We start from the raw sequence: 57,671 nt of genomic DNA, 5'->3' as shown, positions 1-57,671 counted from the left end.
ATCAGCTTCGGATTCGAGTGCAACCAGAACGCCGATCTTGCCGAGGTTCGGCGCAATCGCGGAATGGATGTAGGACGCAACAGCACCCTTCTCGACCGAGATACCAGCCGAACGACGCAGGTTCATGTTTTCGCCGATGGTGGCGATCATGTGAGTAACCTGTTCTTCGACGTTACGCGAAGTACCCGGGAACGGGGTTGCTTTCAGCGCATCGATATCGCCATTGGCCGAAACGGCCTGGTTTGCGATTTCTGCGACGAATTTCTGGAAGTCTTCGTTACGCGAAACGAAGTCGGTTTCGGAGTTGAGTTCGACAACGGCACCGGAAGTACCGTTAACAGCAACACCCACCAGACCTTCGGCGGCAACACGACCGGCTTTCTTGGCAGCAGCAGCAAGACCTTTGGTACGAAGCCAGTCAACGGCAGCTTCAAGGTTACCTTCGGTTTCGGACAGCGCCTTTTTGCAATCCATCATGCCAGCGCCGGTGGTTTCGCGAAGCTCTTTAACCAGAGCAGCGGTAATAGCCATTTTTAAAGCCCCTATTACGCGATCAGTGAACACCTAAAGAAACGGCGGCATGCTAGCCGCCGTTTCATCAGGTACAAAATGAAACTTATGCGGAAGCTGCTTCCTGAGCGGCTTCTTCAACAGCAGCGGCTTCAGCCGGAACTTCTTCGGATTCACCGAGATCCGCGCCAGAAGCAGTCATTTCCTGCTGGATACCGTCCAGAACCGCGCCAACGAACAGGTCGCAATAAAGCTGGATCGCACGGATCGCATCGTCGTTGCCCGGGATCGGGTAAGCAACGTTTGCCGGATCCGAATTGGAGTCCAGAATTGCAACAACCGGAATGTTCAGGTTCTTGGCTTCGTGAACAGCAAGTGCTTCCTTGTTGGTGTCGACCACGACGATGATGTCGGGAAGACCACCCATGTCCTTGATACCGCCAAGCGCGCGCTCAAGCTTATCGCGCGAACGGGTCAGGTTCAGGATTTCTTTTTTGGTCAGACCTTCTGCACCGGCAGACAGGATCTCGTCCTGTTCTTTCAGGCGTTTGATCGAGTTGGAAACGGTGTTCCAGTTGGTCAGCATACCGCCGAGCCAGCGATGGTTCACATAGTACTGACCGCAACGCTTTGCAGCTTCCGCGATGACCGGGGATGCCTGACGCTTGGTACCTACGAACAGAACGCGACCACCACCTGCGGTGACGTCACGAACGGCCTGCATCGCACGATGCAGCATCGGAACGGTTTCCTGAAGGTTCAGGATGTGAATGTCATTGCGTGCACCAAAGATGAACTGCTTCATCTTCGGGTTCCAGCGGCGGGTGTGGTGACCAAAGTGGACGCCAGCTTCCATCAGCTGACGCATGGTAAAGGTTGGCAAAGCCATGATAAATTCCTACCTTTTTCCGGTTAATACCTCCGCGGAAGGGAATTTCACGCCAGCTTGCGTGAAACACCGGATGGACGAATTTCTGCATAAAGCATTATTCGCCACGCTCCCGCGTGCGATGTTCGGGGCGGGTTTTAGCCCCCTCCTGCAAAGAATGCAAGCCTTAAAGTACGCTCAAACCGCCGGAAAGTGAACCCGAAGCCCGATCACAATTTCCACCTGCCCGCACCAATCAGATTTCCTCGGCCAGTTCGACACCCGGAATGGCCCCGACCGCCCCGATAAGGGACGGCCCGACCTTATAGGTATCTTCAAGCTCGACCTCGGCAATACGGCCATCGGCACACACCGTCGAAAGACTGACCAGACCGCGCCCTTTCCCCGCTTTTTCAAGCAGTTCGCGGATTTCCGCCACCGGATCAGGCCGGTTCAGTCGAATGCGGATACCCTCGGCAGCCCCTGAAACCGCATGCTCAAGGTCTTCGACCTTCTGCCCCTGGATGCGAAGCTGCCCCTCGCGCATTTCGGCTGCCACCACCAGCAATACCGGTCGTCCGGCATTGATGATTTCCTTGTAGGCCGCCCATGACTCGGCCCAGAACGCGACCTCGAAACTGCCGGTCGGATCGGAAAACATCACAAACGCGAATTTTGATCCGTTTTTCTTGGAAATCATTTCACGCGCATTGATCAGCGTCCCGGCAAGCTTGATCGATCCCTTGTTCTGGGCGCGCATGCGGGCCGGAAGTTCCTTGATCGGCGCAATGCCGATCCGCTGAAGACTTTTGCCAAAGGTATCCAGCGGATGGGCGGAAAGATAAAAACCGATGGCCGAAAATTCCTCGGTCAGTTTTTCCATCGGCACCCAGTCGCGTTCATCGGGCAACCGGATGGCATCCTTGCCAAAGCCGGTATCCTCGCCAAACATCGAAATCTGGTCATTGTTGCGCGCCTGCATTTCGCGCTGGGAAACCGCCATCACGCGGTCGACATGCTCAAACATCACCTTGCGGTTCGTCGTCAGGCAATCAAGTGCCCCTGCCCGCACAAGGTTTTCAAGCAACCGCTTGTTGACAGCCCGGCTATCGATGCGCGATGCGAAATCGGTCAGGTCCTTGAACGGACCATTGGCCTCGCGCTCCGCAACAAGGCTTTCCATCGCGGCATCACCAACGTTACGCACCGCTGCCAGTGCATAACGGATTTTGCGAACCCCATCATAATTTTCGACCGAAAACGCCACTTGCGAATTATTGATGCAGGGCGGCAGGATTTCGATGCCAAGCCGTTCGACTTCCTGTTTGAAAATCGCCAGCTTTTCGGTGTTGTGCATATCAAGCGTCATCAACGCGGCCATAAACTCGACCGGATAATTCGCCTTAAGATACGCCGTCTGATACGCCACCAGCGCATAGGCCGCTGCGTGCGATTTGTTAAAGCCATAGGATGCGAACTTGGCAACCTGATCAAAGATGTCGGATGCCTGCCCGCGCGGCACCCCGTTCTTTTCCGCCCCGTCAACAAACAGCGACCGCTGCTTTTCCATTTCCTCGGCGATCTTTTTACCCATCGCACGCCGCAACAGGTCCGCACCGCCAAGCGAATAGCCCGACATCGTCTGGGCAAGCTGCATGACCTGTTCCTGATAGATCATGATGCCATAGGTTTCTTCGAGGATCGGCTGCAACATCGGGTGCATGTAATCAGGTTCTTCCTGACCATGCTTACGCGCGATGTAGTGCGGGATATTGTCCATCGGGCCCGGACGATACAGCGCCACCACAGCGATAATATCTTCGATCGTATCGGGCTTCAGGCCGCGCAGAACGTCCTGCATGCCCTGCGATTCAAGCTGGAACACACCGACCGTCTCGGCCGCCGAAAGCAGCTTGAACGCCACCCGATCATCAAGGGGAATAGCACTGATATCAAAGTCTTGCGGGACGTCTTTGCGAAGCCGCATCAGATTGACGGCCTCGATAATCACCGTCAGGGTTTTCAAACCAAGGAAGTCGAACTTCACCAGACCGGCATTTTCAACATATTTCATGTTGAACTGGGTCACCGGCATATCGGATCGCGGATCACGATAAAGCGGCACAAGCTCATCAAGGTCACGGTCGCCGATGACCACCCCGGCGGCGTGGGTCGACGAGTTACGATAAAGTCCTTCGATCTGCATTGCGATGGACAGCAGCCGGTCAATATCCGGGTCTTCGCGCGCAATCCGGCGCAGGTCCGGCTCCATGTCGATGGCTTCCTTAAGCGGGATCGGCTTGGCCGGGTCCCCCGGAATCATCTTGCAGATTTTATCGACATAGCCATACGGGATGCTCAAAACGCGGCCAACGTCACGCACCGCGGCCTTGGCCTGTAATTTACCGAATGTGATGATCTGCGCCACACGGTCATGGCCGTATTTCTGCTGCACATATTCAATCACCTCGCCGCGCCGGTCCTGACAGAAATCGACATCGAAGTCAGGCATGGATACGCGTTCCGGGTTCAGGAAGCGTTCAAACAGCAACGAAAAATGCAGCGGATCAAGATCGGTAATCAGCAGGGCATAGGCAACAAGCGACCCCGCACCCGAACCACGGCCCGGTCCAACCGGGATTTCATGATCCTTGGCCCACTGGATAAAGTCCGCAACGATCAGGAAGTAACCCGGGAATCCCATCTGATTGATGATGCCAAGCTCGTATTCAAGGCGCTCCCAATAGGGTTTGGCGATTTCTTCCTTCTGCGCATCCGTCATATCTTCGGTAAAGACATATTTCGCAAGGCGGCCCTTAAGGCCCTCCTCGGACATATGACGCAGTTCGTCGACCTCGGTACGGCCTTCGCCGCAATCAAACGGCGGCAGGATCGGATCAATTTTCTCGACATGCCATGAACACCGCTTGGCAATCGTCAACGTGTTGTCACAGGCCTCGGGAATGTCGGCAAAAAGCTCGCGCATCTCGGCGGCAGTCTTGAACCGGTGCTCCGGTGTCAGGCGCCAACGGTCTTCCTGCCCGACAACCGCACCCTGCCCGATGCAGATAAACACATCGTGGGCTTCATACATTTCCGCCTTGGGGAAAAAGCAGTCATTGGTCGCGACCAGCGGGATATTGTGATCATAGGCCAGCTTGATCAGACCCGGCTCAACCTTTTCCTCGACCGGCTCGCCGTGGCGCTGCAGTTCGATATAAAGCCGGTTGCCAAATATCCCCGAAAGCTTGTTCAGGCATTCGGTCGCCGCCTCAAGCTGCCCCTCGGCAATCAACCGTGCCAGTGGCCCGGTCGGCCCGCCAGTCAGGCAGATGATGTCGGAACTGTATTGTTCGATATGATCATAAAGCGCCTTGGGCTCGCTGCCTGCTTCGCTGGTCATGTGTGCCCGCGAAACGATTTTCAGAAGGTTGAAATACCCCCGCTCATTCTTTGCGATCAGAACCAGCTTGTCCGGGTTGGGTTCACGCGAAATCCTGCCAACAACCGGCTGGTCGCCAAACCGTTCAACACCGATCTGTACGCCAAGGATCGGCTGCACGCCCGCCCCGCTCATCACACCGGAAAAATCAAGCGCGCCGAACATATTATCGCTATCGGTCATCGCAACCGCGGGCTGACCATCCGCCTCGCACATCTTTGCCAGTTCCTTCGTCGTGATGGCACCTTCGGCAAGCGAGTAGTTGGTGTGAACACGAAGATGGACGAAACCGTTTTCCATTTCAGAAAACCCCGGAACAAGAATGGCAAAGGCAGGAAAACCGCCACCCCGAATCACTCCGGGGCGCGGTGCTCTGCTAACTTAAAGAACTTCGACGAATTACGAAAGGGTATCGGGATCAAGTTCGACCAGATGCCCGTCACGCAGGGTCACAACCCGGTCCATCTGGCGCGCCAGTTCCGGGTTATGGGTCGCAATCAGCGACGCCAGACCGGTTTCACGCACCAGCGTCATCAACATCCCGAACACGGTTTCGGCAGTATGCGGGTCAAGGTTGCCGGTCGGCTCGTCGGCAAACAGCACATCGGGCACATTGGCAAGCGCACGCGCAATTGCCACCCGCTGCTGTTCCCCGCCCGAAAGCCGCGCCGGGCGATGTTCGGCCCGTTTTTCAAGTCCAAGACAGCGCAGCAGTTCAAGCCCGCGTTCAGTCGCATCCGGCCGTTTCAGGCCATTGATCATCTGCGGAATCACGACGTTTTCAATCGCTGAAAATTCCGGCAGCAGATGATGATACTGATAAACGAACCCGATATGCTTACGGCGCATTTCGGTGCGCGCCAGATCGGAAAGGTCCGTGCTGCGTTTCCCACCAATCGAAACCATGCCACGATCAGGCTTTTCAAGCAGGCCCGCAATCTGAAGCAGGGTCGATTTACCCGCCCCCGATGGCCCGACAAGGGCGACGATCTCGCCCTGATGGATTTCAAGATCGACGGATTTCAGGATTTCAAGCTGGTCGGGCCCCTGATTGAAGACGCGATCAATCTTTTCAAGCCGCAAAACGACTTTCTGCGCGCGTTCCTGCGCGGTTTTCTTGACCATATCACTCATAACGCAGCGCCTCCACCGGATCGAGGCGCGATGCACGCCATGCCGGATAAACCGTCGCCAGGAACGACAGGGTCAGGGACATCACACAGACCAGAACCACTTCGCTGACATCCATGTCAGCCGGAAGCTGCGACAGGAAATAGATTTCCGCATTAAACAGGTCCGCCCCGGTCAGGCTCTGGATGAACTGGCGGATATTTTCGATATTCAGGCAGAACAGAACGCCAAGGATCAGCCCGCTTAACGTACCGACAACCCCGATGGATGCCCCGGCCAGGAAGAAGATGCGCATCACCGATGACCGTGTGGCCCCCATCGTGCGCAGGATCGCGATATCGTGCCCCTTGTCCTTCACCAGCATCACCATGCCCGAAATGATATTGAATGCCGCCACCAGAATAATCAGCGTCAGGATCAGGAACATCACATTACGTTCTACCTGTAACGCATTGAAGAAGCTGGAATTTGATTGCTGCCAATTCACCAGCCGCAGATGTTCCCCCGACAGGTTCGACAGCAGATCATTCATGCTCGACGACAGACGCGACGGGTCTTCAAGCATCACTTCAAAATGGCTGATCTTTTCCGGCAGGCGGAAATAAATCTGGGCGGCATCAAGCGGCATGAAGATAAAGCCGCTGTCATATTCATACATGCCGATATCAAACAGCCCGACCACCTTATAGGCCCGCACACGCGGTACGGAGCCGAACGCCGTCACATTGCCCTTGGGCGAGATCAGATTGACATTGTCACCCACCCCGACACCAAGCTTCATGGCAAGGCGTGCGCCCATGATCACGGTATCCTCGCCCTTGAAATCGTCCAGCGATCCGAAAACGATATTGTCCGCAATCGTCGGACGTTTGGCGAGGTCGGCCGCCCGCACACCGCGCACGATGGCACCGGATGCGCGGCCATTGTTCGATGCCATCACCTGCCCCTCGACCACCGGGGTCACAAGCGTGACATTGCCGGTTTCCGCGATCTTCTTTTCAATCGCATCATAATTGGGCAGGCCATCCGGACTTTGCGCATAAACCGATATATGCCCGTTCAGCCCCAGAATACGTCCAAGCAATTCGGCCCGGAACCCGTTCATGACCGACATGACGATAATCAGGGTCGCAACGCCCAGCATGATGCCAAGCAGCGAAAAGATGGCGATGACGGAAACAAAGCCTTCTTGCCGACGGGGACGCAGGTAGCGGAAAGCCACCAGACGTTCGAACGGACTGAACATGCGCAAATGATCCTCGTGGAAGCGTATGGAAGCGTATCGGAAAGAATTCCGGAAATCAGGACGGGGCAGCCAAGGCTGCCCCGTTTGCAAAATCGTTATCAGGCGCCGATCTGGTTAAGTGCGGCTTCAAGCGTGACTTCCGTCCGCTCGCCGGATTTGCGGTTTTTAAGCTCGACCACACCGGCTTTAAGGCCTTTCGGGCCAATCACGATCTGCCAAGGCAGACCGATCAGGTCCATATCGGCAAATTTGCCGCCCGCGCGGATGTCGCGGTCATCATAAAGCACCTCAATCCCGGCGTTATGCAGCTTGGCGTAAACGTCTTCGCAGGCCGCGTCACATTCATCATCACCCGTGCGCAGGTTGATCAGGCCAACCTTGTAGGGCGCAACCGATTCCGGCCAGATGATGCCGTTCTCGTCGTGCGATGCCTCGATCAGTGCGCCGACAAGGCGCGAAACGCCAATGCCGTATGATCCCATCTGGACCGGCACTTCCTTGCCGTCCGGGCCAAGGATGGTGGCCCCCATCGGTTCGGAATATTTCGCACCGAAATGGAAGATATGGCCGACTTCGATCCCGCGCGTCGCAATCATGTCGTCACCGGAAATCGGGCTATTGGCCGGATCATGCTTGTCTTCGGTCGCGGCATAGTCTTCAAGCGTCGTCTGGACCCAGTTTTCAAGCCCGGTGCGATCATTCAGATCAACACCCTTGCCCGTCAGATCCTTGTCCAGCCACTTCTTGTCGCAGAACACTTCGCTTTCGCCGGTTTCGGCCAGAATGATGAATTCATGGCTAAGATCGCCGCCAATCGGGCCGGTATCGGCCACCATCGGGATCGCCTTCACGCCAAGGCGCGTAAAGGTCCGGCAATAGGCCAGAAACATCTTGTTATAGGCGTGCCGTGAACTTTCGTAATCGACATCGAACGAATACGCATCCTTCATCAGGAATTCGCGACCACGCATCACGCCAAAGCGCGGGCGGATCTCGTCGCGGAATTTCCACTGAATGTGATACAGCATCTGCGGAAGCTGCTTATAGGACCGGACATCCTTGCGGAAGATATCGGTGATCACTTCCTCGTTGGTCGGACCAAAAAGCATTTTGCGGTCATGACGGTCGGTGATGCGCAGCATTTCAAGGCCGTAATCCTCGTACCGTCCGCTTTCCTGCCAAAGTTCGGCTGGCTGGATGGTCGGCATCAGCAATTCGTTGCAGCCAATCGCGTCCTGCTCTTCGCGCACGATCTGCTCGATCTTTTTAAGCACGCGATAGCCAAGCGGCAGCCAGGAATAAATCCCCGCCGAAAGCTGGCGCACCATACCGGCACGCAGCATCAGTCGATGGGAAGCGATCTGTGCTTCTGCCGGCGTTTCCTTGAGGGTCGGCAGAAAGAACTGGGAAAGACGCATCAATGCCTCGTGATGATCAAAGCTGAAAATATCAGGTATACAAAAGACCTTGCCCGGAAAATGCGACAGCACAGCCCGAAACGCAAGCCGGAACTTGCTTTATATCGGCAAGACGTGATCTAGCGCCCAATCGTGGCAGGTTTGCGAAAACACACAGGCTTTTTCAGGTGCAACCTTACCGGAAGCCCGCCGCCCGGCACGCAGCCGCCAGTTCATCCTGCCCCGCCTCGTTGCCAAGCGGCGTATCGTTGAAATAAACCCGCCCGTTGCGATAGGTGATCTTGCCGATATTAGACTCGCCACTGATCCCGTCCGGCACGGAAATCCCCGCATATTCAAAGAAATCAATCGTCACCGGAAATTCGATTTCCTTGGGCAGCGAATTCAGTATCTGGTTGCCGCCATCCAGATCGGCCGGGGCGACCTTGCGGCCATAAACATCGACACCGGGCTTATAGGCAACATCGTCATCCGGCACATGGCTGACCAGTTCCCGGCAGGCCGACCGCGTGACCGTGATGGTTGGCTTCGCCTTCTCGGCACTCGCAGCACCGGCTGCGTCAGGTACGGCATTTTCACCTGCCGCCGGTCCAGGCAAGGGGGAGTCGCTTTGCGCCAAAACGCCACCCGCACCGGTCATGATCGCGCCAGCAACAAACATCGAAACCATGAAATTCACAGGATAAATCCCGATTTTCATAGAGCGGGTCGTTACAAAATTCTTCATATCGCCGGTCCATCCTATTTATGTGCGGTGCAGCATCGAATCATCTGTGAATATTGGTCAAAACATCTTGCACAAAAGTGAAATATGTGGCTTTTTGATCCTCCGCTAACGGCGCAAGATCGTTGCGGAAGACGTATCGCAGCCGCTCATAAAATTGCGGGAGGCTTTGTTGCCAATAAGCATACAAGAAGCAGGCGCGACGTCGAAATAAAACCTGTGCCAAGTGCCCAGGTCTTAGGAGGAAGCAAAAAAAGATTACGGGAAAACAGCTATAAAAATAGCATCTTGGCAAGATCCTTGTGATCTTGCTTTTTTTTGTCCGCATCCCGGCCCGCCTTCCCTTTCCCGTGATTTTTGTGCAGCCCTGCAAACAAAAACCCCGCAGCAAATGTGCGGGGTTTGTTTTTACACGGCTTGCGCCAAAACTCATTGCGGCGGACGGACTTCGATCATGCCACTGGTGATCACGAAATACGCCACCACCCACAAAATTGCCGAAATCAGGCTGGTCGCCAGAACCTTCTTCCACATATGCGGCTTTTGCGGTGCGCCGCTATCGTGGCCGGGCTGGACATTTTCCTCGCGCTTCACGCCGACCGGCAACACCATGAACAGCACCAGCCACCAGATCACGATGTAAACAAGGATCGCGGAAAACCAGTTCATGCTGCACTCTTTTCGTGGTTGCGGGAATCAGGGCCGATACGGCGGGAAAGAAACTTAAACCTGTTCAAGCTCAACAAGCGTCCCGTTGAAATCCTTGGGATGCAGGAACAGAACCGGCTTGCCATGCGCACCGGTTTTGGGCTCCCCGGTGCCCAGCACGCGCGCACCATTTTTCAAAAGCTGATCGCGCGCCGCCAGGATATCCTCAACCTCATAGCAGACATGATGAATGCCGCCCGAAGTGTTTTTATCAAGGAACCCCTGTATCGGCGATCCCTCGCCCAGCGGATAAAGCAATTCGATCTTGGTGTTGGGCAGTTCGACAAAAACCACAGTCACCCCATGATCAGGCTCGTCCTGCGGTTCGGAAACCTTCGCGCCCAGGACATCGCGATAAAGCCGGATACCTTCTTCAAGGTCCGGCACCGCAATCGCCACATGGTTCAGCCGTCCAATCATGTTCTACTCCTGAAATGTGATCTGCCCGATCACCGCCAATCTAGGACGCGCATCACGACAAAGACAACTGCCCTTTTGGTCGTATGCCGCGCCCCGGACTGCCTAGTTCTTCTCGTTGACGCGAACCAGATGCACCTCGATCAATGGCCGCTTGCCCAGCCGCTGGCGCACCGGGCGGCGCAATGCCTGCCGGATCGCAAGGATCACCGCCGCATCGTCAAGCACCTCGTCATCGTCAAGCTGATCGACCCGATTGCCAATCTCGGCGGCAAAATGATCAAGGCGGACATCATCGCCATCCTCGTCAAACAGGCTTGGTGCCGTAATCATCGGCTCGCCGACCATCTCGCCAAACTGGTTCAGCACCACGGTCACGAACATCACACCGTTCCAGACGATGCGATTGCGGTTGCGGATGGTATCGGAATCCCGTTTCAGCAACCGCCCGCCATCAAGGCAAAGCACGCCGCTTTCGGCAACGCCAATCACATGCGCACTGCCCGGCGACAATCGAATGACCGTCCCGTCATGCGGGATCACCTGCTCAGGGATCTGGCATTCCGCGCCAAGGGCAGCCTGTTCGCAAAGATGGCGGGTTTCACCATGCACCGGCACAAGGATTTTGGGGCGGGTCAACTGATACATCCGCGCCAGATCCTGCCTGCCCGGATGGCCCGATACATGGATCGGCTCATCGCGCGCGGTAATCACGCGGATACCGCGCCGGATCAAAAGGTTCTGGATATAACCGATGGATTTTTCATTGCCCGGAATTTCACGTGCGGAAAACACAACCGTATCGCCCGGATCAAGCTGCACGGTCGGATGATCCCCCTTGGCAATGCGCGACATCGCCGCACGCGGTTCGCCCTGCGACCCGGTACAGATCAGCAAGACCTGATCCTTGGGGACCTCCATCGCGTCTTCATCGGTCAAAAGGTTCGGATACGACGTCAGATAGCCAACCGCGCGTGCGGCCTCGGTCACACGGTTCAATGACCGTCCGGCAAGCCCGACACAGCGGTTGTTTTCATGTGCTGCTTCAACAATTGACTGCAACCGCGCGACATTGGTGGCAAAACACGCAACCGCAATCCGGCCCTGCGGCGTTTCGGCAAACAGTTTCGACAGGTTCTTGGCAACCTCGCCTTCCGATCCGGTCTGGCCTTCGGAAAAGACATTGGTTGAATCACAAATCAGCGCCATGACCCCTTCATCGCCAAGCGCCTCAAGCTTCTTGACGTCGGATGCCTCGCCAATCTGGGGATCGGGGTCAAATTTCCAGTCGCCGGTATGTACCACAAGCCCCTTGGGGGTGCGGATCGCAAGCGCGTTGGGTTCAAGGATCGAATGGGTCATGGTGACGAATTCGATGTCAAACGGCCCCTTTTTGAACCGCCCGCCAAGCTCGATCACATGGATCGGCACCTGATCGGCAAAATCGGTTTCCGCCAGTTTGGCCTTCAGGAATTCGGCGGCAAACGGGGTAGCATAGATCGGGCATTTCAGCCGCGGCCAAAGATACGGCACCGCGCCAAGGTGATCCTCATGCGCATGCGTCAGAACAAGGCCAAGAAGTTTGTCTTTGCGTTCCTCGATAAAGGACGGATCGGGCATGACAACATCGACGCCGGGCAATCCTTCCTCGCCAAAGGAAACGCCCATATCGACCATCAGCCACTGATCGTCATATCCGTACAAATTGAGGTTCATGCCAATTTCGCCAGATCCCCCCAGCGGCACAAACAGCAATTCGTCTTTCGGCAAATACAAATCCACGGATGATCACCCTTGTCTTTCAGCGGTGAGAAATACGATCACGGGGCGTACCCGCGTCACTTCACAGTCAATGTCGGTTAACAGTCTAGTTCGATTTTGCGCTGTTGCGGCGATAAATCATCAAAAGCCCCAGCATCGTCAGATCGCCATGCAGATGTTCGATCTCGTCAACCGCCTTGGTAAACAGCGGTGCCAGCCCGCCGGTCGCGACAACTTTCATGTGATCGATGCCCTGCTGCTTGCGAATGCGCGCCAGAAGCCCCTCGATCATCGCGACATAGCCCCAGTAAACCCCGGACTGCATCGCCTCGACCGTATTCTTGCCAATCACGTTGCGCGGTGCCTCGATCGCCACCATCGGCAACTGGGCCGCCGCCATATGCAGCGCCTTGATCGAAAGGTTCACCCCCGGTGCAATCACACCGCCAAGGTAATTGCCTTCTTCATCAATCACGTCAAACGTGGTTGCCGTCCCGAAATCAAGCACCACAAGCGGCCCACCAAAAAGCTGATGGGCCGCAACCGCATTGACCAGCCGGTCGGCACCAACTTCGCTTGGGCGGTCCATGATGATCTTCATATCCAGATCAACCGCCGGATCGCCGACCACCATCGGCTCGACATTGAAATAACGCCGGCACAGGGTTTTAAGGCTGAATTCAGCCGCCGGAACCACGGTCGCGATGATCGCGCCCGTAATCGCGTCTTTTGGCACATCCGACAGGGTAAACAGATGATGCAGCCATACGCCAAGTTCATCCGCCGTGCGCTCAACCGTCGTTGAACAGCGCCACTGCCCCTTGATCGTATCGCCGTCAAACACCGCGAAAACGATGTTGGTATTCCCGGCATCAATCGCCAGCAACATGATGTTTCGTCTCCCCGTTATCGTCCTGTGTTTATTTATGCTTTAAAGAACACTTCGCCAGCCCCGACGCGATGCTCGGTTCCGCCCGCTTCTCTTAGAACAAGCGATCCATCATCATCAAGCCCGACAAACGTGCCCTCAAGCGTTCTTTCGGTCAGGCGCGCAATCACCGGCTCGCCGATACCGTATGCGCGTGTCAGCCACGCCTCACGCACCGGGGCAAACCCCTGCTTTTCCCAGACCGGCAGCCAGCTTGCCACCCGCGCGACATAGGCCGAAAGAAGTTCCCCCACCGATACCGGCGCGCCAAGGGCTGAAAGCGACGTCGCCGGACGTTCGGCATCATCGGGATAAAATGCAACATTCACCCCGGCCCCGATCACCAGATAATCGGTTTCCGAACCGTTGTTCGATGCACTTTCCAGAAGAATACCCGAAATCTTGCGGCCATTGACCATCAGGTCATTGGGCCATTTGCAATCCGGTCTGATCCGGTTGCCACTGACCAGCTCAATCGCCTCGGCCATTGCGACCGCAACCAGGAATGTCAGTTTGGCCGCTTCAAAAAGCGGACAATCAGGACGCAGCAAAAGGGAAGAATAAAGATTGCCAACCGGGGATGACCATGCGCGGCCGCGCCGTCCCCTGCCCGATGTCTGTTGGCGGGCCCAAATAAGGGCGCCACTATGGGCGCCCTTATCAGCAAGGCGTTTCGCCTCTTCATTGGTGCTGTCGATCACTTCCAGTTCATGAAGGTAAAAACCTTCCGGAAGCCGGATCGTCGGCTTGGTCATCCTTACTGCCCGAGCAAGGCCGTCGCGGCAACGCCGGCACTATCCATCAACGGGTTCGGGAAGAAAACGAAAGCCAGAAGAATGACCGTCGCAACCGCCATGATCACATTCATCTCGGTGCCGTTCTTGTCGAACGCTTCGACCGGCTCGTCGAAATACATCACCTTGATGATCCGCAGATAATAATAGGCACTGACGACCGAGGTCACCAAACCGATCACCGCCAGCGTCACAAGACCGGCGTCAACCGCTGCCTTGAACACGTAAAACTTGCCAAAGAACCCTGCAAGCGGCGGAATACCGGCCATCGAGAACATCAGGATCGCGGTAACGGCAGCCATCAGCGGCTTGGTCTTGGCCAGACCGGCAAGATCGGTGATTTCCTCGACCATGCGGTCATTGCGACGCATCGAAAGGATCACGGCAAAGGTGCCAAGGTTCATGACAAGGTAAATACCCAGATAAACCAGAATACCCGCAACACCTTCGGACGTCCCGGCCGCAAGACCGACAAGTGCGAAACCGACGTGACCGATGGATGAATAGGCCATCAGACGTTTGATATTGTCCTGACGGAGCGCCGCGAACGACCCCCATGCCATCGACAGGATCGACACCAGAACGATGATCTGCTGCCAGTCTTCGACAACACCGGCAAACGGGCCAACCGCAACGCGAACGAACAGTGCCAGACCGGCAATCTTCGGCGCGACGGCAAAGAACGCCGTCACCGGGGTCGGTGCACCTTCATAGACGTCCGGAGTCCACATATGGAACGGAACCGCGGAAACCTTGAAGCACAGACCGGCAAACATGAAGGCCAGACCAACCAGTGTCCCGACCGAAAGGCCGCCTGCACTGATCACATCGCCAAGAACGGCAAAGTTGGTCGAACCGGTAAAGCCATACACCATCGACATGCCATACAGCAGCATGCCCGATGCAATCGAGCCCAGAACAAAGTATTTCAGACCCGATTCCGTGGCGCGAACCGTGTCGCGGCGGATCGCCGCAATCACGTAAAGCGCCAGCGACTGAAGCTCAAGGCCAAGATACAGCGACAGCATGTCGGTCGCCGATACCATCGCCATCATGCCAAGCGTGGCAAGCAGGATCAGGATCGGGAATTCGAACCGGGCCATGTTTTCGCGTTCGGCATAATTCATCGCCATCACGATACCAATCGACGAACCGATCAGGATCATCACCTTGGTGAATTTGGCAAAGGCATCGGCCGTGAACTGGCCATAGAATGCCACCCCGCCGTCCCCCAGAACCACCAGCACAAGGGCGACGATCTGGGCTGCAACCGCAAGCCACGAAACGGTGCGGAATGCCTTGTCCTTGCCGGCGAAAACGCCAAGCATCAGAAGGGCCAGGGCCGAAACGGCCATAAAGATTTCGGGCAATGCCGCCCCGAGGTTGAGCATAGAAACTCCCATGTTCATTCCCCTCAATTCGCCGCCAGCTGCGCAGCCTGAGCTGCGGCAGCCTGCGCCGTTTCGACCTGGTTGACGAGGTTTTCAACCGAAACATGCATGATGTCGAGGAAGGAGACCGGATAGACCCCCATCCACAGAACGATGATCACCAGCGGTGCGAAGATCAGCCATTCACGCGGGCTCATATCAAGGATCGATTTAAGATTTTCCTTGGTAAGGGCCCCGAACACGATGCGGCGATAAAGATACAGCGCATAAGCCGCACCAAGGATCAGACCGGTCGCGGCAAAGAATGCCACCCAGGTATTGGCTTCGAACGCGCCCAGCAATGCCAGGATTTCGCCAACGAAACCACCCGTCCCCGGAAGACCGACAGACGCCATCGTAAAGAACATGAAGATAACGGCATAACCCGGCATACGGTGCACAAGGCCACCATAGGCATCGATCTCGCGGGTATGCATGCGGTCATAAACCACACCAACACACAGGAACAATGCACCGGAAACCACACCGTGGCTCAGCATCTGGAAGATCGAACCTTCGATGCCATGCTGGTTAAAGGTGAAGGCACCGATAGTGACGATACCCATATGGGCAACCGACGAATAGGCAATCAGCTTTTTCATGTCCTGCTGTGCAAGCGCGACCAGCGACGTATAGATGATCGCCACAATCGACAGCGTGAACACCAGCGGGGCAAAGGTCTCAGACGCCAGCGGCATCATCGGCAACGAGAACCGAAGGAACCCGTAACCACCCATTTTCAGAAGAACACCCGCCAGGATCACCGAACCGGCAGTCGGTGCCTCAACGTGGGCATCGGGCAACCATGTGTGAACCGGCCACATCGGCACCTTGACGGCAAAGGATGCAAAGAACGCCAGCCACAGCCAAAGCTGCATGTTATAGCTGAAACCATGCGCCATCAGTGTCGGGATGTCGGTTGTGCCTGCATCGAAATACATCGCAAGCAGCGCAACCAGCATCAGAACGGAACCCAGCAGCGTGTAAAGGAACAGCTTGAAGGCTGCATAAACACGACGCTGACCGCCCCAGACACCGATGATGATGAACATCGGGATCAGAACGCCTTCGAAGAACAGATAGAACAGCAGACCGTCAAGCGCGCTGAACATACCGACCATCATCGTTTCCAGGATCAGGAACGCGATCATGTATTCCTTCACGCGTTTCTGGATTGCTTCCCATGCCGACAGAATGCAGATCGGCGTCAGGAAGGTCGCCAGAAGCACGAACAGCATCGAAATGCCATCCACGCCCATGTGATAGGAAATATTCAGGCCCGGCATCCAGTCGGCTTTTTCAACGAACTGGAAATCGGCCGTGGTGCTATCGAAATTCACCCAAAGCATCAACGATGCGGCAAAGGTAAAGCCCGACGTCCAAAGGGCAACCCAACGGGAGTTGCGGGCGACATTCGCCTCTTCCCCGCGGATCAGCAGCACAAACAGTGCGCCGATCAGCGGCAAAAAGGTGACGATCGAAAGAATTGGATAATCGCTCATCGCCCGTTAACCCATCTTCCAAATTGTGTAAGACACCAAGGCGGCAATACCGATCAGCATCGCAAACGCATAGTGATAGACGAAACCGCTCTGAAGGGCGCTGACACGACGTGCAATGTTACGGCATGCTGCGGCGACACCATCCGGACCGACACCGTCGATCAGCGCGCCATCGCCCGATTTCCAGAAGCCATAGCCAAGATAGAAGGCAGGCTTGACGAAAATCTTGTCGTAAAGCTCGTCGAAATACCATTTGTTCAGTGCGAAGCGGTACAGACCGTTGAAGGTATTGGCCAACTGACGCGGCAGCGACGGCACCAGCTTGTACATCACAAGGGCGATGACAAAGCCCGATACCATGGCAACAAACGGTGCCAGCTTGACCCAGCCCGGAACATGGTGAGCATGTTCAAGGGCCTGATGACCTTCGGCCATGAAGATCGCGCCATTCCAGAACGCCAGCATCTCTTCATAGTCACCACCACCGAACCAGTCCTTGGCGAACCAGCCGGCAAAGATCGCGCCGATGGTCAGGAACAGAAGCGGCAGCGTCATGACGGCCGGGCTTTCATGGACATGGGCCATGGTCCGCTCGTCCGCACGCGGGGTGCCAAAGAAGGTCATGAAGATCAGGCGCCAGCTATAGAAGGACGTCATCAGTGCCGCCAGGATACCGGCCCAGAAGGCATAGGTCCCGACTGCGGTATGTGCCGCAAACGCGCTTTCGATGACAAGGTCCTTGGAATAGAAGCCCGCAAGCCCCGGGAAACCGGTAATCGCAAGCGTACCAACCATCATCACCGCAAAGGTCAGCGGAACCATTTTATAGATGCCGCCCATCTTGCGCATGTCCTGCTCGTCGGACATCGCATGGATCACCGAACCGGCACCAAGGAACAGAAGCGCCTTGAAGAAACCGTGCGTCATTAGGTGGAACACGCCTGCCGAATAGGCCGACACGCCGCAGGCAAAGAACATATAGCCAAGCTGCGAACAGGTCGAATAGGCGATCACGCGCTTGATGTCGTTCTGTACGCAACCAATCGTCGCGGCAAAGAACGCGGTCGATGCGCCGACAACCGTAACGATGGCAAGGGTGGTTTCGGCATATTCAAAGATCGGCGACAGGCGCGCGACCATGAACACACCGGCCGTCACCATGGTTGCCGCGTGGATAAGTGCGGAAACCGGCGTCGGACCTTCCATCGCATCAGGAAGCCACGTATGCAGGCCAAGCTGTGCCGATTTGCCCATCGCACCGATGAACAGCAGGAAACAGGTGATCTCAAGCGCCGAAAACTCATGACCAAGGAACAGAAGGGTCGTTCCGGCAACTTCTTCGGCATTGCCAAAGATCACGTCGAACTGAACGCTGTCGAACAGGACGTAAACCGCAAAGATACCAAGCGCAAAGCCAAAGTCACCAACACGGTTGACGATGAATGCCTTGATAGCAGCCGCCGATGCCGACGGCTTGGAATACCAGAAACCGATCAGAAGATAGGACGCAAGCCCCACCCCTTCCCAGCCAAAGAACAGCTGGATCAGGTTGTCTGCGGTCACCAGCATCAGCATGGCAAAGGTAAACAGCGACAGATACGCCATGAAACGCGGCTTGTCGGGATCGTGCGACATGTAACCGATGGAATAGATATGCACCATCGACGATACACCGGTCACAACGATCAGCATGACACAGGTCAGCGTATCAAAACGAAGCGCCCATTCGGCCGTGAAGTTCCCCGAAGAAATCCAGGTAAACAGCTGAACCGTGATCGGGTTGCCGCCAAGAGCAACATCGACAAAGGCGAAAATCGAAATGATGAAGGCCGTCACCACACCGCCAACCGTAATCAGCTGGGAAATGCGGTCAGACGTCGAAACACCGTGATGATGATGGCCGTGGCTGTCATGACCGTGACCGGCATCGGACGTGGACGACATGGCGCCGGCCAGCGTGATGATGCCTGCGATCGTGGCAGCGATCAGGGGCAGGAATACAATCAGAGGATACATATCTGCCTTACCCCTTCATCATGTTGATGTCTTCAACCGCAATCGTGCCGCGGTTACGGAAATAGACCACCAGGATCGCAAGACCGATCGCTGCCTCGGCGGCGGCAACGGTCAGGACGAAGATGGTGAAGACCTGTCCGACGAGATCGCCAAGGAACGACGAGAACGCGACAAGGTTGATATTGACTGCCAGCAGCATCAGCTCGATCGACATCATGATGATGATGACGTTCTTGCGGTTCATGAAGATGCCAAAGATCCCGAGTGTGAAAAGGATCGCCGCGACGGTCAAATAATGTGCAAGACCGATTTCCATCAGATCCCCCTACCGACCGGAACTTTTTTGACTTCAAGCGTGTCAGCGCGATCGCGTTTGACCTGCTCGGAGATTTTCTGACGGCGGACACCTTCACGGGTACGCAGCGTCAGGACAATTGCGCCAATCATCGCAACAAGCAGCACCAGACCAGCGGCCTGGAAGATGTATGCGTAATCGGTGTAGATCAGTTGGCCAAGCGCCTCGACATTGGTCAGTCCGGCGGGCGTCGGATGCGCCAGAACCGCAACCTTGTCATCAGACAGTGCCCAGCCCGCGCCGACAAAGGCCAGTTCCACAAACAGCACCAGCGCGATCAGAACCCCGATCGGCAGATAGTTGAGGAAACCCTGACGCATCTCGACAAAGTTGATGTCGAGCATCATGACGACGAACAGGAACAGAACCGCGACCGCGCCGACATAGACGACGACGAGAAGCATGGCGAGAAACTCAGCACCCAGCAGGACGAAAAGCCCGGCTGCGTTAAAAAATGTCAAAATCAGCAGCAGTACCGAATGCACCGGGTTGCGAACGGTCACAACCGCAGTCGCGGACAGAACCGCGACAGTAGCAAACAGGTAAAAAGCCAAAGCCTGTACGACCATAAGGTACCCCCTTGGCGAGCCGCCCCGCCCCAATGGCAGACGGCGGCCCATGAACTCTCTCTTTAACGATCAGACGCGACACTTACCGATAAGGTGCGTCTGCCTCCAATCGTGCAGCAAGCTCGGCTTCCCAACGCTCGCCATTTTCAAGAAGCTTGTCCTTGTCATAGAGAAGCTCCTCGCGGTTTTCGGTTGCGAACTCGAAGTTCGGACCTTCGACGATGGCATCCACCGGGCAGGCTTCCTCGCAGAAACCACAATAGATGCATTTCGTCATATCGATATCGTAGCGCGTCGTACGACGCGAACCGTCGGTGCGCGGCTCAACCTCGATGGTGATGGCCTGCGCGGGACAGATCGCCTCGCAAAGTTTGCACGCGATGCAACGCTCTTCCCCGTTGGGATAGCGACGCAGCGCATGTTCGCCACGGAAACGCGGGCTCAGCGGACCCTTTTCATAAGGATAGTTCAGCGTCACCTTGGGCTTGAACATGTATTTCAGGGTGAGCGCCATGCCGGAAACGAGTTCCACCAGCAGGAAGCTCCGGGCCGTCCGATCAATAAATGACATCGTTTACCTCTCTCTTTCCGATGCGCGGCGATCAGGCCGGGACCTTGTCAAAAGCAACCAGGAACGTGGCGACCAGCATGACCCAGGCAAATGACAGCGGCAGGAAGACTTTCCAACCCAGACGCATCAGCTGGTCATAGCGGTAACGCGGGAATGTCGCACGCACCCAGAGGAATATGAACAGAACGAAGCAGATCTTCAGGATGAACCAGATCGGCCCCGGGATGAAATCAAGAACCGGCAGCGGCGCGGTCCAGCCGCCCAGGAACAGAACGGCGCAAAGACCGCTCATCAGGATCATGTTCGCGTATTCACCCAGGAAGAACAGCGCAAAGGTCATTGCCGAATAATCGACGTTATAACCCGACACCAGTTCGGCTTCCGCTTCCGGAAGGTCAAACGGCGCGCGGTTCGTTTCGGCCAGGATCGACACGATGAAGACCACAAACATCGGCAGGTGATAGATGAAGTTCCATTCCCAGATACCGCCGCCCTGGCCGCGAACGATGTCGCTCAGGTTCAGGGACCCGGTGGTCAGCAGAACGGAAATGATGATCAGGCCAATCGAAATCTCGTACGAAACCATCTGGGCGCCGGAACGCAGCGCACCAAGGAAGGCGTATTTGGAGTTCGATGCCCAACCGGCCATCACGATGCCGTAAACACCCAGCGATGAAATCGCGAACAGGTACAGAATGCCGACATTCAGATCCGCCAGAACCATGCCCTCGTCGAACGGAATAACCGCCCAGGCAATGATCGCCAGAATGAAAGTCAGCATCGGGGCAATGATAAACACGCCCTTGTTGGCACTGGTCGGAACGATTGTTTCTTTCAGAAACAGTTTCAGACCATCGGCCAGCGGCTGCAGAAGACCAAACGGCCCTACAACGTTCGGGCCCTTGCGCAACTGCATCGCACCGATGACCTTGCGCTCGGCATAGGTCAGATAGGCGACAGCAACCAGCAGCGGGACAACAATCGCCAAAATCTTGGCGACGATCCAGACCAGCGGTTCAATATATCCGTCCCAAAGAAGTTCCATCGGTCAAACCGTATCTTTTGCGTTTCGTCCCTGAATTGGGACACCCCCTTGCGGGACGGGCGACGATGTCATCGCCGCCCCCCAAACTCAGGCAACCTTCTCGGCAGCCGCATCCTTGACAAAGGCCTCTGTACATTTGGCCATCGTCACCGATGCACGGCTGATCGGGTCGGTCATATAGAAATTGCGAACCGGCGAGGTAAAGCTGTCTGGCTTCATATCGCCTTTCTTGCCGAAATCGGCCCACTCTGCCTTGGTAACAGCATTCAGCGAGGTGAAAGTCGGGCTGAGTTCAACCATGCGCGAACGCACGGCTTCAATGCTGTCATACGGAAGCGCCTGGCCAAGTGCGCCCGAAAGCGCACGAACAATCGCCCAGTCTTCCTTGGCGTCGCCAACCGGGAAAACAGCGCGCCAGCCCTGCTGGGCGCGGCCTTCGGTATTGACGTAGGTACCATTCTTTTCGGTATAGGCAGCACCCGGAAGGATCACGTCTGCTGCCTGTGCACCGGCATCGCCCATCGCCCCCTGATAGACCACAAAGGCCTTCTCAAGTTTCGACATGTCGATTTCATCGGCACCCAGCAGGTAAACAACCTCGACATCGCCTTTTGCCGCGGCATCAAGGATGTCATTGGTCGCAAGACCGCCCTCACCCGGAACAAAGCCCAGATCAAGGCCACCAACGCGCGAGGCGGCGGTGTGCAGGACGTTAAAACCGTTCCATTCGCCCGAAACCATGCCGTATTTGTCGGCAATCGCCCGGACGGTCGCCAGAACCGCATCGCTGTCGTCACGGTTAAGCGCGCCCATACCAACGATGATCATCGGCTTTTCGGCAGCTTTCAGAACCTTGGCGAAATCGTTCTTGCCATCGAGAACCGCGGAAAGCGTTTCCGCACCGGCACCAAGATAATCGTGCTTATAGGTCGGGTCCCAGCTTTCGCCGATGATGCCAACCTTGAAGTCACCAGCCGTCGCACGCCAGCGTTTGCGCAGGCGGGAGTTGATGATCGGTGCTTCGGCACGGACATTCGCCCCAACGATTAGGCAGGCATCGGCTTCGTCGATCCCGGCAATCGTGGTGTTAAAGATATAGGACGCACGCGGGCCGCCGATTTTCGAACCGTCCTGACGGCAATCAAGGTTCGGCGACCCAAGGGTCCCCATCAGATCCTTAAGGGCCGTCATCGATTCACAATCGACCGTGTCACCGGCAATCGCGGCAATCTTCTTGCCATCAAGCCCGGAAACCTTTGCCTTGATTGCGGCAAATGCCTCGTCCCAGCTTGCTGCTTTCAGCTTGCCGTCGACACGCACATACGGACGATCCAGACGCTGGCGTTTCAGGCCGTCAATCGCATAACGGGTTTTGTCCGAAATCCATTCCTCGTTCACGTCGTCATTGGTACGCGGCAGAACGCGCATGACTTCGGCACTGCGGGAATCGATACGGATGTTTGATCCAACCGCATCCATAACATCGATGCTGTCGGTCTTTTTCAATTCCCACGGACGCGCGGTAAACGCATAGGGCTTGGACGTCAGCGCACCAACCGGGCAAAGATCGACCAGGTTCCCCGAAAGTTCGGAATTGATCGATGCTTCGATATACGGTCCGACCTCGGTATCCTCGCCACGGTAAACCGCACCCATGGTGCCGACACCTGCGACTTCCTCGGAAAAACGGACGCAACGGGTGCAGTGAATGCAACGGGTCATGATCGTTTTCACGATCGGGCCCAGTTCCTTGTCCTTCACCGCACGCTTTTTCTCGGCATAGCGCGACGCGTCAAAACCATAGGCCATCGCCTGGTCCTGAAGGTCACATTCACCGCCCTGGTCACAGATCGGGCAATCCAGCGGATGGTTGATCAGCAGGAATTCCATCACGCCATTGCGTGCTTTCTTGACCAGATCGGAATCCGTCTTGATCACCATTCCATCTGCCGCAGGCATGGCGCAGGACGCGACCGGCTTCGGTGCGCGTTCCATCTCGACCAGACACATACGGCAGTTGCCGGCGATTGACAGGCGTTCGTGATAGCAGAAACGCGGAATCTCCTTCCCGGCCTCTTCACAGGCCTGAAGGACTGTCGCCCCGGCTTCTACTTCAACTTCAATACCGTCAACTGTCAGTTTCGGCATGTCTCAATCCCTCTCAACAGGCCCCTCTCAGGCCGCGATCCGTGCGCGATATTCCTTGATCCGCCGTTCCATTTCGGGACGGAAGTGACGGATCAGACCCTGGATCGGCCATGCGGCTGCATCGCCAAGCGCACAAATGGTGTGGCCTTCGACCTGTTTGGTCACATCCCACAGCAGGTCAATTTCATCAAGCGTGGCCTGTCCCCGGACCATGCGCGCCATGATGCGCGCCATCCAGCCCGTGCCTTCACGGCACGGTGTGCACTGGCCACAGCTTTCATGCTGGTAGAATTCCGACAGACGCGCGATGGCGTAAACAATGTCGGTGGACTTATCCATCACGATCACCGCCGCCGTACCAAGACCCGATCCCACTTCACGCAGGGCATCGAAATCCATCAGCACATTGTCGCAAATGTCTTTGGTCATCAGCGGAACGGACGAACCGCCTGGAATAACCGCCAGAAGATTGTCCCAGCCGCCACGAACACCGCCGCAATGCTTGTCGATCAGCTCGCGCAGCGGAATGCTCATGGCTTCCTCGACCGTGCAGGGTTTCTCGACATGGCCGGAAATCGCAAACAGCTTGGTACCGTGGTTGTTTTCACGGCCAAAACCGGTGAACCATGCACCGCCACGGCGCAGGATTTCCGGCACCACGGCAATCGATTCGACGTTGTTCACCGTCGTCGGGCAGCCATACAGACCGGCATTGGCCGGGAATGGCGGCTTCAGACGCGGCTGGCCTTTCTTGCCCTCAAGGCTTTCGATCAGCGCGGTTTCCTCGCCACAGATATACGCCCCTGCACCAAGATGCAGATAAAGGTCGTAATCCCAGCCCGAACCACAGGCATTCTTGCCAAGCAGACCGGCTTCATAGGCTTCGTCAATCGCACGCTGAAGGTTCGATGCCTCGTGATAGAATTCGCCGCGGATATAGATATATCCGGCATGGGCATTCATCGCGAAGCTGGCCAGAAGGCAGCCTTCAATCAGGGTATGCGGATCATTGCGCATGATCTCGCGGTCTTTACAGGTGCCCGGCTCGCCCTCGTCGGCATTCACCACAAGATAGCTCGGACGACCATCGGATTCCTTGGGCATGAACGACCATTTCAGGCCGGTCGGGAAGCCAGCGCCCCCACGACCACGCAGACCGGATGCCTTCATCTCGTTGATGATCCAGTCACGCCCTTTTTCAATCAGGGCCTTGGTGCCGTCCCAGTTGCCACGTGCCTGTGCCGCTTTAAGACCGAAGTCCTGAAAACCGTACAGGTTGGTAAAGATACGATCCTTATCCTGCAGCATCTCAGGCCTCCCCTTCGCTTGCATCAGCAGACTGATCGGCAGCGCCGCAGCCACAGAATGCCTTCAGAACCTTGGGACCATCGATCGGCTCGCAGCCGCGACGACCGATCTGCGGACCGGCTTTCGGCTTTTCACCCTTTTTCAGGGCATCAAGGATCGACTTGGTGCTATCGGCAGTCAGGTCTTCGTAATAATCGTCGTTAATCTGCATCATCGGTGCATTAACGCACGCGCCAAGGCATTCAACCTCGATCAGGGTAAACTGGCCGTCTTCGGTGGTTTCACCGATACCGATGCCCAGTTCCTTCTTGCAGGTATCAACGACATCCGCCGAACCGCGCAACCAGCAAGGCGTCGTGGTGCAGACCTGGATGAAGTTCTTGCCGACCGGGGCAAGGTTATACATCGTATAGAAGGTCGCCACCTCGTAGACGCGAATGGCCGGCATATCGAGCATGTCGGCAATGTAATCCATTGCGACAGTCGGAACCCAGTTACCTTCGGTCTGACGCTGTGCCAGATCAAGCAGCGGCATGACCGCGCTCTGCTGGCGGCCTTCCGGATACTTGGCGATAATCTTGTTTGCCCGCTCCATGTTTTCCGGGGAAAACGCAAAGCTGACAGGCTGAAGCTCTCTCGGAGCTGGTCTTCTCAAATGGCTCATCGGTCAATCTCACCGAACACGATATCAAGCGACCCGATATTGGCAACGACATCGGCCAGCATGTGGCCCTTGGACATGAAGTCGATGCCCTGAAGGTGCGGGAACCCGGGTGCGCGAATTTTGCAGCGATACGGACGGTTCGAGCCATCCGAAATGAGATACACGCCAAACTCGCCCTTCGGTGCCTCGACCGCGGCATAGCATTCGCCAGCCGGAACGTGGAACCCTTCGGTAAAGAGTTTGAAGTGATGGATCAGGGCTTCCATCGAGCGTTTCATTTCTGAACGCGACGGCGGCGCCACCTTGTTATTTTCAACGATAACAGCACCATCCGGCATTTCCTTGATGGCCTGCTTCATGATCTTGAGCGACTGGTTCATTTCTTCGAAACGCACCAGGAAGCGATCATAGCAGTCACCGGTCTTGCCGATCGGAATGTCGAAATCGAAATCTTCGTACGAGTCATAGGGCTGCGATTTACGCAGATCCCACGCCATACCGGATGCGCGGATGTTCGGCCCGGTAAAGCCCCAGTCAAGGGCCTCCTCGGGCGAAACGATCCCGATATCAACAGTACGCTGTTTGAAGATACGGTTGCCGGTCAGGATACGGTCGAAATCGTTGACGAATTTCGGGAACTGATCACACCAGGCATCAATATCGGCCAGCAACCCGGCCGGAAGATCGGCTGCAACGCCGCCCGGACGGAAATAGTTGGCATGAAGACGTGCACCACAGGCGCGCTCATAGAATTCCATGAGCTTTTCACGTTCCTCGAAGCCCCACAGCAGCGGGGTCATCGCACCAACGTCAAGCGCAAAGGCGGTCAGGTTCAGAAGATGGTTCAGGATACGGCCCATTTCCGCATAAAGGACGCGGATATACTGGGCGCGTTTCGGCACCTCGACACCCATCAGCTTCTCGATGGCCAGGCAATAGGCATGTTCCTGGTTCATCGGCGCGACATAGTCGAGACGGTCGAAATACGGGGTCGCCTGAATATAGGTCTTATATTCGATCAGCTTTTCCGTACCGCGGTGCAGAAGACCGATATGCGGATCGGCGCGTTCGATAACCTCGCCATCCATTTCAAGAACCAGACGCAGAACGCCATGCGCCGCAGGGTGCTGCGGGCCGAAGTTCATGGTCATGTTTTTGATTTTTTGTTCCGACATCAGGCCTTGCCCTCCGCCTTTTCATCGCCGGGAAGAACATGCTGGATGCCTTCCCACGGGCTTTCGAAATCGAAGTTACGGAAATCCTGAACCAGTTTCACCGGCTCGTAGACAACGCGCTTCTGCTCGTCGTCATAGCGAACCTCGACATAACCGGTCAGCGGGAAATCCTTGCGAAGCGGATGACCCTCAAAGCCATAATCCGTCAGGATACGGCGCGGGTCCGGGTGATTGTCAAAGAAGATGCCGAACAGATCCCATGTCTCGCGCTCGAACCAGTTGGCGGCGCTGTAAACGGGAACGGCACTGGGCACCGGGGTATCTTCGTCGGTACGGACCTTCACACGCACACGCAGGTTATGCTTGAGCGACAGCAGGTGATACACGACGTCGAAACGCTCGGCGCGTTCGGGATAATCAACCCCGCAAATGTCGACAAGCTGCTTGAACAGGCAGCCCGCATCATCGCGAAGGAATGTCAGAACTTTAAGAATAGCATCGCGTTTGACCACGATGGACAGCTCGCCATAACGGTACTGGGTTTCCAGAACCTTGTCGGCAAACTGGGACACCACTAGATCTTTAAGATCTTTCAGCGCGGCGCTGTTATCGCTGAGCACTTCGCTCATGCAAGCCCCCTATTAAGGATCAGCGTGTCAGGACACCGGTACGGCGGATTTTCTTTTGCAACTGCATCACGCCGTAAATCAGCGCTTCGGCTGTCGGCGGGCACCCGGGAACATATACGTCCACCGGAACAACGCGATCACAACCGCGCACCACCGAATAGGAATAGTGATAATATCCGCCACCATTCGCACATGATCCCATCGAGATCACCCAGCGCGGTTCGGCCATCTGGTCGTAAACCTTGCGCAGTGCCGGAGCCATCTTGTTGGTAAGCGTGCCGGCAACGATCATCACGTCGGACTGACGCGGGCTCGGACGGAACACAAGACCGTAACGGTCAAGGTCGTAACGCGACGCGGCGGCATGCATCATTTCCACGGCACAGCAGGCCAGACCGAATGTCATCGGCCACAGCGAACCGGTGCTTGCCCAGCTTGCCAGCTTGTCGAGATTGGCAAGGACAAAGCCCTTGTCATTCATCTCGTCGAACACGCCTTTAAGCAGGGTATCCTGATCCTGACCGGGTGCCAGGGGGGCGCCTGTATTGGTGCTCACTCCCATTCCAATGCTCCCTTCTTCCATTCATAGACAAATCCGACCGTCAGCACAGCCAGGAAGATCACCATAGAAAAGAAACCGAAGGTGCCGATGTCGCCAAGGGTCACAGCCCACGGGAACAGGAACGCAACTTCGAGATCGAAAATGATGAACAAGATGGCGACCAGATAGAACCGGACATCAAACTTGATGCGCGCGTCTTCAAACGGCGCAAACCCGCACTCATATGCGGACAGTTTTTCAACATCAGGAGCCTGCTTGGCCAGAACCAGCGACGCGATGACGATAACCGCCGAGAGACCGACGGCGATCCCGATGAAAATCAGGATCGGAAGATATTCCGAAAGAAGCTCTTGCATCTCTCTGACCTCTCAAGAACAGGCCTCTTTTGACCCGACCAGGTCCCCACCTGGCCTATACCGGCGCACCATAACGTATGCACCGCACAAGTTCCAGCCCCGTAAGCGGTTTTAACACCACCTAAGGCCGGAAACTTCCTAATCTTTTTGCCATTCTCTGCTCTCCGATATCGGGTCGCGTAACGTCATGATCAAGTCCGTTTCTTGCGAAGCAACATGCGCTGCACGTGAAAAGGCGATCGCGGAAAGGACGAAACGTCCGAACAAAGACAACAGATGCGTGATCATGGCGGGAGCGACGGGACTTGAACCCGCGGCCTCCGGCGTGACAGGCCGGCGCTCTAACCAACTGAGCTACGCCCCCAAATGACCAGCTATTGGCGCGCCTTTGTTAGACCAGCACCTATGCCAAGTCAAGCTGATACCAGCGTTTTCAACCATCTCGTCAATTGCGCCGGAGATCATCACCCTGTGAAACACATCACAGGCCCCGGCTTTTGGACAAATAACGCTTTTCCAATCACTTCCACGGACGGTTTCGTCAGTTACCTTTGCATCCTGCGCTTAGCTTTTATAGAATTGTTGATAAATAGATTATATTCTTTGCCGCTAGAAACAGGCATGTTCGCCCGGGTGAACAAACCCGGCGAATGAACGCAGTGACGGAGAAGACCACCAGTGGGGCGCGTAAAAGAAGAATACAGGTCGCTTGCAGGCCCGGAAAAAGCCGCGATTCTGATGCTGGCACTTGGTGAAGAACACGCCACCAAAATGTTCAGCATGATGGATGACGAGGAAATCAAAGAGATTTCCCAGACCATGTCGGGCCTTGGCACCATCAGCTCCAATATCGTCGAACGCCTGTTTGTGGAATTTGCAGATCAGCTTTCCTCGACCGGCTCGCTGGTCGGTTCGTTCGATACGACCGAACGCCTGCTGTCCAAAGTCCTTCCCGAAGACCGCGTCAACGGCATCATGGAAGAGATTCGCGGCCCCGCCGGCCGCACCATGTGGGACAAGCTGAACAACGTGAACGAGGCGGTTCTCGCCAACTACCTCAAAAACGAATACCCGCAGACCGTTGGCGTGGTGCTCTCGAAACTGAAATCATCCCACTCGGCCGCTGTATTGTCGCTATTGCCGGAAAACTTCTCGATGGAGGTCATCATGCGTATGCTGCGCATGGAGGCCGTACAGAAAGAGGTCCTCGACAATATCGAGAAAACACTCCGCACCGAATTCATGTCGAACCTTGCGCGTGGCTCGCGCGGCGACAACCACGAACTGATGGCCGATATCTTCAACAGTCTGGATCGCCAGAGCCAGGACCGCTTCCTCACCGCACTCGAGGAACGCAACCGCGACTCTGCGGAAAAGATCAAGGCCCTTATGTTCACCTTCGAAGACCTTGCCCGTCTCGACAACAACGGCGTTCAGACCCTGCTGCGCCAGGTCGAAAAGGACAAACTCGCACTGGCCCTCAAAGGCTCGACCGATGCGATGCGCGATCTGTTCTTCAAGAACATGTCCGAACGTGCCGGCAAGATGATGCGCGAAGACATGGATGCACTGGGCCCTGTCCGCCTGTCGGATGTAGAGGAATCCCAGATGATGATCGTCCAGCTCGCCAAGGAACTCGCCGCCCAAGGCCAGATCGTCATCTCCGAAGGCGGCGGCGAAGACGAAATGGTCTACTGACCCCGCATCCGCTTCGGACCTCGAACGAAAAACGGGACGGCACATCGCCGTCCCTTTCTTTTTTGCCCAATCGGTAACCCACTCCGGCAAAGACCTTTAGCCACCCCAGACTGAATGCTCCTTCCCAAGATGCCCCAAACACCCCGCGCCATACGCCTGACGACCGTCGGGCCCTTTGAATGATGACCGCCCCCTGCCCGCCAAGGAACCTGTCGCACAGGCCCAGATCATCCTCTAAGTGGATGGTCGGCAGCCTACTGCTCTTGTTGCTCCCAACAGCTTCCGACGCCTCCGGCGTCCCCCCCTCCGCCCCAGCCCGGCCCCAAACACGCCCCAAACCGGAACGGCAGCTTGTCGTCCCCCTCTTTTTGCGAGGCGGACAAACCACTTCCGTAATGACTTTTGGTCGTCTCGGGTTCGCGGTCCTCGTTTGATGCCTCGCGGTCTCGCCATCCGGTCCAGGTCCAGGTCCCGACCAATCGCACCACAAATCGGGACGGCCGATTATCGCCCCCCTTTTTTGTGCGATTGACGCACCTCTCCCGTAATGACTTTTGGCCGTTTCAGGCGGATCGCCGCTGTTATGGATGCCCGACAAGACGGCTGGCACCGCGCCGTGAATTAATCGTCCTCCGCTTACATGACAGTCCGGATACCCCGCCGTATGAAACCTCCATGCCACCGGGGTCGTTATGCGGGATCTGACAGGTATATCCCCGCCTGCCCCGCTCTTGCGGTGACTCAACCTGCGCCCGCACGGCCTCACGGCCCCTCATCATCGAAATCATCGACATTCACAATCATGGCCCTCTTTCCTTTGCCAACAACACATGCGCCATCCGTTCCGTTTGCATGGCAAACATCCTGTGACGACATTGCTCCGGGGCTTTGCGAAACGCAAAAAGGGCCGGAAATCCAAAGATCCCGGCCCCTTTTGCCCGCGATGCGGGCGCAATTATCAAGTTGATGAGATATCCTTACCACCAAACAAAGAACAAATCAAGAACAAAATTGAATACCATCGACAAAGACAGGATACAAAGCCTCTGTAGTGTGCATATGCGTTCATCAAAATTATCCAGGATAACAGCGCCTTCGGGAAATGTAGCCCGCCGCATCCTGATCAATGAAAATTCCCGATCTTTTAAGCCAGATCAGCCTGCCAGCTTTCCCGGCCCGGCTCCCTATCCGATGATCACATTCGGCACCGGATCGGTGATCGATTTGATTTCCCAGCGCAGCCTGTTCTGACCGGCGGTTTTGACAAATTCGGCGGCGTTGTGGCTGCGGATGCCTGCCGTGGTGCGCAACTCGATCTTGCCGGTCATCTGATAACCAAGTGCGGTCAGGCGTTCTTCATACTGGTCGGGCACGAAGCCGCCGCGTATTTCAACGGTGTTCGATTCCGCACGGAAAAACATTTCAAGGATTCGCGAATTGCGCCGGACAAACACAAAGCTTTTGTCGCGCATGATGTTGCTGTGCCGTTCATAGACAATGTTGAAAATGCCCTTGCCCTGATAGGTCAGCTGCTTGACACCAGAATCGCGTTTCAGATCGGCAAGCACCTTGTCGACGCGCACTTTTTCTTCGTCGGCATCAATTTCTTCGTTCAGAAGGGCTTCGGTAATGGTCGGCTGCACCAGCAACCCGCGATAGCTGAACCGGTAATCTCCATTCTGCTCGACATTAAGATCAATGGTGAAGTCGTCGGGCAGATAACAGCCAACCAGCATCAGGGGCGCTATAATCGCCACCAGAGCCCCCCGCGCGATCAATTGACCCCGTTGGACAGCAACCCTTCGCAACAACGCCACAAGCGCGGAAAACGGGATTTCGAAGATCATGGTCATCGCGGCGTCATCCTGACTGGTGTTGCTTGATCAAGCTTGCCTGTCGGGCGCTATGGCGTCAACCGTTGCATGGCGTTTCGATTCTGATCGACGATTCGCGGTGCACTGCGATAATGCGCTGATTCGCAAAAAGAAAATGGCATGTCCCGGAAATGCAAAAAGCCGGCGCGTGGCCGACTTTTGCAAGAATGGTGGGTGATGAGAGATTCGAACTCCCGACCCTCTCGGTGTAAACGAGATGCTCTAACCAGCTGAGCTAATCACCCGTATTTTGATGCCCCGTTTTGCGGAAGCGGGCGGAACATAACATGCTTTTTTGAAAAAGCAATGCCGGTGACGCTTGTCACCGGCATTTTTTTTCAGAACTTCGTCAAACTTAGTTGACGGCGTCCTTAAGACCTTTGCCAGCCTTGAATTTCGGCTGTTTCGATGCCGGAATGTCGATTTCTTCACCGGTGCGCGGGTTGCGACCTTTTGAAGCAGCGCGAGCAGCGACAGCGAAGGTACCGAAACCGACGAGACGAACTTCGTCACCGCCTTTGAGAGATTCGGTAATGGAATCGAAAACAGCGTCAACGGCTTTAGCAGCGTCCGCTTTGGACAGATCGGCTTTAGCAGCTACACTTCCAACGAGATCGTTTTTATTCACTTCCTGGCCCCCTTATTGGACGTTCGGAGTTATGAGGAAATTTGGTTTGCCCCAAACCTGTTGCATGGGCAGTGTAAGCAGGTCGCCAAGTTCCCGTCAATGCGAGAGACGCAGTTTTCTGCGGTTTCGAACGTTTTTTTGATTTTTTTCGTCTTTACAGCCCTGCCGCTGTGGATCAATGCCGATTCTTGGCCAAAGTTATCCACAGAAAAGGGGGGATGGCGCTGCCATCCCCCCGGTTTTCGAACGTTTTTTCCGCTTATCAGTGAGTGGTAACACCACCGACTTCCGATTCTTCGCCGTCCTTGGATTTGACAGCGACGTCATCCACCTCTTCTTCCCACTCGATGGGAACCAGCGGATTGACCAGCGCGTGGCTGAGAACCTCGTCAACATGGGAAACCGGAATGATTTCCATGCCGCGTTTGACGTTGTCCGGAATGTCTTCCAGATCCTTTTCATTTTCCTGCGGGATCAGGACGGTTTTGACACCGCCGCGCAATGCCGCAAGAAGCTTTTCTTTCAAACCACCAATCGCAAGCACACGGCCGCGAAGCGTGATTTCGCCTGTCATCGCGACATCCTTGCGAACCGGATTGCCAGTCAGAACCGAAACCACCGACGTCACCATGCCGACACCGGCCGACGGACCGTCTTTTGGCGTCGCCCCTTCCGGAACGTGAACGTGAATGTCACGTTTCTGGAACAGGGTCGGCTTGATGCCGAACTGGGTGGCGCGCGAACGCACAAACGACGTGGCCGCCTGGATCGATTCTGTCATGACTTCGCCGAGTTTACCGGTGGTTTTCATGTTGCCCTTGCCCGGTACGGTGACCGATTCAATCTGCAACAGATCGCCGCCGAATTCGGTATAGGCCAGACCGGTAACAACACCGACCTGATCTTCACCTTCGGTTTCGCCATAACGGAACTTGCGGATGCCGGCATATTTGCCAAGCGTGCGCGGGGTCACGCGAACCGTTTTCAGGTTCTCAAGCATGATGCGCTTGGTTGCCTTTCGCGCAAGCTTCGCCAGCTCACGCTCAAGGCTACGCACACCGGCTTCACGGGTGTAGTAACGGATCAGATCGCGAAGCGCATCGTCCGAAATGCTCCACTCGCCCTTACGCAGGCCGCTTTCCTTGACCTGTTTCGGGATCAGGTGGCGCTTGGCGATTTCAACCTTTTCATCCTCGGTGTAACCCGAAATCCGGATGATCTCCATACGGTCGAGCAACGGCTGCTGCATGCGCAGGCTGTTGGCGGTCGTAACGAACATCACATCCGAAAGATCGTAATCGACTTCTAGATAGTGGTCGTTAAAGGTCGAATTCTGTTCCGGATCAAGAACTTCAAGCAATGCCGAAGCCGGATCACCGCGGAAATCCGAACCCATTTTCTCAATCTCGTCGAGAAGGAAAAGCGGGTTGGAATATTTCGCCTTTTTCATGCCCTGGATGATTTTACCCGGCATGGAACCGATATAGGTCCGGCGATGACCCCGAATTTCGGACTCGTCACGCACCCCGCCAAGCGACATGCGCACGAATGTGCGACCGGTCGCATTGGCCATCGATTTCCCAAGCGAGGTTTTACCAACACCCGGAGGACCGACAAGGCACAGAATCGGGCCTTTGACTTTTTTGATACGCGCCTGAACCGCAAGATATTCAAGGATGCGTTCCTTGACCTGCTCAAGACCGTAATGCTCCTTGTCGAGCACCTTCTTGGCCTTTTTCAGATCAAGCGAAACACGTGAACGCTTGTTCCACGGAATCGACACCATCCAGTCAAGATAGTTGCGAACCACGGTGGCCTCGGCGGACATCGGGCTCATATTGCGCAGCTTCTTAAGCTCGGCCTGGGCCTTTTCCTTGGCTTCCTTCGGCATCTTGGCCTTGTTCAGCTTCTCTTCGATTTCAGAAGCTTCATCCTTGCCGTCTTCGCCCTCGCCCAGTTCCTTCTGAATGGCTTTAAGCTGCTCGTTCAGATAGTACTCGCGCTGGGTTTTCTCCATCTGGCGCTTGACGCGGTTGCGGATCTTTTTCTCGACCTGCAGGACGCCGATTTCCGATTCCATGAAACCGAAAATGCGTTCCAGACGGTCCCCGACAAGGGTCGTTTCCAGAAGTTCCTGTTTCTCGGAAATCTTGAGCGACAGATGCGACGCCACCGTATCGGCAAGCTTCGCGGGCTCTTCGATCTGATTAACCGATACCAGAACTTCCGGCGGTATCTTCTTGTTAAGCTTGATATACTGCTCGAACTGGGTCACGACAGAACGCGCAAGCGCTTCAAGCTCGCTGTCATCCTCGTCCGCTTCCTCGCGAACAGCGGCATAAGCCTGGAAAAATTCGGGATTGTCGACGAAGCCGGAAATCTCCGCACGCTTGCCACCTTCGACAAGCACCTTGACCGTCCCGTCCGGCAGCTTAAGAAGCTGCAAGACAGTCGCGACAGTCCCGATTTCATACAGATCGTCGACAGACGGGTCATCAAGACCCGCATCTTTTTGAGTAACAAGCAGAATCTGCTTGTCTTCGCGCATCACATCTTCAAGTGCACGCACTGATTTTTCACGCCCGACAAACAGCGGAACAATCATGTGCGGGAACACTACGATGTCGCGCAACGGCAGTACCGGGTAAATTTCGCCACGCGCCAATTCAACCATTATGTTCTATTCCCTATTCTGAGCCAAAACGTTGCTGGGGTCCTGCCATAGGCCCCGCCAGTAACGCGAACATTCAAAAGATAATCTGAAATTCCCGCACCGCAATAGGATGCCGGTGCGGGATCAGAAGTCAGGCACTGTGCTCGACACCTTCACGTCGTTCGGCATGGATCAGCAACGGTTTTGCCTTTCCTTCGACGACGTCACGGTTGATCACGATTTCCTCGACGCTTTCAAGGGTCGGCAGATCGAACATGGTATCAAGCAGGATGCCCTCCATGATCGAACGCAGACCACGCGCACCGGTTTTACGCTCGATCGCTTTTTTGGCGATCGCCACCAGCGCATCAGGCTGGAAGGTCAGTTTCACGTCTTCCATATCGAACAGACGCTGATACTGCTTGATAAGCGCATTTTTCGGCTCGGTCAGAATCTTGACCAGCGCATCCTCGTCGAGGTCTTCAAGCGTTGCCAGAACCGGCAGACGACCGATGAATTCCGGAATAAGACCGAATTTCAGAAGGTCTTCGGGTTCGACTTCACGCAGGACTTCGCCGGTACGACGGTCTTCGGGGCTACGGACATCCGCACCGAAACCGATCGCACTGCCCTTGCCACGCTGCGAAATCACCTTGTCCAGGCCAGCGAAGGCACCGCCAACGATGAACAGGATGTTGGTGGTGTCGACCTGCAGGAATTCCTGCTGCGGGTGCTTGCGGCCGCCCTGCGGCGGAACCGATGCAACCGTGCCTTCCATAATCTTCAGAAGGGCCTGCTGCACACCCTCGCCCGACACGTCACGCGTGATCGACGGGTTGTCGGACTTGCGCGAAATCTTGTCGACTTCGTCGATATAGACGATGCCGCGCTGCGCACGTTCAACATTGTAATCAGCCGCCTGAAGCAGCTTGAGGATGATGTTTTCGACATCCTCACCGACATAACCTGCCTCGGTAAGGGTCGTGGCGTCTGCCATGGTGAACGGCACATCAAGGATGCGCGCAAGCGTCTGCGCCAGAAGCGTCTTACCACAGCCGGTAGGACCAACCAGCATGATGTTCGACTTGGCAAGTTCGATATCCTCGTTCTTGCTGGCGTGATGCAGGCGTTTGTAGTGGTTGTGAACCGCGACAGAGAGAACTTTCTTCGCATGGCCCTGACCGATCACATAATCGTCAAGAACCTTGCAAATCTCTTGCGGAGAAGGCACCCCGTCAGCCGATTTGACGAGATGGGTTTTGTGCTCTTCGCGGATGATGTCCATGCAAAGCTCTACGCATTCATCACAGATGAACACGGTTGGACCGGCGATGAGCTTGCGAACCTCGTGCTGGCTCTTTCCACAGAAAGAACAATACAGAGTGTTCTTGGAGTCCCCGCTATTCGATTTGCTCATACAAACCCCAATTACGTTTGACGTTATCTTTTATCGCCATGTTAGCCGGTAAACGATACCGATCTCAACGTTTAATCTGCGCTTATCGGCCATATGGCCACATGTTTGATATGGGACCGCACCCAAGGATGCGAAACCCCTGTCCATTATCACCTGAACGTTATGGAATTTCGCATGTTCCAAACAATGTCGCAGAACCTACTTATACCTCCTGTCTATGACCAGAGGATGAATGTGCGCAAGCCATAAAAAAAACGCCCCGGCAAAACACCGGGGCGTTTTCATCGGATCGTTATGGAACGATCAATCTTTTTTCGCATCAGAATCCGGTTTCGGACGTGACGTAACCACCTCGTCAATCAGGCCGAATTCCTTGGCCTGATCCGGGGTAAGGAAGTTATCACGCTCCATCGCGTCTTCAATCGTCTTGAGATCACGGCCGGTATGCTCGACATAGATCTCGTTAAGACGCTGACGCAACGCCAGAATTTCGCGAGCATGGATTTCGATATCCGATGCCTGCCCCTGGAACCCGCCGGACGGCTGGTGGATCATGACGCGCGCATTCGGCAGGCAGTAACGCTTGCCCTTTGCACCGGCCATCAGCAACAGCGACCCCATGGAAGCCGCCTGCCCCATGCACACCGTGGAAACATCGCAACGGATGTATTGCATGGTGTCATAGATCGCCAGACCCGACGTCACAACCCCGCCCGGGGAGTTGATGTAAAGCGAGATATCCTTGTCCGGGTTTTCCGATTCGAGATGCAGCAACTGCGCGCAGATCAGTGACGACATGCCGTCATGTACCTGGCCGTTGATGAAGACGATCCGCTCCTTGAGAAGACGGGAAAAGATGTCATAGGCCCGTTCACCACGGCTGGTCTGTTCAACCACCATCGGCACGAGCGAGTTCATCTGTGCTTCAATCATCGACTGCAATCTCCTTGCTGCATCCTAAACCGGTATGTCGGACGGATTACTTCTCTTCCGATTTATCGGCCTTTTTCTTGGCGGCCGGCTTCTTGGCAGCAGCTTTCTTGGCCGGAGCCTCTTTGTCTGCAGCTTTTTTAGCCGGCGCCTTCTTGGCAGCCGATTTCTTCTTCGGAGCTTCGTCTTCCTCTTCCGGTTTCAGAAGGTCTTCGACCGAAACGGTCTTGTCTTCTACCTTGGCGAGTTCGACGATGAAATCCACGACCTTGTCTTCATATACAGGGCCCTGAAGCGCCTGCAAGGCCTGCGGGTTATTTTTATAGAATTCAATAACCTGCTGTTCCTGGCCCGGATATTTCTGGGCTTCGGCAACGAGGACCTTGTTTACGTCTTCCTGGGTAACCTGGATTTCGTTTTTACGGCCAACTTCTGCCAGCAGAAGACCAAGAAGAACGCGGCGTTCTGCGATTTCGCGGAACTCGGCGGTCAGTTCTTCTTCGGACTTGCCTTTGGTTTCGTCATCTTCCTGACCGGCTTCACGCGCCTGTTTGATCTGGCCGATGATGCCTTCCAGCTCGTTCTCGACCAGGCTGGTCGGCAGTTCGAAGCTGTGGTTTTCAGCAAGTGCGTCAAGCAACTGGCGTTTCAGTTTCTGACGGGCAACCGATTCGTACTCGCGGCCGTAATCCTTACGGATTGCGTCTTTAAGCGCGTCAAAGCTTTCCTGGCCGAGTTTCTTGGCGAGTTCATCATCAAGAGCAGCCGGTTTCTTTTCCTTGATTTCCTTGACGGTTACGTCGAACTCGGCATCTTTGCCTGCAAGTTCAGCCGCACCATAGGCTTCCGGGAATTTCACCTTGACGACAACTTCGTCACCGGCATTAACACCGGTCAGCTGGTCTTCGAAACCTTCGATGAACGAGCCCGAACCAAGTTCGAGTTCGTAATCTTCGGCTTTACCGCCTTCGAAAGCTTCGCCACCGATTTTGCCAAGGAAGTCGATGACGACAACGTCACCGGCTTTCGATTTGCGCTTGCGTGCAAGCGGCTCGGTGGTGCCCTGCGCTGCTGCAATACGATCAAGCGTTTCATTGACTTTCGCATCGTCAAGTTCAACGACTTCGCGGGTCAGCTTCAGCTTTTTGAAGTCCATCGGTTCGATGGCCGGGATGACTTCGACAGCAATGGCGAACTCAAGATCCTTGCCTTCGTCAAACGAGGTCACTTCGATTTTCGGCTGAACGGCCGGGCGCAGGTCATTATCGTTAAGAACCTTGCCGGTGTTTTCGTTTACAGCGGCTTCGAGAACTTCACCCATGACGGCCTGGCCATAGCGCTGGCGCAGCAGTTTCGCCGGTACTTTGCCCGGACGGAAGCCCGGAAGGCGAACCTGGTCTTTGATCTCGTCGAGTTTGGCGACGACTTTTTCTTCGATCTGAGCGGCGGGCACAACGACTTTGAACTCGCGCGCCAGGCCTTCGTTTTTGGTTTCAGTAACCTGCATAGATAACTCTTTTGCTTGGTTCGAATAATGTCCGTTACGCGACGCAGTCCGGACGTCAGAAAGTCAATATGACTAAACGAATATGCATCCTGGTCTTAATTTATGGTCAGCTTATGGTACGGGCGAAGGGACTCGAACCCCCACGGATTGCTCCACTGGAACCTAAATCCAGCGCGTCTACCAGTTCCGCCACGCCCGCACACAAGCATACCAAACACACCGGAAGTACCGGTGTGGGTGCGCCTTAATACAAACTTCGATCACCTCATGCAAGCATCGCCTTTTAGACAGATGCATTCAGGCCTGCATTTAATGTCCGACAGGCAGGATTTCTGCGTTTCACAACGCTTTTGGAAGGTACAAAAAACTATCGCGCTAGGCGCTTTACAGCCCCAGATGCGGCTATTCTACCCTGCCCGACATAGCTTTCATGGTTCTTTTCGATATCGGCAAGATCGTAAAGATAGTTGACCATCATGCCAAAAGACTGCTGCCAACCAGCTTCGTTTCCATTGCCAAGCCAGTTCAGCCTCTCCACCCGAGCGCCGTTGGTCAGATGAAAATGCGCAACCGGATCAAAGGCCGTCCCGCTATCAGGACGCCGGGCATTCAGAAGATACCAGCAACACAACTGCTCCAGTGCCTCGCGCGTTTCCGGGCTTACCTGCTCAGGCCGCTCCGCAGATGGTTGCGGTTCAAACAGATCTTCGCAGTCGGTAATTGCCGCTTCGATATGGACAGGAAGTCCTCTATTCGACTTGGCTGTTACACTGGGCCCCGCAATTGCGGGTAAACCGGTCACTTCGCCACGATGGCGTGCGTCGACCTGTTTTTGCACCCAGGACCGGAATCCCGGAATCGGAGACAGGGTACTGAACTGTTTAAGGTTCGGTAGGTCACGCTGCAATTCTGCGACCACCCGCTTGATCAGGAAATCGCCAAAACTGATACCGGCCAGACCGGCCTGCGCGTTCGAGATCGAATAAAATATTGCCGTATCGGCGTGCCGGGGATCGGCCGCATCTTCGTCCCGGTTGATCAGATCGTCGACACTGCCTGCAATCCCGTTGACCAATGCGACCTCGACAAAAATCAGCGGTTCATCTGGCATACCGGGATGGAAAAACGCAAAGCAACGACGATCCGATGCCAGACGACCCTTCAGGTCATCCCAGCTTTTGATCGCGTGAACCGCTTCATAAGCAATCAGTTTTTCAAGCAGTGCGGCGGGCGAATTCCAGGTGATTCGCGACAGCTCAAGGAATCCGATGTCAAACCAACCCGCCAGCAATGTTTTCAGATCGCGTTCCAGAATGCCAAGCCCCGGTGCCTCGCGGCACCATCGCAAAAGATCCGCACGAAGATCAACCAGAAATTTAACACCTTGGGGTAATGAATTGAATTCTTTCAGCAATGACCGGAATGGCGGTACCAATGCTGTACGCAATTCTGCTTCCAGCAAGGCACGTTCGGCAACATCGTCCGCCGCCGTCCAATCGGAAACAACATCGGCAACCCGATCCCGGTCAACATCAAATTCGGTGATCAGAAGGTGCAGGAATTCCTTTTTTCCGGCTTCATCAAGGCGCAAAAAGTCATGCCCCAAAGTCGCCGCCCGCGCACGTGCCGAAACCGCTCCACCGCGCCGTGCCAGACAGGCCTCTATCTGGTTGCGCCATCTTTCCTTGCGGTTCTCGTTTTCGTCAAAGCCAAGCCCGCGTGCGACCGTGCTGTCGCGCAATTCGCGCCATGCAGAACGCAGGTTATCAAGCGTTCGATCCAGAAAGGTCTGCGACATCCCATTCTCCAAAACCTGTTGTGTCGGCTCCGTGCAGAACCACCGCGCATTTGCAACAGCCTTGGCGTTTCACATTATTTTGTTTCCAGCCCATTTCGGGCGATATCCACTGCCATTGATATTGTGATCGCGGCGACATTCCGCCAGCCGTCGATCCAATCCCATCTTAATGACAGGAACACAGACCATTTGTGTTCGATCTGTTAAATCATTCGGGCAATGCGTGCCAAAGTTCGCCCAGCAAAACCGGCAGATGTTCCGGGATATCTTCGGCAATCAGCCCCGGGCCAAGATCGGCCCCGGCGCGGGCATGAAGCCACGCCCCCATGCAGGCCGCATCAAACATTTCCATGCCCTGTGCCATCAGTCCGCCAATAATCCCCGCAAGCACATCACCCGATCCGGCCGTTGCCAGCCACGGCGCATCAATCGCATTGATTGCTGCCCGGCCATCGGGGGCGGCAATTACCGTATCCGCCCCCTTGATCAGGACAGTTGCCCCGCTTCGCTTGGCAGCAGCACGCGCACGACTTAGCTTATCGCCTTCGATATCAGGAAACAGACGGGCAAATTCACCTTCGTGCGGCGTCAGGACCGTGGGTCCCTGAATGGCGAAAAACAACGTACTTGGTTGTTCGGCAAAGCTTGTCAGCGCATCGGCATCCAGAACCGTGCACCGACAATAATGCAGCAGCGGAATGATACGACTGCATGTTTCATCGCCGACACCAAATCCCGGCCCGATGATCAGCGCATTGTGGCGGCAATCCTTTAAAAGGTCGTCCATACTGGCAATCGGGGCCGTCATGATGCCCGGGCTGTCTGCCGCATAGACCGGAAGCGCCGAAGGATCAGCAACAACCGTAAGCAACCCTGCCCCGGCGCGCCGCGCCGCACGTGCTACCAGTCGCCCTGCCCCGGTCATGGATGCACCACCCACCACCAACAGATGACCACGATGATATTTGTGTCCGTCAACACCCGGCCAATGTATTCCCGCCCGCCAGATACCGGGCTCGTTCCGCATCAAAGACGGGCGAATATCGCGGATGGTCTGATCGGTTATGCCGATATCACAGACAATTAACTGCCCGCACAAAACGCGACCGGGCAACAAATAATGCCCCGGTTTTGAACGACAGAATGTCACGGTCACATCCGCCTTGATCGATACGCCGCGCACTTCACCACCGTTACCATCAACACCACTTGGCACATCAACGGCGATAACCGGCACGCCACAGGCATTTACGGCACAAACCAGTTCGGCAAGTTCACCTTCGATTGATCGGGCGAGCCCGGCGCCAAACAGGCAATCAACAATCAGGTCAGCCCCGACCAGCAATGCGGGCGAAAGCCTCTCGACCGCACCGTCCCAACGCCCGGCATTCAATGCGGCATCGCCGGTAAGCTTTTCAGCTTCACACAGTAATCCTAACCGCACCGACCAACCGGCATGACGCAGCAGACGGGCAACAACAAATCCGTCGCCACCGTTATTGCCCGGACCACATAGCACCGTTACGGAACGCGGCGTCCAGCGCGATACGATTTCTGCAACAACGGCCGCACCGGCATTTTCCATCAGAACATCGCCAGCCGTTCCGGCGTCGATGGTTTTGCGGTCGGCTTCATACATCTGTTCGGTGGTCAGGATTTCGAACATTTTCACCTGTCACATTCGGTACTTTGGGGTAGTTGCCCGATCATCCGAAAATCGAACAGACACCGGTAGCTATTTGTTTTCCTGATCAGTATATTGCAAACGCAATCGCGAGTCAGAGACTAACGCGTACTTAACGATCTGCAACGAGGCTTTTCCGGCATGCATGTTGTCGTGATGGGCGCTGGAGTCATCGGGACGACGGCGGCCTGGTATCTTTTGGAAAACGGCCATCAGGTTACGGTCATTGATCGACAGCACGCCGCCGGACAGGAAACAAGCTTTGCCAATGGCGGGCAGATTTCCGCCTGCCACGCTACCCCCTGGGCAAATGAACATACCCCTGCACAAATTCTGAAATGGCTTGGCCGCGAAGAAGCGCCGCTTCTGTTCCGGATGCGCTGGGACCCGCAATTGTTTTCATGGGGCCTGCGTTTCCTGCGCAACTGCACTGACAAACGGGCCCGCGAGAACCTTGAAAAGGCATTGCGCGTCGCGACATACAGCCGCGCCTGCCTGAAAGACCTGCGCAGTACTCTTGGCCTTGAATATGATCACCTTGAACAGGGTATTCTTCACGTCTGCCGCAACGAGAACGAGCTGGCAACGGTTGAAAAGGCAACACGCCAAATGCAGGAATTCGGCCTGAACCGCCATATGGTCAGTGCCGAGGAATGCCTTGAAATCGAACCGGCATTGCGCGACAGCAATGCCAAAATCATCGGTGGCAGTTTTACGCCCGACGATGAAAGCGGCGATGCACGCAAATTTACCGAACTTCTGGCGGACCGGTGCCGTCAACGGGGTGCAGTATTCAAACTCGACACCATCATCACCGGACTGAAACAGGATCAGGGCCGCATTACCGCCGTCGTCACGGATCAGGGCGATATTTCCGGTGATCGCTATCTTATGTGTCTTGGCAGTTACAGTCCGCTTCTTTTAAAGCCCCTTGGCATCCATTTGCCGGTTTACCCATGCAAGGGATATTCGATCAGCATTGATACCACGGGATATAACGGCGCCCCGCAGGTGGCCCTGATCGACGACAGTGTAAAGATGGTCTATTCGCGGCTTGGAAACCGGCTTCGGGCTGCAGGGACAGCGGAACTGGACGGCTACAACCTCAGAATGTCGGAACGACGCCAAAAGATGATTGCCGATAAGGCATTCGAATTGTTTCCAAATTCCGGGGATCGGTCGACAATCGAGTTCTGGTCGGGACTTCGTCCCGTAACCCCGGATTCTGCCCCTGTTATTAGTGATACCAAATATGATAATCTGTATCTTAACACGGGGCACGGGACATTGGGGTGGACCATGAGTTGTGGTTCTGGAAAGGCGGTTGCCGATCTGATCGACGGTCGCACACCTGACATCTCGCTTCTCGGACTGGGCATCGACCGTTTTTAAACGATTGATTACTGGATAACGATGGGACCAGGGGCCGACATGACCACAGACTCCCCGATTGACGCTGAAACCGCGCCATTGGCAGATCAGGTTGTTTTGAATGCACTGCCCTATGCCGCAGTAATTTGCGAACGTAGTGGCAAGGTTCTGCAATGCAACGACGCCATGGCAAATCTGATCGGCGTTGCCCGCGACCGCATGATCGGGCGCAAGGCGGGCTTCCTGTCTGCCGGACTTCTCAATGACATCGACGACGTGTTCGCATCAGGCCGTACGTGGCGCGGGGATATCGTGCTGGTCAATGCCAGCAACGAAAGCCATATGTGCGATCTCTCCATTGCTCCATTGGAATATTTCCGTGAAAGCGAAACCTGCACAGCGGTCCTGATGACGCTTCTGGAAAATGACCGGCAGCAACAGGCAGAACGCACCTTGATGGAACAGAATCGCGACCGGTCAGATGCCAATGCGTCGAAATCGGACTTCATAGCGAATATGGGGCATGAATTGCGCACCCCGCTTAACGCTATCATCGGGAACTCAGAACTGATCGCGCAGGGTGTTCTGGGCGAGCTTTCCGAAAACTATCGCGATTGCGGACGAGATGTTCACGAGGCCGGAACCCACCTTCTGGAACTCGTGAACAATGTTCTTGATGTTTCCAAACTGTCAAACGGTTCGATGGCGCTGCAACTGGCCGAGGATGACATCGGTTCCGTGACGCAGGAAGCAGCAAAGCTTGTTCGCGACGATATCAAGAAACGGCATCATAAACTGACCCTGAATTTGCCAGAAAAACCGCTGGTGATGCCATGCGACCGGCTGAAACTGAAACAAATCCTGATCAATATCCTGAGTAATGCGGCCAAGTTCACCCCCGACAAGGGCCAGATTTCGCTGACATTGACGGTACTGGATGACGAAATCTGCTTTGCGGTGCAGGACAATGGTGTCGGTATGAGCCCGAATGACATTCCCCGCGCACTGGCCCGTTTTTCACAATTGCATCCTTCGGGGGTCAAGGAAAGTGCCGGTACGGGTCTTGGCCTGCCGCTGGCGAAGCTTCTGGTCGAATTGCATGGCGGTCGGCTTAGCATCGAAAGCGACCTTGGCAAGGGCACGACGGTGCGGATCACCCTGCCCCGCGTTTAAATCTACCGTTAGAAATCAGAAAGGCTCGGCTGTTATCGCCGGGCCTTTTGTTTTGTTGGCATTACTGCGTGGCCGACTGGTTGATCTGATCATGACGCAACCGGATTTCTTCAGGCCAGCGGCTTTTGATATAAGACAGCGACGCAATGATTTCCTCGTCGGTCAAAACATCTTCGAACCCCGGCATTGCCGATTGATAGCCATCGCCGATCATCTTTGCCGGACCATACTTGGTCATTGCAAACAGCAAGTCATCCGGATGATGCCACGTATGACCGGTTTCGTCATGGGGTGGTGCCGGCAACAACCCGTCATCGCGCCGTTCACGCCAGTTAGCCTCGCCTTTGAAATCGCGTCCGTGGCAGGACGCACAATTGACATCATAGATTTTCTTGCCCATTGCCACCAATTGCAAATCATCAGGCAGCAAACGTACCTGTTTGGCATCTTCTGTCTGGCTGTTGCCATAAACGACCAAACCAATCACGAAGATTGCAGATAGAGCTCCGCCGATGGCGAAAATCGACTTCTTTTTCACCGAACTTCTTCCTTCTTTCATGCTGAACAGGCTATCCAGCCAGATCATTGATAATGGGGCAATGTGGCCGGTGATCGCCTTGGCATGCGTCAACCAGATGCGCCAATGTCTTTTGAAGGCTTTGCAGTTCCGCGATCTTGCGTTCAATCTCGATCAGATGCGTTTTGGCAATCTGTTTCACATCCGCCGAGGCCCGATTGCGATCCTCGTAAAGCGAGAGTAAAACCCGACAATCCTCGACCGAAAAACCTAGGCCACGGGCGCGCTGCAGAAAACGCAGTTTGTGCAGGTCCTCGTCGCTGTAATCGCGATATCCGTTTTCCAGACGGCCCGGTTTTATCAGGCCTATATCCTCGTAATAACGGATGGTTTTTGCCGGAAGACCGCTATCGCGTGATGCATCGGAAATGTTCATGATTATTCTCCGCGTACTTTCCATCGGCGCAGCAACAACGAGTTGCTGACAACCGAGACCGAGCTTAGCGCCATCGCAGCCCCTGCAATCGCCGGGCTAAGGATACCGAACGCCGCCAAAGGAACGCCGATAACGTTATAGGCAAAAGCCCAGAACAGGTTTTGTGCGATCTTGCGCCGGGTCGAGATCGATACATCAATCGCACCGGCGACCAGTGCCGGATCAGATCGCATCAGGGTGATACCCGCCGTTTCCATGGCAACATCTGTCCCACCACCCATGGCAATGCCGACATCGGCCGCTGCCAATGCAGGTGCATCATTGATGCCGTCACCAACCATCGCGACATGGCGACCGTTTTTGCGAAGTTTTTCGACCTCCCGCGCCTTGTCCTGCGGGCGAATGCGACCGCGCCCTTGTTCCAGTCCAAGCTGACCCGCAACATAGGCAGCGACATCTTCGCTATCGCCAGACAGCATGATGCTGGTGATCCCGCGCGCTTTCAGATCGGAAATCGCCTGCTTTGCAGAGGCACGGATACGGTCTTCGAGTGTGATGAACCCGGCAAAACGACCATCAATCGCCGCCAGAATAACGGTCTGGCCCCGACCTTCGTGATCGGTAATCTGCCGGGCAAGACCGCCCTCCGGCAACGCTATACCAAGATCGGCAAGCATTGTCTCACTCCCGATCACGACTTTATGGCCCTCGACCATTGCCTGAACACCGGCACCCGTTTTGCTGCTGAAGTCGGTGATATCGAGAACTTTGACGCCCTGTTTCCGTGCCGTATCGACAACGGCACGTGCCAGCGGATGTTCACTCGCGGCCTGAACGGCTGCGACCATACGCAGCAGCTCGGTTTTATCTGTTCCTTCTCCGGGAATGATATCGCGAACCGTAGGCGTGCCTTCTGTCAGAGTACCGGTTTTATCAAAAATAACGGTATCGACGTTATGCGCCTGTTCCAGCGCATCGAAGTTGCGGATCAGAATACCGCTTTTGGCAGCCGCCCCCGTCCCGGCCACCAGTGCGGTTGGCGTTGCAAGCCCCAATGCGCAGGGGCACGCAATGACCAGAACCGAAACCGCGGCAACAATCGATGCCTCAATACCTGCACCGAAAAACAGCCACCCGCCAAAGGTAACCAAGGCAATCACAATAACCACCGGCACAAAAATCCCGGACACCTTGTCGACCAGTTTCTGAACCGGTGCCTTTCCGGTTTGCGCCTGTTCAACCAGCCGAATGATCCGTGACAGGGTTGTATCTTCGCCGATTGCAGTCACTTCAATATCCAGCCGCCCGGTGCCATTGACCGCACCACCGACAACCGTATCGCCGGGCACACGCGCCACGGGGCGCGTTTCACCTGTGATAAGGCTTTCATCCAGCTCACTTTCACCGCCCGAAACCTTGCCATCGACGGGAACCCGTTCACCAGGCAATACCCGGACGATATCACCGATAACAAGCTCGGCGATATCGATTTCAATTTCACCCTTGGCCTGAACAAGTTTGCGGGCCCGACGAGGACGCAATGCCATCAGTTCACGAATGGCGGCCGACGCACCACGTTTGGCGCGCTCTTCCATAATCTTACCGGCAAGGATCAGGGTGATGATCGCAGCCGACGCTTCGAAATAAAGATGCGTCTTCCCGCCATGACCGGCCACCAGCATGTTATACAGGCTAAGGAAATAGGCAGCCGATGTACCAAGGGCGACCAGCACGTCCATATTGGCGCTGCCATTGCGCAACGCCATCCATGCACCGCGATAGAACCGCCACCCGATCAGGAATTGCACGGGCGTCGCAAGGGCCAGTTCGACCCACGGTTTCAAATGAAAATCGACCCCCAGATACATCCAGATCATCTGGGCAACCAGTGGCGCTGTCAGGACGATTGACGCGCCCAACCACAGAAGCGATTTATCAAAACCGGTTTTATCGGAATCCTGCTGCCCGTCGGTTGGGTTGGACTTGTTGCGAGAAACTGCGTGATAGCCAGCCTTTTCAACCGCGGCAATGACATCCGCATCCCCCACCTGCCCGGGCAAGGTGCGGATATCGGCACGTTCCAGCGCGAAATTGACGCTGGCTTCGGTAACGCCGGGCAATTTGCCCAATGCCTTTTCCACACGAAGCGCGCAGTTGGCACAGGTCATGCCATCAATATCAAAGGACCGGCTTTCATCCGCCACGGAATATCCTGCGGAACGAATGGTGTCGGCAAGTTTCCCCACAGATGTCTGATCACGATCAAAGGTGATATGCGCAGAATTCAGCGCAAGGTTCACCTCGGACGATACGCCGGGCAACTTAGCAAGTGCCTTCTCAATTCGCCCGGCACAGGATGCACAGCTCATACCACCGATCTGCAGGGTAACTTCGTCTTTCAATCCCTCGCGTACGGCTTTCACTGCACCGGGCGCACCGTTGCCATCGTTTTCGGGAATATCGGCTTCTGATCGCCTGTCCATTCTGATCACCATTCCATGGTCAATAACTTGATATGGGCGACCATAGAGATTCCAGCAACTGGAAGGTCAAGCGGAAACTGGCGAATTGATTTTGCATTATCAATTCATCACCAAACATCGGATAAAAAGAAAAACCCCGGACAATGCCGGGGTTCTTTTGATGACAAGTATCGACCTTAGGCGTGCGGGTTTGGTTCGCCCACAGCGCGGAACTGGATATAGTTCGGCAGGCCCATCATATCGATCAGGCGGATTTGCTGTTCCAGCCAATATGCGTGATCCTCTTCACTGTCATCAAGCAGCGTGGTCAGCATATTGCGCGTCTGGTAATCCTCTTCCTTCTCGGCAAGTTTGATCGCCTTTTTCAGAAGATCGATCACATGATATTCGTGCTCAAGATCATTTTTCATCATCTCGGGCACGGTTTTGCCGATCTTGATCGGGCTGCGCGACGCGGTATCGGGCACGCCTTCAAGGAACAGGATACGCTCGATCAGGCGTTTTGCATGTTCGAGTTCCTCGTCCTTTTCATGGTGCATCCGGGTATAAAGCGCATGCAAGCCCCAATCGAGATACATCTCGGCGTGGGTGTTGTACTGGTCTGCAGCAGACAATTCAGCCGTAAGCTGTTTGTTCAGCGCGTCGATAACCTTCTTGTTACCCTTCATGGCGTTTAAGCTCCTGCTGTATTAGTCGCCGTCGCCAGAACGGCTTTGAATGTAATTCTGCATACCGACATTTTCGATCTGCCACTGCTCTGTTTCCAGCCAGTCGACATGTTCTTCCTGATCTTCAAGGAATTTGACCAGCAGATCGCGGGTTACGAAATCTTCGGCTTTTTCGCAGGCGGTAATCGCCTCGCGCAGAAGCGGAAGGCTTGCCAGTTCGAACTTCATATCGCAGGAAACGATTTCCTCGACATTCTCGCCGATCATAAGCTTGTTCAAATTCTGGAGGTTGGGCAGTCCTTCAAGGAACAGAATGCGCTCGATGGTGTCATCGGCACGTTTCATTTCCTTGATCGAAAGCTTGTATTCGTACTCGCCCATTTCTTCCACGCCCCAGTCGCGAAGCATACGGGCATGCAGGAAATACTGGTTAATCGCCGTCAACTGATTGGTCAGCACGCGATTAAGATAACCGATGATCTTGGGATCACCCTTCATGGTGGCACTCCTGATGATTGGGCTGTTCAAATAGTGGGATCGACCATCCCCCTTTTCAAGGGAAAACCACGCCTTTGATTACCATTATCAATAATTTAGCCGATTTTTACGCTAATTCTCAATTCACGGCATACAAGTAAAAATCATTCGCGTGTTTAGTCCTGCGAATGAAAATCGGTTAGCGCTTTACCGTCTGATTTTGATCTTTTTTCCGATCTTCGAGGCGAAATCCTTCGTACGAGTCGTGATCCAGCTTCATGCCGTCGGAGCCACCTTGGAAATGCTTGCCTGTAAAACCATTCGCTTTGTTCTTGGCGACCAGCTTTCCACCACTCTTTCAAGCCTGCGGGATGCCAATCCGGCGCAGGATGTGATTGTGATGGCAGAACCTCGTGATGAGGCGACCTATGTTCCGCATCATCGGCAAAAGATCGTTTTCATTCTGTCTGCCATGCGCCATTTCGCCCAAGATTTGCGCGAAAAGGGTTTCGAGGTTTGTTATTTCGATTACCAAACTCACCCTACCAGCAGCTTTACCGATGCCCTGAAACTGGCGTTGAAACATCACCCGGTGAAACAGGTGATCATTACGGAGCCAGGTGAATGGCGAATATTTGGCGAGGTCGCAAAATGGACCCGTACATTTGATATCACGCTTGATGTTCGTGCTGATGATCGTTTCTTTGCCCCGCTTTCGGCATTTGCTGAGTTTGCCGAGAACCGCAAGGAACTCCGTATGGAGTATTTCTATCGGCAACTGCGACGTACGACCGGCATATTGATGGAACCGGAAGGAAAACCGTCCGGCGATCAGTGGAATTTTGATCACGATAATCGCAAACGTCTTCCCGACGATAAAAGACCACCAAGCCCCCTCACTTTCAAACCAGACGCGATCACACAGACATTACTGGAACACGTTGCACAAGATTTCCCGAACGCCTGCGGGAAGCATGAAGGTTTCGGCTGGGCGGTCACCCGACAGGATGCACTAAAAGCCCTAGATCACTTTATCGAACATCGATTGCCGCTATTTGGCGACTATCAGGATGCGATGACGGTAAAAAGCAGCACCGTTTATCACGCTCTTCTAAGCGGCTATATCAATGTGGGCCTTTTACTTCCCGATGAAGTATGCCGCGCCGCCGAAGATGCCCATCGCAACGGTAAAGTGCCGATCAACGCCGCCGAAGGCTTTATTCGTCAGATACTCGGTTGGCGTGAATATGTGCGTGGACTTTACTGGCACATGGGGCGGGACTATGGAAAAGGCAGTTATTTCGATGCCAGGCGCCCTCTGCCCGACTTTTTCTGGAATGGTGACATTGCGATGAACTGCCTGCATCACGCCATCACCGAAACACTTGATAATGCCTATGCTCATCACATTCAGCGACTTATGGTGATTGGCAACTTTGCGCTTTTATCCGGACTTGATCCAAAAGAAGTCTGTGAATGGTATCTGGCCGTTTATATCGACGCATTTGAATGGGTCGAACTTCCCAACACCTTTGGCATGGCACTTTATGCCGACGGCGGGAAAATGGCGTCCAAGCCCTACGCCGCCAGCGGGAAATACATCAACCGGATGTCCGATTACTGTTCGGATTGCCAATACAGCCCCAATAAGAACACAGGCCCCGATGCATGTCCCTTTAACGCGCTTTACTGGCACTTTCTGGATCGCAATGCCGAAAAACTCGGCAAAAATCCGCGCCTTGGTATGCCTTATCGCAACTGGTCACGCATGAATGGGAACAGTAAAACAGCATTGATACAACAGGCCGAAAGTTTCCTGAAACAGATGGATCGCGGAAAAAACCCAAAGCCATCACGTCAGGGGAGCCTGTGGTAAACCAGCTTGCCGACAAAACAGCGGCCCGATCAAATGCCAGACAAACAAAAAGCCGGACGAATTGTCCGGCTTCTGCTTACACAGCTGCCTACAAACTGGCGCTGTCGAAATTCAGTCTGGCTTAAGCGATCGCGTCACGAGCAGCTTTGCGCGCTACGTCTTTGATCTGCCAGTGGGAAATCCCGACATCATCCAGATCACGCTTGTCGAGATTGTAGAGTTCGTTCGCGACAGAGCGTGCATAGGCCCAACGGCGAACAGCAACGAGAATACTGGACAGGAACATGTTGAACCTCCTTGGGTTAAGAACAAGAACGCTTGCCTGCGGGTCTTCCGCTTTTGGTCGGCGCGTTCATCACTTCACTTTCTGCAATGCAATATGCCCCCAAGTGACATATGTCTCAACCGCCAAAGATTGCATATCATCTATTCCAAAATGTCACAATTGAATGGGTTCAATTGTGACACTATGGCCCCGATCAAAAGAAAAATTGAAATAAATCATATATTTCAGCGTACGCCGAGCATGCGGCAACGCAACATAGTCAATCATGTTCGCACCGCTCATTCCGCCGTTACCGCGACAACAGAACATTTACCACCGACAAGTTGGTCACGCACGCCCATCGCCAATTCAAAGAACTGTTCCCGCACGGCACCGGCATAAGGGTTCGCATTTTCAATCGCCCAGAAAACGCCGGGCCCATCGTAGCGCACCATTTCGATCGCCTTTACGAGCAAGTCAAAGCTCGCCGTTGTCATGCGCGCGGGCAATGGATCCATCCGGACCAGAACCTTGGCAATCAGGTGTGTCACCCCCTGCACGATAGCGGCCTCGCGGTCATGCTCATCTGGTGTAACAACAAACACCTTAAGCCGAAGAACGTGACGCAGGAACGCCGCAATTCGGCGGAATCTGCGCCCCCTAACAGGACATATCGCGATCTTGAGCCCGGCAATACCGTCCCGGGCACTTTGCGGACCGAACAGGGGATGGGTTCCGATAATATCCACATGATCGGGAAGCCCTTCAAGCATTGCCCGCACCGGTTCCATTTTCACGGACCCTACATCCAGAACAATCGCCCCCGCACGCAAATGCGGTGAAATCTGTGCGATCACCGCCCTCATCTCTGTAACCGGTACAGCCAAAATGACGATATCGCATTTCGCCACGCTTAGAATATCAGCCGCCCGAATGTCTCCATGCGCTGCTTCCGACACGTATGCCGAAACCGCATCAGGATTAACATCATGTACCAAAACCGGAAAATGATCTGCCAGATGCCGGGCGGTCAAACAACCAAAGGCGCCGAACCCGAAAATCCCGATGGTCGGGTGATCTGGAAATAAAAAAGGCATCGTCTGTCTCCGAAGAGCTGCGATGCCGGTGCCTGCCTTATAAATCAACCGCCGACGACGCAGCGGTTGAACATAGAAAAACTCTCCCGCCTTATGTGGCAGGGCCGTAATAGAAATCAGCAAACAGGCAAATAACGTTTTTCATGGTAGCGATTAATAATGCCAAACCTTTCCATGTCAAGGCATCTTGGCATCTCTGGTACGATACCAAGAGCAGCACAGCATCAATACTAAAGTCCCTCACCCTCTCGCAGAGCTTTTCACACCTTCTACGAAGGACGCATGCTGAATTCAAATTGCACCGGCACGCCTGTTCCAAGCTGTTACAAATACGGACACATTTCATTCAGTTGTGCATCACTGGAATAACTGTCTTGCGGCGAAATAGGCTAATTTCCTTTGCTGCCATGCAATATAATTCAGGACTATCATGCTATTTTTGTAACAGTTTGTTTCAGTTCGCATTCTGGAAACGCCCTGTTACAGTTTTGTGAGTGCAAAGGGTCCCCCTTGGCAGCATGTTGTCGCTGCAATTGGTTTAAAGCCAGGGAGGAAACCTAAATGAATCTGCGCAAAACCATTCTCGCCACCGGTGTGGCGTTCTCTGCTCTCGCGACTGCAAGCTTTGCACATGCCGAACCGACTGCCGAAGTCCTTCATTGGTGGACTTCGGGCGGTGAAGCCAAAGCCGTCGCTGCCCTTAAAGAAGATTTCGAAGCACGTGGTGGCAAATGGGTTGATAGCCCGGTTGCCGGTGGTGGCGGTGACGCCGCAATGACCGTACTGCGTTCGCGCGTTCTGTCGGGCGATGCCCCGGCCGCTGTTCAGCTTAAAGGCCCGGCGATCCAGGACTGGGCAGAACAGGGTGCACTTGCCGATCTGAATGACGTTGCCGAAGCAGAAGGCTGGGACAAAGTCATTCCGCCAGCTATTCAGAGCGTCATGAAGTATGAAGGCGATTATGTTGCCGTTCCTGTAAACATTCACCGTGTTGACTGGATTTGGGCAAACCCGGAATTGCTGGCCAAAGTTGGTGCCACCGAAGCGCCGAAAACCTGGGACGAATTCAACGCCCTTGCTGACAAGCTCAAAGCGGCCGGCATCACGCCTGTCGCCCATGGTGGTCAGCCGTGGCAGGATGCAACCGTCTTTGAAACCGTCGTTCTTGGGCTTGGCGGCCCGGAATTCTACCAGCAAGCCCTGGTTGATCTCGACGAAGACGCGCTGAAATCAGACACGATGAAAGCCGTGTTCGACCAGATGCGTAAAATCCGCGGTTATGTCGATGCCGACTTCCCGGGTCGTGATTGGAACCTTGCAACAGCTATGGTCATGAATGGCGATGCCGCCATGCAGATCATGGGGGACTGGGCAAAAGGCGAATTCCTTGCTGCTGGCAAAGTCCCGGGCAAAGACTTCATCTGCTCGGCAACCCCGTCTGAACACGGTTACCTGTTCAACGTTGACAGCTTCGCGATGTTCAATGTTTCCGGCGATGACAAGGTCGAAGGTCAGAAACTGCTTGCAGAACTGATCGTTGGTGAAAAATTCCAGGAAACCTTCAACCTTCTCAAGGGTTCGATTCCGGCACGTCTTGGCGTAACGCTCGACAAATTCGACGATTGCGCAAAAAAATCCGAAGCTGACCTTCTGGCAGCACAGGATGCTGGTGGCTTCCTGCCGTCCATGGCACACGGTATGGCGCTTCGCGGCCACCTTTCGGGTGCGATCGTTGACGTCGTGACCGCCCACTTCAACTCCGATATGTCGTCCGACGAAGCCGTCGAGCGTCTTGTCGAAGCAGTTGAACTGGCCAAAGACTAATCTCATCTGACCTGTGCAGTCACATTGACTGACAACGCGCCGGCCCCGGAAATTTCCGGGGCCGGATTCCCGCTACTTTAATTGTTTGAGGCAAAGGGTATGGGGGCTTCATCAAGCACCGAAAGCAACCTGACGGCCAGCATCCAACGCCATCTTTCGAAGATCGTTGTTGCACCGTCCTTTGCTGCGTCCCTGTTTTTTGTCTACGGGTTCATCCTGTGGACAGGCTATATGGCGTTTTCGAAATCGCGCATGCTTCCGGTCTGGGATTGGGCCGGTCTGCGGCAATACGAACGCCTCTGGCAAATGGAACGCTGGCATGTTGCCATCGAGAATCTGCTGATTTTCGGCGGTCTCTTTATCGTTATCTGCCTGTTTCTTGGCTGCCTGCTTGCAGTCCTTCTGGATCAGCGCATTCGCGCCGAAGGCGTACTTCGCACGATTTTCCTTTATCCGATGGCCCTGTCATTTATCGTGACCGGCACCGTCTGGAAATGGCTTCTCAATCCGGGCCTTGGTCTGGAAAGCATGATGCATGACCTTGGTTGGACCAGCTTCAAATTCGACTGGCTGGTCAATTCGGACATGGCGATCTATACCGTGGTGATCGCAGCCGTCTGGCAGGCATCCGGTTTTGTTATGGCAATGTTCCTTGCGGCATTGCGCGGCGTCGATCAGGACATCATTCGCGCAGCCTATATGGATGGTGCCAGCCTGCCCCGCATCTATTTCGGCATTATCATCCCGTCGATCCGTCCGGTTTTCCTCAGTGCGATCGTCGTTCTGGCCCATCTGGCCGTTAAAAGCTTCGACCTCGTCATTGCGCTTACCGGTGGCGGCCCCGGTTATTCGTCCGATCTTCCGGCAACCTTCATGTACACGATGGCCTTCCAGCGCAACCAGCTGGGCGTTGGTGCCGCAAGTGCCATGATGATGCTGGCGACCGTAATGGCGATCATTGTGCCGTATCTGTATTCCGAACTGCGCGGAGGCAAGAAAAATGGCTGATATTCAGCATTACAGCCACGACGCAGGCTGGAAACATACCATACTGCGCGGGTTGCTATATCTCGTTCTGATCCTGTTCGCAGCCTACTATCTGTTCCCGCTTTTCGTGATGATTTCGACCTCGTTGAAGTCGCTCGATGAAATCCGGGAAGGCTCACTCATTTCGCTGCCGCGCGTCGTCACGTTCGATGCCTGGAACTATGCGTGGAATGAAGCCTGTGTTGGCGTTGAATGTTCAGGCATCAAAATTTACTTCTGGAACTCGGTCAAAATGGCGGTTCCGGCGGTTCTGATTTCGACATTCCTTGGTGCGATCAACGGATATGCCCTGACCAAATGGCGTTTTAAAGGGGCTAATATCGTCTTTGCCCTGCTGCTGTTTGGCTGCTTCATTCCGTTCCAGGTCGTTCTGCTGCCGATGTCACAGGTTCTGGGGTCACTTGGCCTTGCCAGCTCGACCACCGGTCTTGTTCTTGTGCATGTCGTTTACGGCCTGTGCTTCACCACCCTGTTCTTCCGCAATTACTATGTTTCGATCCCGGATGAACTGGTGAAGGCAGCCACCATCGACGGCGCAGGTTTCTTCACCATTTTCTGGCGTATCATTCTGCCGATTTCGACACCGATCATCGTCGTGTCGGTCATCTGGCAGTTTACCCAGATCTGGAATGACTTCCTTTTCGGTGCTTCCTTCGCCTCTGGCGATAATGCGCCGATGACTGTCGCACTCAACAATATCGTCAACACCACGACCGGCGTGAAACAGTACAATGTCGATATGGCCACAGCCCTGCTGACCGGCCTGCCGACCCTGCTTGTTTATGTTCTGGCTGGAAAATACTTCGTCCGCGGCCTGACCGCCGGTTCGGTGAAGGGATAAGCAAATGGCATCACTCACCCTTGATAAAGTTCGCAAGGCCTTCGGTCCTGTCGAGGTTCTCAAAGAAATCAATATTGCTATTGAAGACGGCGAGTTCCTGGTTCTGGTCGGCCCGTCGGGTTGCGGCAAATCCACCCTTCTGAACCTGATTGCAGGTCTTGAAGGTTCCAGCGACGGGGAAATCCGCATCGGTGATCGCGTGATCAACGACGTGCATCCCAAGGACCGCAACATCGCGATGGTGTTCCAATCCTACGCGCTTTACCCAAATATGACCGTTCGCAAGAACATTACCTTCGGTCTTGAGATCCGTGGTGTTTCGGCGGCAGAACGCGACAAGGCCGTTGCCGATGTTGCCAAACTGCTGCAGATCGAAGCCCTGTTGGACCGTAAGCCATCCCAGCTTTCGGGTGGTCAGCGCCAGCGCGTTGCAATGGGTCGGGCGCTTGTTCGTGATCCGGATATCTTCCTGTTCGACGAACCGCTCTCGAACCTTGATGCCAAGCTGCGCGTCGATATGCGTACCGAGATCAAAAAACTGCATCAGCGTCTCGGTGCCACCATCGTTTACGTGACCCACGACCAGATCGAAGCCATGACCCTTGCCTCGCGCATTGCGGTCATGAAAGATGGCATCCTGCAGCAGTTCGATACGCCGCAGAATATCTACGAACGCCCGAACAACATTTTTGTTGCCGGCTTCATCGGTTCGCCGTCGATGAACTTCATCAATGCAACCCTGATCAATGACAATGGCAATCTGGCCGTATCGATCAAACGCGATAACGACCCGATCATTCTGCCGCTGAAAGATGCACCGGAGAGCTATCAGGGCTATGTCGGCAAAGATGTCGTTTTTGGCATCCGCCCGGAAGGCCTTACGCACAAGCGTACCGGCTCCGACCAACCGGGCAGCCAATATGTCAATTTCGACTGTAAGGTCGAAGTCATTGAGCCGACCGGTGCCGACACCATGACGGTTGTCGAAATCGGCGGAAAGGAAATCGTCGCACGCGTCCGGCCAGACCGGGCACCGCAACCGGGCGAGATCATGACATTCTCGGCCGACATGTCTCAGATCAGTCTGTTTGATCCGGTAACGGAACTTCGGATCTGATCTGATCGGCGGG

49 protein-coding genes and 3 tRNA genes (1 of these 52 running past the window's edge) are annotated in these 57,671 nt (G+C 55.0%); 8 read left to right on the top strand and 44 right to left on the bottom strand.

Annotated elements, in window-relative coordinates; genetic code table 11:
* The 27 genes from tsf to AUP42_RS02390 all read right to left on the bottom strand — a co-directional run.
* Positions 1-531, bottom strand: the 5' portion of a protein-coding gene (gene tsf, locus AUP42_RS02525) for a translation elongation factor Ts (protein WP_062948598.1). The gene continues 393 nt to the left of window position 1, outside the view; the window shows 531 of its 924 coding nt (coding positions 1-531); the start codon lies at positions 529-531; its stop codon lies beyond the left edge, outside the window.
* Between the two features lie 85 nt (positions 532-616).
* Positions 617-1,399 (bottom strand): 30S ribosomal protein S2, encoded by a 783-nt coding sequence (rpsB, locus tag AUP42_RS02520; RefSeq protein WP_062948597.1) that lies wholly within the window; start codon positions 1,397-1,399, stop codon positions 617-619.
* Between the two features lie 235 nt (positions 1,400-1,634).
* Positions 1,635-5,120 carry a DNA polymerase III subunit alpha gene (gene dnaE / locus AUP42_RS02510; protein ID WP_062949339.1) on the bottom strand — a complete coding sequence of 1,162 codons (3,486 nt, stop codon included), beginning with the start codon at positions 5,118-5,120 and terminating at the stop codon, positions 1,635-1,637.
* 99 nt (positions 5,121-5,219) lie between these two features.
* Complete coding sequence (locus AUP42_RS02505) at positions 5,220-5,954, bottom strand: ABC transporter ATP-binding protein (protein WP_062948593.1); 735 nt, start codon at positions 5,952-5,954, stop codon at positions 5,220-5,222.
* The gene (locus AUP42_RS02500) at positions 5,947-7,197 is read right to left on the bottom strand and encodes a lipoprotein-releasing ABC transporter permease subunit (RefSeq protein WP_062948591.1); all 1,251 of its coding nucleotides are present in this window, start codon (positions 7,195-7,197) and stop codon (positions 5,947-5,949) included. Before AUP42_RS02500 ends, AUP42_RS02505 begins: the two co-directional genes overlap by 8 nt.
* A gap of 98 nt (positions 7,198-7,295) precedes the next feature.
* The gene (gene proS / locus AUP42_RS02495) at positions 7,296-8,615 is read right to left on the bottom strand and encodes a proline--tRNA ligase (protein WP_062949337.1); all 1,320 of its coding nucleotides are present in this window, start codon (positions 8,613-8,615) and stop codon (positions 7,296-7,298) included.
* Positions 8,616-8,790: 175 nt separating this feature from the next.
* Complete coding sequence (locus AUP42_RS02490; protein WP_231858130.1) at positions 8,791-9,342, bottom strand: hypothetical protein; 552 nt, start codon at positions 9,340-9,342, stop codon at positions 8,791-8,793.
* A gap of 426 nt (positions 9,343-9,768) precedes the next feature.
* Positions 9,769-10,008, bottom strand: a complete 240-nt coding sequence (locus AUP42_RS02485) for a DUF1467 family protein (RefSeq protein WP_062948587.1) — start codon at positions 10,006-10,008, stop codon at positions 9,769-9,771.
* A 54-nt stretch (positions 10,009-10,062) separates the two neighbouring features.
* Positions 10,063-10,467 (bottom strand): methylmalonyl-CoA epimerase, encoded by a 405-nt coding sequence (gene mce / locus AUP42_RS02480; protein WP_062948584.1) that lies wholly within the window; start codon positions 10,465-10,467, stop codon positions 10,063-10,065.
* Between the two features lie 102 nt (positions 10,468-10,569).
* Complete coding sequence (locus tag AUP42_RS02475; protein WP_170954023.1) at positions 10,570-12,246, bottom strand: ribonuclease J; 1,677 nt, start codon at positions 12,244-12,246, stop codon at positions 10,570-10,572.
* An 85-nt stretch (positions 12,247-12,331) separates the two neighbouring features.
* Positions 12,332-13,114: a type III pantothenate kinase gene (locus tag AUP42_RS02470; protein WP_062948582.1), complete on the bottom strand. Its 783-nt coding sequence runs from the start codon at positions 13,112-13,114 to the stop codon at positions 12,332-12,334.
* Positions 13,115-13,149: 35 nt separating this feature from the next.
* Positions 13,150-13,908 (bottom strand): biotin--[acetyl-CoA-carboxylase] ligase, encoded by a 759-nt coding sequence (locus tag AUP42_RS02465; RefSeq protein ID WP_062948580.1) that lies wholly within the window; start codon positions 13,906-13,908, stop codon positions 13,150-13,152.
* 2 nt (positions 13,909-13,910) lie between these two features.
* Positions 13,911-15,350, bottom strand: coding sequence for an NADH-quinone oxidoreductase subunit NuoN (gene nuoN, locus AUP42_RS02460; protein WP_062948578.1), 1,440 nt, complete (start codon positions 15,348-15,350; stop codon positions 13,911-13,913).
* Positions 15,351-15,361: 11 nt separating this feature from the next.
* Positions 15,362-16,879, bottom strand: a complete 1,518-nt coding sequence (locus AUP42_RS02455) for an NADH-quinone oxidoreductase subunit M (RefSeq protein ID WP_062948576.1) — start codon at positions 16,877-16,879, stop codon at positions 15,362-15,364.
* Between the two features lie 6 nt (positions 16,880-16,885).
* Positions 16,886-18,895, bottom strand: a complete 2,010-nt coding sequence (gene nuoL / locus AUP42_RS02450) for an NADH-quinone oxidoreductase subunit L (protein WP_062948574.1) — start codon at positions 18,893-18,895, stop codon at positions 16,886-16,888.
* A 7-nt stretch (positions 18,896-18,902) separates the two neighbouring features.
* Positions 18,903-19,211, bottom strand: coding sequence for an NADH-quinone oxidoreductase subunit NuoK (gene nuoK / locus AUP42_RS02445; protein WP_007089416.1), 309 nt, complete (start codon positions 19,209-19,211; stop codon positions 18,903-18,905).
* Positions 19,211-19,819 (bottom strand): NADH-quinone oxidoreductase subunit J, encoded by a 609-nt coding sequence (locus AUP42_RS02440; protein ID WP_062948572.1) that lies wholly within the window; start codon positions 19,817-19,819, stop codon positions 19,211-19,213. Before AUP42_RS02440 ends, nuoK begins: the two co-directional genes overlap by 1 nt.
* Positions 19,820-19,901: 82 nt before the next feature.
* Positions 19,902-20,390 (bottom strand): NADH-quinone oxidoreductase subunit NuoI, encoded by a 489-nt coding sequence (gene nuoI / locus AUP42_RS02435; protein ID WP_062948570.1) that lies wholly within the window; start codon positions 20,388-20,390, stop codon positions 19,902-19,904.
* Positions 20,391-20,421: 31 nt separating this feature from the next.
* Positions 20,422-21,435 (bottom strand): NADH-quinone oxidoreductase subunit NuoH, encoded by a 1,014-nt coding sequence (gene nuoH / locus AUP42_RS02430; RefSeq protein ID WP_062948568.1) that lies wholly within the window; start codon positions 21,433-21,435, stop codon positions 20,422-20,424.
* Between the two features lie 87 nt (positions 21,436-21,522).
* Positions 21,523-23,583, bottom strand: a complete 2,061-nt coding sequence (gene nuoG / locus AUP42_RS02425; RefSeq protein WP_062948566.1) for an NADH-quinone oxidoreductase subunit NuoG — start codon at positions 23,581-23,583, stop codon at positions 21,523-21,525.
* A gap of 27 nt (positions 23,584-23,610) precedes the next feature.
* Positions 23,611-24,891 carry an NADH-quinone oxidoreductase subunit NuoF gene (gene nuoF / locus AUP42_RS02420; RefSeq protein WP_062948564.1) on the bottom strand — a complete coding sequence of 427 codons (1,281 nt, stop codon included), beginning with the start codon at positions 24,889-24,891 and terminating at the stop codon, positions 23,611-23,613.
* Between the two features lies 1 nt (position 24,892).
* Positions 24,893-25,555 (bottom strand): NADH-quinone oxidoreductase subunit NuoE, encoded by a 663-nt coding sequence (nuoE, locus tag AUP42_RS02415; RefSeq protein WP_062948562.1) that lies wholly within the window; start codon positions 25,553-25,555, stop codon positions 24,893-24,895.
* Complete coding sequence (locus AUP42_RS02410) at positions 25,552-26,730, bottom strand: NADH-quinone oxidoreductase subunit D (RefSeq protein WP_062948560.1); 1,179 nt, start codon at positions 26,728-26,730, stop codon at positions 25,552-25,554. Before AUP42_RS02410 ends, nuoE begins: the two co-directional genes overlap by 4 nt.
* A complete protein-coding gene (locus AUP42_RS02405) occupies positions 26,730-27,359 on the bottom strand; it encodes an NADH-quinone oxidoreductase subunit C (RefSeq protein ID WP_062948558.1) in 630 nt (209 codons plus the stop codon). Before AUP42_RS02405 ends, AUP42_RS02410 begins: the two co-directional genes overlap by 1 nt.
* Before the next feature lie 19 nt (positions 27,360-27,378).
* Entirely contained in the window at positions 27,379-27,921 is a 543-nt protein-coding gene (locus AUP42_RS02400; protein ID WP_007089407.1) for a NuoB/complex I 20 kDa subunit family protein, read from the bottom strand.
* Positions 27,912-28,277 (bottom strand): NADH-quinone oxidoreductase subunit A, encoded by a 366-nt coding sequence (locus AUP42_RS02395; RefSeq protein WP_007089406.1) that lies wholly within the window; start codon positions 28,275-28,277, stop codon positions 27,912-27,914. The genes AUP42_RS02400 and AUP42_RS02395 overlap by 10 nt, the downstream gene beginning before the upstream one ends.
* Before the next feature lie 287 nt (positions 28,278-28,564).
* Positions 28,565-28,641 (bottom strand) — tRNA-Asp (locus tag AUP42_RS02390).
* Between the two features lie 314 nt (positions 28,642-28,955).
* Here AUP42_RS02390 and fliG point away from each other — a divergent pair.
* Complete coding sequence (gene fliG, locus AUP42_RS02385) at positions 28,956-29,975, top strand: flagellar motor switch protein FliG (RefSeq protein ID WP_062948556.1); 1,020 nt, start codon at positions 28,956-28,958, stop codon at positions 29,973-29,975.
* Between the two features lie 1,184 nt (positions 29,976-31,159).
* On the opposite strand, the gene AUP42_RS02380 is transcribed toward fliG, so the two are convergent.
* From AUP42_RS02380 to AUP42_RS02335, 10 genes are all read right to left on the bottom strand, one after another.
* Positions 31,160-31,828: a hypothetical protein gene (locus AUP42_RS02380; RefSeq protein ID WP_062948554.1), complete on the bottom strand. Its 669-nt coding sequence runs from the start codon at positions 31,826-31,828 to the stop codon at positions 31,160-31,162.
* A gap of 189 nt (positions 31,829-32,017) precedes the next feature.
* A tRNA-Val gene (locus tag AUP42_RS02375) sits at positions 32,018-32,094 on the bottom strand.
* A gap of 110 nt (positions 32,095-32,204) precedes the next feature.
* Positions 32,205-32,477, bottom strand: a complete 273-nt coding sequence (locus AUP42_RS02370) for an HU family DNA-binding protein (protein WP_007089403.1) — start codon at positions 32,475-32,477, stop codon at positions 32,205-32,207.
* A gap of 262 nt (positions 32,478-32,739) precedes the next feature.
* A complete protein-coding gene (gene lon, locus AUP42_RS02365; protein ID WP_062948552.1) occupies positions 32,740-35,151 on the bottom strand; it encodes an endopeptidase La in 2,412 nt (803 codons plus the stop codon).
* Positions 35,152-35,281: 130 nt separating this feature from the next.
* Positions 35,282-36,547, bottom strand: coding sequence for an ATP-dependent Clp protease ATP-binding subunit ClpX (gene clpX, locus AUP42_RS02360; protein ID WP_062948550.1), 1,266 nt, complete (start codon positions 36,545-36,547; stop codon positions 35,282-35,284).
* Positions 36,548-36,850: 303 nt separating this feature from the next.
* The gene (gene clpP / locus AUP42_RS02355; RefSeq protein WP_062948548.1) at positions 36,851-37,480 is read right to left on the bottom strand and encodes an ATP-dependent Clp endopeptidase proteolytic subunit ClpP; all 630 of its coding nucleotides are present in this window, start codon (positions 37,478-37,480) and stop codon (positions 36,851-36,853) included.
* 46 nt (positions 37,481-37,526) lie between these two features.
* Positions 37,527-38,984 carry a trigger factor gene (gene tig, locus AUP42_RS02350; protein ID WP_062948546.1) on the bottom strand — a complete coding sequence of 486 codons (1,458 nt, stop codon included), beginning with the start codon at positions 38,982-38,984 and terminating at the stop codon, positions 37,527-37,529.
* A gap of 114 nt (positions 38,985-39,098) precedes the next feature.
* Positions 39,099-39,183: transfer RNA gene (locus tag AUP42_RS02345), tRNA-Leu, on the bottom strand.
* Between the two features lie 168 nt (positions 39,184-39,351).
* Positions 39,352-40,782, bottom strand: coding sequence for a malonyl-CoA decarboxylase (locus AUP42_RS02340; RefSeq protein ID WP_082824653.1), 1,431 nt, complete (start codon positions 40,780-40,782; stop codon positions 39,352-39,354).
* Positions 40,783-40,990: 208 nt separating this feature from the next.
* Entirely contained in the window at positions 40,991-42,448 is a 1,458-nt protein-coding gene (locus AUP42_RS02335) for a bifunctional ADP-dependent NAD(P)H-hydrate dehydratase/NAD(P)H-hydrate epimerase (RefSeq protein WP_062948544.1), read from the bottom strand.
* A gap of 159 nt (positions 42,449-42,607) precedes the next feature.
* Between AUP42_RS02335 and AUP42_RS02330 the strand changes: the two genes are divergently transcribed.
* Both AUP42_RS02330 and AUP42_RS02325 read left to right on the top strand, forming a co-directional pair.
* Positions 42,608-43,858, top strand: a complete 1,251-nt coding sequence (locus AUP42_RS02330; protein ID WP_062948542.1) for a D-amino acid dehydrogenase — start codon at positions 42,608-42,610, stop codon at positions 43,856-43,858.
* Positions 43,859-43,897: 39 nt separating this feature from the next.
* Entirely contained in the window at positions 43,898-45,010 is a 1,113-nt protein-coding gene (locus AUP42_RS02325; RefSeq protein ID WP_062948540.1) for a PAS domain-containing sensor histidine kinase, read from the top strand.
* Positions 45,011-45,071: 61 nt separating this feature from the next.
* On the opposite strand, the gene AUP42_RS02320 is transcribed toward AUP42_RS02325, so the two are convergent.
* From AUP42_RS02320 to bfr (AUP42_RS02300), 5 genes are all read right to left on the bottom strand, one after another.
* A complete protein-coding gene (locus AUP42_RS02320; RefSeq protein ID WP_062949331.1) occupies positions 45,072-45,548 on the bottom strand; it encodes a c-type cytochrome in 477 nt (158 codons plus the stop codon).
* A gap of 31 nt (positions 45,549-45,579) precedes the next feature.
* Entirely contained in the window at positions 45,580-45,963 is a 384-nt protein-coding gene (cueR, locus tag AUP42_RS02315; RefSeq protein ID WP_062948538.1) for a Cu(I)-responsive transcriptional regulator, read from the bottom strand.
* 2 nt (positions 45,964-45,965) lie between these two features.
* Positions 45,966-48,446: a heavy metal translocating P-type ATPase gene (locus AUP42_RS02310; RefSeq protein ID WP_082824652.1), complete on the bottom strand. Its 2,481-nt coding sequence runs from the start codon at positions 48,444-48,446 to the stop codon at positions 45,966-45,968.
* A gap of 176 nt (positions 48,447-48,622) precedes the next feature.
* A complete protein-coding gene (gene bfr, locus AUP42_RS02305; RefSeq protein ID WP_062948536.1) occupies positions 48,623-49,114 on the bottom strand; it encodes a bacterioferritin in 492 nt (163 codons plus the stop codon).
* A 21-nt stretch (positions 49,115-49,135) separates the two neighbouring features.
* Positions 49,136-49,612, bottom strand: a complete 477-nt coding sequence (bfr, locus tag AUP42_RS02300) for a bacterioferritin (protein ID WP_062948534.1) — start codon at positions 49,610-49,612, stop codon at positions 49,136-49,138.
* 280 nt (positions 49,613-49,892) lie between these two features.
* Between bfr (AUP42_RS02300) and AUP42_RS02295 the strand changes: the two genes are divergently transcribed.
* A complete protein-coding gene (locus AUP42_RS02295; RefSeq protein WP_062949327.1) occupies positions 49,893-51,467 on the top strand; it encodes a cryptochrome/photolyase family protein in 1,575 nt (524 codons plus the stop codon).
* A gap of 121 nt (positions 51,468-51,588) precedes the next feature.
* Here the strand turns inward: AUP42_RS02295 and AUP42_RS21160 are convergent, their stop codons facing one another.
* Both AUP42_RS21160 and AUP42_RS02290 read right to left on the bottom strand, forming a co-directional pair.
* Positions 51,589-51,753, bottom strand: coding sequence for a DUF1127 domain-containing protein (locus AUP42_RS21160; protein ID WP_007089389.1), 165 nt, complete (start codon positions 51,751-51,753; stop codon positions 51,589-51,591).
* Positions 51,754-52,031: 278 nt separating this feature from the next.
* The gene (locus AUP42_RS02290; protein ID WP_062948532.1) at positions 52,032-52,829 is read right to left on the bottom strand and encodes a prephenate dehydrogenase; all 798 of its coding nucleotides are present in this window, start codon (positions 52,827-52,829) and stop codon (positions 52,032-52,034) included.
* A gap of 561 nt (positions 52,830-53,390) precedes the next feature.
* Here AUP42_RS02290 and AUP42_RS02285 point away from each other — a divergent pair.
* The 4 genes from AUP42_RS02285 (at position 53,391) to AUP42_RS02270 (ending at position 57,658) form a co-directional block, all read left to right on the top strand.
* A complete protein-coding gene (locus tag AUP42_RS02285) occupies positions 53,391-54,653 on the top strand; it encodes an ABC transporter substrate-binding protein (protein WP_062948530.1) in 1,263 nt (420 codons plus the stop codon).
* A gap of 99 nt (positions 54,654-54,752) precedes the next feature.
* A complete protein-coding gene (locus AUP42_RS02280; RefSeq protein WP_007089386.1) occupies positions 54,753-55,661 on the top strand; it encodes a carbohydrate ABC transporter permease in 909 nt (302 codons plus the stop codon).
* The gene (locus AUP42_RS02275; protein ID WP_062948528.1) at positions 55,654-56,541 is read left to right on the top strand and encodes a carbohydrate ABC transporter permease; all 888 of its coding nucleotides are present in this window, start codon (positions 55,654-55,656) and stop codon (positions 56,539-56,541) included. The genes AUP42_RS02280 and AUP42_RS02275 overlap by 8 nt, the downstream gene beginning before the upstream one ends.
* Before the next feature lie 4 nt (positions 56,542-56,545).
* Complete coding sequence (locus tag AUP42_RS02270) at positions 56,546-57,658, top strand: ABC transporter ATP-binding protein (RefSeq protein ID WP_062948526.1); 1,113 nt, start codon at positions 56,546-56,548, stop codon at positions 57,656-57,658.
* The last annotated feature ends 13 nt before the right edge of the window (positions 57,659-57,671 follow it).

The sequence above is a fragment of the Thalassospira lucentensis genome (genome assembly GCF_001613805.1).
GTDB lineage: Bacteria > Pseudomonadota > Alphaproteobacteria > Rhodospirillales > Thalassospiraceae > Thalassospira > Thalassospira lucentensis_A.
The sequence above is the reverse complement of the archived record's forward strand: the minus strand, read 5'-3'. Positions and strand labels throughout refer to the sequence as shown.

Excerpts from the sequence above, each read along its gene's own strand:
- rpsB (WP_062948597.1), bottom strand. The coding sequence starts at position 1,399 with ATGGCTTTGCCAACCTTTACCATGCGTCAGCTGATGGAAGCTGGCGTC.
- dnaE (WP_062949339.1), bottom strand. The coding sequence starts at position 5,120 with ATGGAAAACGGTTTCGTCCATCTTCGTGTTCACACCAACTACTCGCTT.
- AUP42_RS02505 (WP_062948593.1), bottom strand. The coding sequence starts at position 5,954 with ATGAGTGATATGGTCAAGAAAACCGCGCAGGAACGCGCGCAGAAAGTC.
- AUP42_RS02500 (WP_062948591.1), bottom strand. The coding sequence starts at position 7,197 with ATGTTCAGTCCGTTCGAACGTCTGGTGGCTTTCCGCTACCTGCGTCCC.
- proS (WP_062949337.1), bottom strand. The coding sequence starts at position 8,615 with ATGCGTCTTTCCCAGTTCTTTCTGCCGACCCTCAAGGAAACGCCGGCA.
- AUP42_RS02490 (WP_231858130.1), bottom strand. The coding sequence starts at position 9,342 with ATGAAGAATTTTGTAACGACCCGCTCTATGAAAATCGGGATTTATCCT.
- AUP42_RS02485 (WP_062948587.1), bottom strand. The coding sequence starts at position 10,008 with ATGAACTGGTTTTCCGCGATCCTTGTTTACATCGTGATCTGGTGGCTG.
- mce (WP_062948584.1), bottom strand. The coding sequence starts at position 10,467 with ATGATTGGACGGCTGAACCATGTGGCGATTGCGGTGCCGGACCTTGAA.
- AUP42_RS02470 (WP_062948582.1), bottom strand. The coding sequence starts at position 13,114 with ATGTTGCTGGCGATTGATGCCGGGAATACCAACATCGTTTTCGCGGTG.
- AUP42_RS02465 (WP_062948580.1), bottom strand. The coding sequence starts at position 13,908 with ATGACCAAGCCGACGATCCGGCTTCCGGAAGGTTTTTACCTTCATGAA.
- nuoN (WP_062948578.1), bottom strand. The coding sequence starts at position 15,350 with ATGGGAGTTTCTATGCTCAACCTCGGGGCGGCATTGCCCGAAATCTTT.
- AUP42_RS02455 (WP_062948576.1), bottom strand. The coding sequence starts at position 16,879 with ATGAGCGATTATCCAATTCTTTCGATCGTCACCTTTTTGCCGCTGATC.
- nuoL (WP_062948574.1), bottom strand. The coding sequence starts at position 18,895 with ATGTATCCTCTGATTGTATTCCTGCCCCTGATCGCTGCCACGATCGCA.
- nuoK (WP_007089416.1), bottom strand. The coding sequence starts at position 19,211 with ATGGAAATCGGTCTTGCACATTATTTGACCGTCGCGGCGATCCTTTTC.
- AUP42_RS02440 (WP_062948572.1), bottom strand. The coding sequence starts at position 19,819 with ATGGTCGTACAGGCTTTGGCTTTTTACCTGTTTGCTACTGTCGCGGTT.
- nuoI (WP_062948570.1), bottom strand. The coding sequence starts at position 20,390 with ATGTCATTTATTGATCGGACGGCCCGGAGCTTCCTGCTGGTGGAACTC.
- nuoH (WP_062948568.1), bottom strand. The coding sequence starts at position 21,435 with ATGGAACTTCTTTGGGACGGATATATTGAACCGCTGGTCTGGATCGTC.
- nuoG (WP_062948566.1), bottom strand. The coding sequence starts at position 23,583 with ATGCCGAAACTGACAGTTGACGGTATTGAAGTTGAAGTAGAAGCCGGG.
- nuoF (WP_062948564.1), bottom strand. The coding sequence starts at position 24,891 with ATGCTGCAGGATAAGGATCGTATCTTTACCAACCTGTACGGTTTTCAG.
- nuoE (WP_062948562.1), bottom strand. The coding sequence starts at position 25,555 with ATGAGCCATTTGAGAAGACCAGCTCCGAGAGAGCTTCAGCCTGTCAGC.
- AUP42_RS02410 (WP_062948560.1), bottom strand. The coding sequence starts at position 26,730 with ATGTCGGAACAAAAAATCAAAAACATGACCATGAACTTCGGCCCGCAG.
- AUP42_RS02405 (WP_062948558.1), bottom strand. The coding sequence starts at position 27,359 with ATGAGCGAAGTGCTCAGCGATAACAGCGCCGCGCTGAAAGATCTTAAA.
- AUP42_RS02400 (WP_007089407.1), bottom strand. The coding sequence starts at position 27,921 with ATGGGAGTGAGCACCAATACAGGCGCCCCCCTGGCACCCGGTCAGGAT.
- AUP42_RS02395 (WP_007089406.1), bottom strand. The coding sequence starts at position 28,277 with ATGCAAGAGCTTCTTTCGGAATATCTTCCGATCCTGATTTTCATCGGG.
- AUP42_RS02380 (WP_062948554.1), bottom strand. The coding sequence starts at position 31,828 with ATGACCATGATCTTCGAAATCCCGTTTTCCGCGCTTGTGGCGTTGTTG.
- lon (WP_062948552.1), bottom strand. The coding sequence starts at position 35,151 with ATGGTTGAATTGGCGCGTGGCGAAATTTACCCGGTACTGCCGTTGCGC.
- clpX (WP_062948550.1), bottom strand. The coding sequence starts at position 36,547 with ATGAGCAAATCGAATAGCGGGGACTCCAAGAACACTCTGTATTGTTCT.
- clpP (WP_062948548.1), bottom strand. The coding sequence starts at position 37,480 with ATGATTGAAGCACAGATGAACTCGCTCGTGCCGATGGTGGTTGAACAG.
- tig (WP_062948546.1), bottom strand. The coding sequence starts at position 38,984 with ATGCAGGTTACTGAAACCAAAAACGAAGGCCTGGCGCGCGAGTTCAAA.
- AUP42_RS02340 (WP_082824653.1), bottom strand. The coding sequence starts at position 40,782 with ATGTCGCAGACCTTTCTGGATCGAACGCTTGATAACCTGCGTTCTGCA.
- AUP42_RS02335 (WP_062948544.1), bottom strand. The coding sequence starts at position 42,448 with ATGTTCGAAATCCTGACCACCGAACAGATGTATGAAGCCGACCGCAAA.
- AUP42_RS02330 (WP_062948542.1), top strand. The coding sequence starts at position 42,608 with ATGCATGTTGTCGTGATGGGCGCTGGAGTCATCGGGACGACGGCGGCC.
- AUP42_RS02325 (WP_062948540.1), top strand. The coding sequence starts at position 43,898 with ATGACCACAGACTCCCCGATTGACGCTGAAACCGCGCCATTGGCAGAT.
- cueR (WP_062948538.1), bottom strand. The coding sequence starts at position 45,963 with ATGAACATTTCCGATGCATCACGCGATAGCGGTCTTCCGGCAAAAACC.
- AUP42_RS02310 (WP_082824652.1), bottom strand. The coding sequence starts at position 48,446 with ATGGACAGGCGATCAGAAGCCGATATTCCCGAAAACGATGGCAACGGT.
- bfr (WP_062948536.1), bottom strand. The coding sequence starts at position 49,114 with ATGAAGGGTAACAAGAAGGTTATCGACGCGCTGAACAAACAGCTTACG.
- bfr (WP_062948534.1), bottom strand. The coding sequence starts at position 49,612 with ATGAAGGGTGATCCCAAGATCATCGGTTATCTTAATCGCGTGCTGACC.
- AUP42_RS02295 (WP_062949327.1), top strand. The coding sequence starts at position 49,893 with ATGCTTGCCTGTAAAACCATTCGCTTTGTTCTTGGCGACCAGCTTTCC.
- AUP42_RS21160 (WP_007089389.1), bottom strand. The coding sequence starts at position 51,753 with ATGTTCCTGTCCAGTATTCTCGTTGCTGTTCGCCGTTGGGCCTATGCA.
- AUP42_RS02290 (WP_062948532.1), bottom strand. The coding sequence starts at position 52,829 with ATGCCTTTTTTATTTCCAGATCACCCGACCATCGGGATTTTCGGGTTC.
- AUP42_RS02285 (WP_062948530.1), top strand. The coding sequence starts at position 53,391 with ATGAATCTGCGCAAAACCATTCTCGCCACCGGTGTGGCGTTCTCTGCT.
- AUP42_RS02280 (WP_007089386.1), top strand. The coding sequence starts at position 54,753 with ATGGGGGCTTCATCAAGCACCGAAAGCAACCTGACGGCCAGCATCCAA.
- AUP42_RS02275 (WP_062948528.1), top strand. The coding sequence starts at position 55,654 with ATGGCTGATATTCAGCATTACAGCCACGACGCAGGCTGGAAACATACC.
- AUP42_RS02270 (WP_062948526.1), top strand. The coding sequence starts at position 56,546 with ATGGCATCACTCACCCTTGATAAAGTTCGCAAGGCCTTCGGTCCTGTC.